The organism is Microbacterium oxydans, from assembly GCF_026559675.1.
Classification (GTDB): Bacteria; Actinomycetota; Actinomycetes; order Actinomycetales; family Microbacteriaceae; genus Microbacterium; species Microbacterium oxydans_D.
Map to the genome: position 1 here is coordinate 1 of NZ_CP092891.1, position 55,835 is coordinate 55,835.

A 55,835-nucleotide genomic window follows, 5' to 3' on the forward strand; every position below is an offset into this window, starting at 1 on the left:
ATGTCATCACCTGCCCAGCCCGACGTCCCCATCTGGACCACGGTGCAGGAGCTTCTGGTCGATGACGATCGCGTCACGCCGCAACTGCAGGGCTTCCTGAGCCTCGCCGTTCCCGCGGGCGTGATGGCTGCCACCCTGTACCTCGAAGTCCCGAACGATCTCACGGCCGCGCAGATCAACAAGCGTCTCCGGCTGCCGATCATGGAGGCGCTCTCCCACATCGGCGATGAGGTCACCTCCTACCGCGTGGTGGTGAACCACGAGCTGGCCGAGCAGCCGACCGCACCGATCGCGGTGGGCGATTTCGGACGACAGGAGCAGATCCGCGTCGAGTCGCCGATGGAGCAGCCGACCCAGCTGCGCCACGAATCGCGACTGAACCCGAAGTACACCTTCGACAACTTCGTCATCGGGCAGTCCAACCGCTTCGCCCATGCGGCGGCGGTCGCCGTCGCCGAAGCGCCGGCCAAGGCGTACAACCCGCTGTTCATCTACGGCGACTCCGGACTCGGCAAGACGCACCTCCTCCACGCGATCGGCGACTACGCCCAGTCCCTCTATGCAGGGGTGAAGGTCCGCTACGTGTCGAGCGAGGAGTTCACGAACGACTTCATCAACTCGATCGCGAACAACCGCGGCGCCGCCTTCCAGGCTCGATACCGCGACGTCGACATCCTCCTCATCGACGACATCCAGTTCCTGCAGGGTCGTGCGGAGACGCAGGAGGCCTTCTTCCACACCTTCAACACGCTGCACGATCACAACAAGCAGGTGGTGATCACTAGTGACGTCGCCCCGAAGCACCTCACCGGCTTCGAGGATCGGATGCGCAGCCGCTTCGAGTGGGGCCTGATCACCGACGTGCAGGCGCCCGACCTGGAGACGCGTATCGCGATCCTCCGCAAGAAGGCACAGAGCGAGGCCCTCCACATCCCCGACGAGGTGCTGGAGTACATCGCGACCGTGGTGTCCTCGAACATCCGGGAGCTCGAGGGCGCTCTCATCCGGGTGTCGGCGTTCGCCAGCCTGAATCGCTCCGCGCTCGACATCTCCCTCGCGCAGACCGTGCTCCGCGACATCATCGACACGGCCGAGGACAACATCATCTCGCCGACCGACATCATCACGGCGACCGCGCAGTACTTCAAACTCACCGTCGACGACCTGTACGGCTCGAGCCGTTCGCAGCAGATCGCCACCGCACGGCAGATTGCGATGTATCTGTGCCGCGAACGCACCAGCCTCTCGCTCCCGAAGATCGGTCAGCTGTTCGGCAACCGTGACCACACGACGGTCATGTACGCGTACAAGAAGATCAGCGAGCTCATGAAGGAGCGCCGCTCCATCTACAACCAGGTCACCGAGATCACCACGCAGCTCGGAAGACGCTGACGCGCCGAGTCTTCAGAAAAAGTGGAGGTGAGCACCTGATCGGGTGCCCACCTCCACTTTTTTGTGTGCCCGACAGGGATTCTGACTGCCGGATAGATGCCTCTATGCACATGTGGATAACTTGTGGATGACCGTGGATTCCATCGGGACGAATGTGGGCTGATCGCCCAAACCTGTGGATAACTCCAAGGGGGTCCGGATCGACCCACCTGCCGGTAACCCGCGGATTCCTCAGGGTTTCCACAACTGACAACTGTGTAGTTCCCTACTCGCTCTTGCTATCCACCGACTTATCCACAGTATCCACAGCTGTTAACACCGTTAAGGAGTTAAGTCATTCAAGGCGCGATCCGATCACCAGACGGTGGGGAGAACCGGACGAACGGATGACAGGAACTCCGGCGTAGGGATACGCCGGACTGTGGGGCTAGCATGGGAAGCCCTGCACCGGCAGGGACGACGACAACGCGTCACAGTTCGACGACAAGGGAGCACCCGTGAGGTTTCAGGTCAACCGCGATGTCTTCAGCGAGGCTGTGTCGTTCGTCGTCAAGCTGCTTCCCCAGCGGAATCCGCAGCCGATCCTTGCCGGAGTGCTCATCGAAGCCGACGGATCCGGTCTGACGCTCTCGGCGTTCGACTACGAGGCATCCGCTCGCACGACCATCGAAGCCACAGTCGACACTCCGGGCACGATCCTCGTCCACGGCCGGCTTCTCTCCGACATCGCCAGCCGTCTCCCGAACGCCCCGATCGAGATCGCGGTCGAGGAAGACGGCGGCATCACCGTCACCTGCGGCTCCGCCCGATTCACCCTCGCGGCCATGCCGGTCGAGGAATACCCGTCGATCCCCGAGGTCAGCGGCTCATCGGGCGTCGTTCCGGCCGATGACTTCGGCACGGCGATCGCGCAGGTCGGGTTCGCGGCGTCGCGTGACGACGTCACCCCCGTGCTCACGGGTGTGCAGCTCGAGGTCTCCGGTCACAACCTGAGCCTGGTCGCCACCGACCGCTACCGCGTCTCGCTGCGTGACGTGCCGTGGGACGGGGAGGCCGTCGAGGCGACGGCCCTGGTCCCGGCCCGCACGCTGCTCGAGGTCGGAAAGACCTTCGGCCACGCCGGCACCATCCAGGTCGCGTTCTCCGGAGCGGGTGACCGCGAGATCATCGCCTTCACCGCCGGCAACAAGACCGTGACATCGCTGCTGATCAAGGGCAATTTCCCGCCGGTTCGCCGCCTGTTCCCCGAGCAGACCGATCACTACGCGGTCGTGAACACCGCCGACCTCGTCGAGGCCGTCCGCCGCGTGTCGCTGGTGCTCGACCGTGCCGCTCCGCTGCGGTTCACGTTCTCCCACGACAGCGTGACGATGGACGCCTCGGGCAGCGAGCACGCCCGTGCCTCCGAGTCGGTCGACGCGATCCTGTCCGGTGGCGACGAGGTGACGCTCGGCCTGAACCCGCAGTACCTGATCGAGGCTCTCGGTGCGGTGAAGAGCGAGTTCGTGCGCGTGACGTTCACGTCGAGCGACAACGCCAACAAGCTGAGCCCCGTGCTGATCACGAGCCAGACCTCGGTCGACCAGGCCGGTCTCGACTCGTTCAAGTACCTCCTTCAGCCCAACCTCCTTCTCCGCTGACCTTCCTCCCACCTCCCCGGAACGTTCCCGGATATACCCGAAACGTCCCCGGATCAGCCGTTAGCCGAACTCCGGAACCGTCACAGGTGGCGGTGCTCCCGGAGCGAGCATCGGGAGGGGCCCGCGAAGCGGGAGGGTCCCCGCTCTGCGAGCGAAGGGTGCATCGCCACCTGCGACCCACACGAACAGAAGTCAGAGAAGTCTCCGTGTCAGACCCCGAAGGTAGGCTGACTCCGTGATTGTGGAGCACCTGAGTCTGGTCGATTTCCGCAATTACGCGACCGCTGAACTCACGCTCCACCGTGGCCCGAACGTTCTGGTGGGGCGTAACGGGCAGGGCAAGACGAATCTGGCGGAGGCGGTCGTGTTCCTTGCGACGCTCGGTTCCCACCGAGTGTCGTCGGATGCGCCCATGGTCCGTGACGGCCAGGAGTTCGCGGTCATCCGTGCCCGCCTCTCCCATGGTGAGCGTCGTGTCCTCGCCGAAGTCCAGGTCAACCGGCAGGGTTCCAACAAGGCGCGGATCAACGGCTCGCCGTCGAAGCCGAACGAGCTGCCGCGTTACGCGCATGTCGTGCTGTTCGCGCCGGAGGATCTGCAGATCGTGCGGGGAGACCCCTCGGCGCGTCGTCGATTCTCCGACCAGCTCCTCATCCAGCGCACACCGCGGATGGCGGCCGTGCTCGCCGACTACGACCGGGTGCTCAAACAGCGCAATGCCCTGCTGAAGTCCGCACGAGCTCGCGGCATCCGTGGCGAGGGGTTGAGCACGCTCGATGTCTGGGACGACAAGCTCGTCGCGCTCGGGTCGGAGATCATCACGGCGCGACAGCGTCTGGCGGCGGATCTGCAGCAGCCGGTCGCCGATGCGTACGAGGCGATCGCCGGCGCCGATCACCGACCTCGCCTGGAGTGGGCGCTGTCGGTGCGCGGCAGCGATCCCGAGGAGGACGAGGATGCAGCCGATGCCGAGGATGCCGCACCCGTCGACATGCTCGACCCGGCCCATATCGCCGACCTGTTCCGCGCCTCGCTGGCGGCGAAGCGGTCGAATGAGATCGACCGCGGGCTGACCCTGACCGGACCGCACCGTGACGACCTGGTGCTCCGAGTCCGCGATCTCCCCGTGAAGGGGTATGCCTCACACGGCGAATCCTGGTCGGTGGCGCTCGCTCTCCGACTCGCATCGGCCGAGCTTCTGCGCAGCGAGTCCCCCGCCGGGGATCCGGTGCTGATCCTCGACGACGTCTTCGCCGAACTCGACGCCGACCGACGCCAGCGGCTCGCCGCCTTGACCGCGGGATACGAGCAGGTGGTGGTCACGGCGGCGGTGGAGGAGGATATCCCCGAGGTGCTGCACGCCCACGTGGTGCGGATCAGTGCCGGAACGATCAGCGACGAGCGGGCCAGCGAGCAGGCTCAGGAACCGGGAGACGATGACTGACACCGCATCGACCCCGGCCGCCGATGTTCCGGAGACCGTCGGCACCTACCTCCGTCTCCGCGGTCTGCAGCCGAGCTCGAAGAGCTGGAAGCGCAAGCGTCGGATAACGACCGATGACGACAACGCGCCCTTCACCCCCGGCCGGGATCCCGGTGCCCTCGGCGATGTGCTCGACAAACTGAGTCGCGACTCCGGGTGGCAGATCACTCTCGCCCGTGAAGACCTGGTCCGACAGTGGGCGGATCTGGCCGGCGCGGACACGGCCAAGCACTCCGAGCCGGTGTCGCTTGAGCGCGGTCTGCTGACCGTGAAATGCGACTCGACGGCCTGGGCCAAGAACCTGCAGTTCATGCGGGCGACGATTCTCACCGAGATCGGCCGACGGTATCCGGACGCCGGCGTGGAGAACCTGCGCTTCATCGGACCGGACGTTCCCTCCTGGAAATGGGGTCCCAGAGCCGTTCCAGGACGGGGTCCGCGCGATACCTACGGGTAGGGCACCACGCAAGGGGTCCGAAACGCTCAGAGGGGCACACACGGCCGTTGAGCGGCATTTCCCGACGAAACTCCGCTAGAATGGGAGTTCGTGATATCGATGTGGAGAATGCCCTCTGATGACGCCTGAATCCCCTGCTGACGAGACGGAATCGAACACCGGGGGAACCCCCGCAACCGAGGGCACCATTGCACCCAAGGCGAAGCAGCCCGGTGAGTACGGCGCCGATTCGATCCAGATCCTCGAAGGCCTCGAGGCCGTGCGCAAGCGGCCCGGTATGTACATCGGATCCACGGGTCCGCGCGGTCTGCACCACCTGGTGTACGAGATCGTCGACAACTCCGTCGATGAGGCCCTGGCCGGCTACGCCGACACGATCTTCGTGACGATGCTCGCCGACGGCGGTGTCCGCGTGGTCGACAACGGCCGTGGCATCCCCGTCGACCCGCACTCGTCCGATCCGAACAAGTCGACCGTCGAGGTCGTGCTGACGATCCTGCACGCCGGTGGAAAGTTCGGCGGCGGCGCCTATGCCGTCTCCGGCGGACTGCACGGCGTCGGATCCTCCGTCGTGAACGCGCTCTCGACGCGGTTCGACGTCGAGGTCAAGCAGAAGGGCTTCGTCTGGCGGCACAGCTTCGCCGACGGCGGCATCCCGCAGCAGAAGCTCGAGAAGGGCGAGGCGACCGAAGACACCGGAACGAGCATCACGTTCTGGCCGGACGCGTCGATCTTCACGGAGACGATCGAGTTCGACTACGACACGCTCCGTACGCGCTTCCAGCAGATGGCGTTCCTCAACAAGGGGCTGCGCATCGAGCTGCGCGACGAGCGCGAGTCCTCCGCCTACGAGGTCGAGGAGGACGGCGCGACCGTCACCAAGCAGCCGGGCGACGTGTTCTTCTACGAGCGCGGTCTGGTCGACTACGTCGAGTACCTCAACAAGGTGCGTCACGCCGAGGTCGTCAACGACGAGATCATCGCCTTCGAATCGGAGGACACCGAGCGCAAGATCTCCCTCGAGGTCGCGATGCAGTGGACCACCTCGTACACCGAGAACGTCTTCACCTACGCGAACACGATCAACACCCACGAGGGGGGAACCCATGAGGAGGGCTTCCGCGCGGCGCTGACCACCCTGGTCAACAAGTACGCCCGTGCGAACAACCTCCTCAAGGAGAAGGACGACAACCTCTCCGGCGACGATGTGCGCGAGGGCCTGACCGCGGTCATCTCGATCAAGCTCGGCGAGCCGCAGTTCGAAGGTCAGACCAAGACGAAGCTCGGCAACACCGAGGCGAAGGCGTTCGTGCAGAAGGTCGTCGGCGATCAGCTCGGCGACTGGTTCGAGCGCAACCCGAACCAGGCGAAGAACGTCATCCGCAAGGCGATCGACGCCGCGACCGCCCGCCTCGCCGCCCGCAAGGCGCGGGAGACCGCGCGCCGCAAGAGCGTCTTCGAGTCGGCGGCCATGCCGGACAAGCTCAAGGACTGCACGAGCAAGGATCCGTCCATCAGCGAGATCTTCCTCGTGGAGGGTGACTCGGCCGGTGGTTCCGCGGTGCAGGGTCGCGACCCGCACACGCAGGCGATCCTGGCCCTCCGAGGCAAGATCCTCAACGTCGAGCGCGCACGTCTCGACAAGGCACTGGGCAACAAGGAAGTCCAGGCGATGATCCAGGCCTTCGGCACGGGCATCGGCGAAGAGTTCGACATCGAGAAGGCGCGCTATCACAAGATCGTGCTGATGGCGGATGCCGACGTCGACGGTCAGCACATCACCACGCTGCTGCTCACGCTGCTGTTCCGCTACATGCGCGGTCTCATCGAGGCCGGCTTCGTGTACCTCGCGATGCCGCCGCTGTACCGCCTGAAGTGGTCGAACTCGGCGCACGAGTACGTTTTCAGCGACGCCGAGCGGGATGCCCTGCTCAAGCACGGCATCGAGAACGGCAAGCGGATCCCGAAGGATGCCGGCATCCAGCGCTACAAGGGTCTCGGTGAGATGAACCCGAAGGAGCTGTGGGAGACGACGATGGATCACACCACGCGCACCCTGCAGCAGATCACCATCGAGGACGCCGCCGCAGCCGACGAGATCTTCAGCGTGCTGATGGGCGAGGACGTCGAGTCCCGACGCAGCTTCATCCAGCGCAATGCCAAGGACGTCCGCTTCCTCGACATCTGACGCCCCGCGGGCTCAGACCAGATGTGTGACAGAGAGATTGATTGATGACTGACGAAGAACGCACCGAGCCGGAACACGACCACGGCAAGATCGATCAGGTCGACCTGCAGTCGGAGATGCAGCGCAGCTACCTCGACTACGCGATGGCCGTCATCGTGGGGCGCGCGCTCCCCGACGTCCGCGATGGACTCAAGCCCGTGCACCGCCGTGTGATCTACGGCATGTACGACGGCGGATTCCGTCCCGACAAGTCGTTCTCGAAGTGCGCCCGTGTGGTGGGCGAGGTCATGGGCCAGTACCACCCGCACGGCGACTCGGCGATCTACGACGCCCTCGTGCGACTGGTGCAGCCGTGGTCGCTGCGGTATCCGCTCGCTCTCGGTCAGGGCAACTTCGGCTCCCCCGGCAACATGGGCGCCGCCGCTCCGCGATACACCGAGACCAAGATGGCCCCGCTCGCGCTCGAGATGGTGCGCGACATCGAAGAGGACACGGTCGACTTCACCGACAACTACGACGGTCAGACCCAGGAACCGACGGTCCTCCCGGCCCGCTTCCCGAACCTGCTCGTCAACGGCTCGGTCGGCATCGCGGTCGGCATGGCCACGAACATCCCGCCGCACAACCTGCGCGAGGTGTCGGACGCCGCTCTCTGGGCGCTCGACAACCCCGGGATCTCCCGCGAGGAACTGCTCGACGGTCTGATCCAGCGCGTTCCCGGCCCCGACTTCCCGACCGGTGCGCAGATCCTCGGCACCAAGGGCATCCACGAGGCGTACCGCACGGGTCGCGGCTCGATCACGATGCGCGCGGTCGTCAACGTCGAGGAGATCCAGGGCCGCACCTGCCTCGTCATCACCGAGCTGCCGTACCAGGTCAACCCCGACAACGTCGCGGTGAAGATCGGCGACCTCGCCCGTGACGGCAAGATCACCGGCATCGCCGACATCCGCGACGAGTCGTCCGACCGTACGGGTCAGCGTCTCGTGGTCGTGCTCAAGCGTGACGCGGTCGCCAAGGTCGTGCTGAACAACCTGTACAAGCACACGCAGCTGCAGGAGAACTTCGGCGCGAACATGCTCGCGATCGTCGACGGCGTGCCGCGCACCCTCGCGATCGACGGCTTCATCACGCACTGGATCGCGCACCAGATCGACGTGATCGTCCGTCGCACGGAGTTCCGTCTGCGCGAGGCCGAGAAGCGCATGCACATCCTGCGCGGATACCTGAAGGCACTCGACGCGCTCGACGAGGTCATCGCCCTCATCCGTCGGTCGCAGACCACGGCGGATGCGAACGAGGGACTCCAGAAGCTCCTCGACATCGACGAGATCCAGGCCGACGCGATCCTGCAGATGCAGCTGCGTCGCCTCGCCGCACTCGAGCGGCAGCGGATCATCGACCAGGCGAACGAGCTCGAGGCGCAGATCACCGACTACAAGTCGATCCTCGCCGACGAGGGTCGTCAGCGCACGATCATCCGCGAGGAGCTGACCGGCATCGTCGACCGCTTCGGTGACGAGCGTCGCACGCACATCCTGCACGGCTTCGACGGCGACGTCTCGATGGAAGACCTCATCGCCGAGGAGGAGATGGTCGTCACCGTCACGCGCGAGGGCTACATCAAGCGCACGCGCAGCGACAACTACCGCTCGCAGCACCGCGGCGGCAAGGGCGTCAAGGGTGCGCAGCTGCGGGCGAACGACATCGTCGAGCACTTCTTCGTGACCACGACGCACCACTGGCTGCTGTTCTTCACCGACAAGGGCCGCGTGTACCGCGCGAAGACATATGAGGTGCCGGAGGCCGGTCGCGACGCGAAGGGCATGCACGTCGCGAACCTGCTCGCGCTGCAGCCGGACGAGAGCATCGCTCAGGTGCTCGACATCCGCGACTACGGGGTGGCGGACTACCTGGTCCTCGCCACGCGCGAGGGTCTGGTCAAGAAGACCCGGCTCGAGGCGTATGACACCAACCGTCAGGGCGGCGTCATCGCGATCCGTCTGAACGACGAGGACGAACTCGTCAGCGCACTTCTCGTGAACGCGGAGGACGACATCCTCCTCATCAGCCGCCGCGGCATGTCGGTGCGCTTCGAGGCGACCGACGAGGCGCTGCGTCCGATGGGCCGTGCGACGGCCGGCGTGCGCGGCATGAAGTTCAAGATCGACGAGGACTGCCTGCTGTCGGCATCCGTCGCCGCGCCGGGCAAGTTCGTGTTCGTGGTCACCGACGGCGGCTACGCGAAGCGCACCGCGGTGGAGGAATACCGCGTCCAGGGACGTGGGGGAACGGGCATCAAGGTCGCCAAGTTGAACGACGATCGGGGCACTCTCGCGGGCGGTCTGATCGTCGCCGAGGACGACGAGGTCTTGGTGGTTCTGTCCAGCGGCAAGGTGGTACGCTCTGCCGTGGCCGAGGTCCCCGCCAAGGGTCGGGACACCATGGGAGTGGTGTTCGCCCGGACGACGGAGGCCGATCGCATCCTTGCCATCGCCCGTAACGGTGAGCGTGGTCTCACCGAAGACGAGGCGGATGCGGATGCCGATACCGAGGCCCCCCAGACGACACAGACCCCCGAGGATACAGACGCATGAGCACAGTTGCCGACAAGCTGGCGAAGAAGTCCACACGAAAGACCAGCGGCAAGCAGGTCCGACTTCGTCTGGTCTACGTCGACTTCTGGTCGGCCGTGAAGCTGTCGTTCCTCGGCGCGGTCGCCCTCGCCGTCGTGACGATGGTCTCGTTCTTCCTCATCTTCCTGGTGCTGCAGGCGACGAACATCATGACCACGGCCGAGAAGTTCCTCGCCAGCGTCACGGACAACGCGTTCGTGCTGTCGGCGGTCGTCGGTCTGCCGCAGGTGATGGCCTTCGCGGCCGTCGTCGCGATCCTGAACCTCATCGTGTTCACGGTGCTCGGCGCCGTGGTCGCGGGCATCTACAACCTCGCCGTGAAGGTGACGGGCGGACTGCTCGTCGGCTTCATGTCGAACTGACGCTCCAGCGTTCTCCGGAACGACGACGAAGGGCGGGTGCTCCGGCATCCGCCCTTCGTCGTCTCCCGGGGTGCGGCTAGACGACGCCGGTGGTGCCGAGCAGGGTGCCGATCAGCCACGTCGCGGCCAGGGCGAGCGCCCCGCCGATGACCAGGCGGATGGAGGCGCGCACCGGGGCCGAGCCGCCGATCCGGGCCGAGACGGCTCCGGTCACCGCCAGGGCGAGGAGCACGGCGACGAAGGTGACGGGCACGCGCCATTCGGGCGGCGGCAGCAGGATGGCGAGCAGGGGAAGCAGAGCGCCGAGGGTGAAGGCCACCGCGGACGAGATCGCGGCGTGCCAGGGATTGACCAGGTCGTTCTGGTCGATGCCGAGCTCCACCTCCAGGTGGGCCGAGAGCGCGTCGTGCGCCGTGAGCTCCTTCGCCACCTGGTGAGCGGTCTCCTCGGTGAGCCCGCGGTCGCGGTAGAGCTGCGTCAGCTCGGCGAGCTCGGCGGTCGGCATGGTCCGCAGCTCCTCCCGCTCTTTTGCGATCAGGGCGCGCTCGCTGTCGCGCTGGCTGCTCACCGAGACGTATTCGCCGAGTGCCATCGAGATCGCGCCGCCGACGAGGCCCGCGATGCCCGCCGTGAGGAGTGCGGCGTTGTCGGTGGTCGCGCCGGCGACACCGACGACGAGCGAGGCGACCGAGACGATGCCGTCGTTCGCGCCGAGCACTCCCGCGCGCAGCCAGTTCAGTCGCTGACCGAGACCCGTGCCGTGCGGCTCGCCTTCATGGGCTGTCATGCCCCCAGTGAAGCAGAAAGGAGTCCCGAGGAGGGGAATCACGCGACAGGCATTACGGAAAACCCGAAGCCGAGTGTCCGGATGACTCGGTGTCCAGCCCGACGGCCCCGCCGTACCTTGGAAGCATGACCACTCAGACTGCGACCCCGGCTCCCGCAACGGCGGTGAAGCCGCCGTTGCGCATCTTCCTCACGATCCTGCATCTCGCAGGCGTCGGCGCCCTCGGTGGCGCCATCTTCGGCATGCTCGGCGGACTCCTCGGCACCGGCCTCGGCCTCCTCTTCGCCGCCGGCGTCGGCCTCGTCCTGCTCGTCGGGCTGGTCTACGCGCTCTACGGGCTGGGCTGGTTCGAGGTGGCGCGCGTCGGCTCGCTGTACCGCACCCCGATCGCCCCGCTGCGACTGCAGCCGCGCGACCGTCCCGGGTTCGGCGGCTGGCTCCGTGCTCTCGGACGTCAGGCGATCGACGGGCGCATGTGGCGCGCCGTCGCCAACTTCGCGATCGCCGCCGTGCTCGGCTTCGTCGTGCTCCGTCTCTTCTGGGGCCTGGTCTGGTCGATCATCATCTCGTTCGCCCCGCTCACCGCCGCGGACTCCGTGATGGGACCGTTCGGCGGCGGCGGCATCCCCGTCGCCTGGGCGCCGCTGGTCGGCATCCTCGGCATCGCCGCCTGCGTGGTCGGGATGATCGGCCTCGCGCTCCTGCACCGCACGCTCTCGCTCGCGATCGTGATCCGCAGCAAGGAGACCGAGCTGACCGAGCGGGTGCGCACCTCGACCGCGCAGCGGGAGGGAGCGGTGCGTGCCGCGGATGTGGAGCGCACGCGGATCGAACGTGACCTGCACGACGGCGTCCAGCCGCGGCTCGTCTCGGTCGGCATGACGCTCGGACTCGCGCAGCAGAAGATCGACAACGATCCCGATGCCGCGAAGGAGCTCATCAACGAAGCCCACACGTCGACCAAGGCGGCCATCACGGAGTTGCGGCAGCTCGCCCGCGGCATCCACGCCTCCGTGCTCGACGACCGTGGCCTCGACGCCGCTCTCTCGGCTCTCGCCGGGCGGTCGCACATCCCCGTGCACCTCGACGTGCGCATGGACGGCCGCTGCAGTCGCGAGGCCGAGGCCGCCGTCTACTTCTCGATCGCCGAGTCTCTGACCAACGCGGCGAAGCACTCCCGAGCCAGCGAGGCGCGAGTGATCGTGCGGCTCCGCGAGGGCAACACGCTCTGGGCGCGGGTCGAGGACAACGGCATCGGCGGCGCGCAGGTGCAGCCGGGTGGTGGCCTCGACGGCATCGCGAACCGCATCCTGGCCGCGGGCGGGACGTTCCGTCTCGACAGTCCGCAGGGCGGGCCGACCAGCCTGGAGGTGAACGTACCGTGCGCATCCTGATCTGCGAGGACTCGGTCCTCCTGCGCGAGGGCCTGGTCCGTCTGCTCGAAGACGCCGGCCACGAGGTGGTCGCTGCTCTCCCGGACATCGAGGGTCTCGAGACCGTCGTCGTCGACACCGCGCCGGACCTGTGCATCCTGGACGTGCGCCTCCCTCCGACCTTCACCGACGAGGGCATCCGTGCCGCGCTCGGCCTCCGGTCGACGCATCCGTCGCTCGCTCTCCTCGTGCTCTCGCAGTACGTGGAGGAGCGGTACGCATCGGACCTGATCGCGGCGCAGGGCGGCCCACTCGGCTACCTGCTGAAGGATCGCGTCGCCGACGTCGCCGAGTTCCTCGCCTCCGTGCAGCGGATCTCGGAGGGCGCGACCGTGCTCGATCCCGAGGTGGTCGCGCAGCTGCTGACGCGACGGAACCGTGACGATCGGATGCTGCGGCTCACCGAACGCGAGCGCACCGTGCTCGCCCTGATCGCCGAGGGGAAGTCGAACCAGGCGATCGCCGGACTGCTGTTCCTCTCGGAGGCCAGCGTCGAGAAGCACATCACCTCCATCTTCCAGAAGCTGGGCTTCGAGCAGGACGAGTCGGGCAACCGCCGCGTGCTCGCCGCCCTCGCCCACATCGAGAACACCGGTGGCCCGACGCCGCCGACCGGCCAGACAGGAGTGGCACGATGACCACCGACGACAACGGCGTCCCGAACGAGCACACGCCGTTCACCCCGCCGCCCGCTTCCCCGCCGCAGACGTCGGCCCCGCAGCCGGCAGCCCCGCAGCCGGCCCCGCAGCCGGCTCCGACCGACACGACCGGTGCCCGTCGCTCCTCCGGCGCCACGGCCGTCATGGTCGTGACCGCCGTCGTGGGCGGCCTCGCCCTGCTGGGAGCCGGTGGCACGGCCGCGGCGGCCGCGGCCGGGACCATCGTCTCGTCCAGTCGACCCGACTCCGTGCAGACGGTGGGCGTCGACGGCATCGAGAGCATCGACCTCGACGCCGACGCGAGCAGCATGCGCGTCGAGTTCGGAGACGTCGACGAGGCGGAGCTCGCGATCACCAACAGCCGCGGCACGGCCTGGACGTTCGAGCGCGACGGCGACGAGCTGGTCGTCCAGAGCCCCCAGGGCGTGTTCGGCTGGTGGTTCGGCAACTGGTTCGGCGACGAGGAGATCGCGGTGCTCACGCTGCCGGAGAGCCTGCGCGGAGCTCAGCTCGACGCCGACCTCACCCTCGACGCCGGCAGCCTCGACGTGGTCGGAGACTTCGGCATTCTCGATGTCAGCGTCAGCGCTGGTGCGCTCGACGTGGAAGGTGCCGCCAGGGAGCTCGACGTGCAGATGAGCGCCGGCCGGGCCGACATCCTGCTCGACGGCGTCGACCAGGCTGATCTGGGTGTCTCGGCGGGGGATCTGACGGTGCAGCTGACTGGCACGCCGCCGTCGCAGACCAGCATCGACGTGAGCGCGGGATCGCTCGATCTGACCGTGCCCGACGTCGAGTACGCGATCACGCAGGACATCAGCGCCGGCACCCTGAACGCCAAGATCGACGAGGCTTCGAGTGCGCGACGGACCATCGACGTCTCCCTCTCGGCCGGCACCGCGACCATCCGACCGGGACGCTGAACACCGTCGAGGGCGAGGGCTTCACGGGGTCCTCGCCCTCGATTCGGATTTTCCGTGATTCTCCGGTAAAGTCTTGGAGGTTGACGGGGCTATAGCTCAGGCGGTTAGAGCGCTTCACTGATAATGAAGAGGTCCCAGGTTCAAGTCCTGGTAGCCCCACTCCTTAACTCAAGAAATCCCCTCACGGGGCCTTAGCTCAGTTGGTAGAGCGCCTGCTTTGCAAGCAGGATGTCAGGAGTTCGAATCTCCTAGGCTCCACAGGAAGACGAAGCCCCTGGCAGATGCCGGGGGCTTCTCCCGTTTCCGGGCGAGCGACGTCCGATCGGGTCATCTGCGGTGCGGCATCCGCACGACCTCGCCGCGGATCCGCGCGGCCCGTCGGTGTCGACGCCCGGGTTCTCCACACCTGTTAACAAGGCTGTTAACAACTCCCGGACCTCGGCTCCGAAACTTCCCCTTGCGTGGATCCCGGCGGGGTGTATCGTTCGGATAGCGCTTTCCCGCTACCGCGGACACCAGGTCCGCACTCACGCGACGCCTTCGCCGCGTGGGCACAGAGTCGTGCTCAGAAACCCCTGGAGGATCATGTCCGCGCCCTCATCCACGCCTGCCACCGGCGGTACGTTCTCCCGCAGGCTCGGTACCCCGAGCCTGGTCCTGTTCGGCCTCGCGTACATGCTGCCGCTGGCCGTCTTCACGACCTACGGGATCGTGACCGAGACCACCGACGGCCACATCGCCGGCGCCTACCTGGTCACGACCGTGGCGATGCTCTTCACCGCCTACAGCTACGCGAACATGACCCGTGCCTACCCGTCGGCCGGGTCGGCGTACACCTTCACACAGCGCACCTTCGGCCGGCACCTCGGCTTCCTCACCGGCTGGACCCTGCTGCTGGACTACCTCGTCCTGCCGCTGCTCAACTACCTCATGATCGGCACCTACCTCAACGCCGCGTTCCCCGCGATCCCGCTGTGGGTCTGGGTCGTCGCGTCGATGCTGCTGGTCACCGTGCTGAACGTGATCGGCATCACTCTCGTCTCGAGCGTGAACGTGGCGCTCATCGGTGTGCAGATCGTGTTCGTCGTCGTGTTCGTCGGCACCGCGATCGCGTACCTCTCCGGGGCCGCCGATCCGGTCGACATCCTGGCGCCGTTCTTCGAGCCGGGCCTGAACCCCGGGCTGATCGTCGCGGGCTCCGCCATGCTCGCCCTCGCCTTCCTCGGCTTCGACGCGGTCTCCACCCTGTCGGAGGAGGCGAAGGACGCGACGCGCTCGATCCCCCGCGCCATCATCCTCACCACGGTCATCGGCGGACTTATCTTCATCGTCACCGCGTGGGTGGCCTCGCTGGTGTTCCCCGACTTCGCGAACTTCGAGAACGTCGACTCCGCGGCGAAGGACATCATGCTGCGCATCGGGGGAACCGCGCTGTTCACGTTCTTCACGGCCGCCTACGTCGCCGGCTCCTTCGCATCGGGCATCACGTCGCAGGCGTCCGTCTCGCGCATCCTGTTCGCGATGGGGCGAGACGGTCAGCTCCCCCGGACCGTGTTCGGACGCATCCACCCCCGCTTCCGCACGCCGTTCATCGCGATCATCATCGTGGGACTCATCGGCGCGTTCGGCGCGCTGTTCCTCCCGCTCGACATCGTGGCCTCGGTGATCAGCTTCGGCGCGCTCGTCGCCTTCGGGTTCGTGAACGCCGCGGTCATCAAGCTCTACTGGATCGACCGGAGGAAGCGCGGGACGAAGGCCGTCTTCGCCTACCTCGTCGCCCCGCTGATCGGGCTCGGGATGACGATCTGGCTGTGGACGAGCCTGTCGTCGACCACGCTGATCGCCGGCGCGATCTGGGTGGCGATCGGAATCGTCCTGCTCGCGGTGCTCACCGGAGGATTCCGTCGCAAGCCCCCGGTGGTGGACTTCCGTGAAGAGGAGTCACCCGTGATCGCGGATGACGAGCTGGAGGGCGTTCAGCGCTGACCCGGCGGCTCCGGCCCGTCACTCGACGGGTCGGAGCTCCCGCAGGATCGTGGCATGCCGGACCAGGAAGGTGCGCTCATCGAGCTTCTTGCGGCGCAGCCACCCGGTCACCTCGTCGTTGTGCTTGCTCGCATTGCAGGAGGCGCAGGCGGGGACCACGTTCTCGAGCGTGTACCGACCGCCGCGGGAGATGGGCTGGATGCAGTCGCGTTGGAGGGCAGCGCCTTCGCCGCCGCAGTACGCGCATCCGCCCCAGGCATCCATGAGCTCGTACCACTCGGTGTCGGTCAGATCGTTGTCGACCCGGGCGAGCCGATTCTGCCGCCGCTTGGCGTATCGCGCACGGGTCGCCGGAGAGGCGGTGGCGGAGGAGACCTTGCGGCGGCGGCGCATGGGGCGATGGTATCGCGGCGGGTGGCGAACGCCCGGCTTCAGCGCGCGTCCAGCACCGCGACGATCGCCCGGTGGTCGCTGCCGGGGCCAGTGGTGGTGACGACCCGCACACCGCGCACGGTCCAGTCGGATCCCACCAACACGTGGTCGATCGGCGCCGCGATCCAGGTCGGCACCGTCGACGGCCAGGTTCCTGCGGCTGCGGTGCCGGCCTCCGTCGCCGCGTCATGACACCGTCCGACGAGCCCTCCGTCCTCCCCCAGTCCGGAGAGGTGGTCGACCGTGGCATTGAGGTCACCGGCGGCGATCACGTCGGGAGCGTCGCACTGCGCGGCCACCCACCGCAGACCTGCCCGCCATTCGTCCAGGGTGCCGGGCAGCGGCGGGAGCGGATGCGCGGCCACGAGGGTCGGACCGCTCCCGTCGACCGGACGCCACACCCCACTGGGCAGGCCGGGCGTCGATCCCGCCGCCTCGTCGATCCGGTACGCGCCGAGATCCTCCGCGATGAGCAGCGAGGTCGGGATCCAGGAGTCGCCGCTCTCGCCCCGCGTCGTGTGCGGCAGCATCCGGTGGCCGTCGGCGGACACGAGACGCGCGACCTCGGCCGCCGCCTCGTCATCCATCTCCGGAAGACTGACGACGTCGGCCCCGGTCTCGAGCACGAGGCGGGCGACCTCGTCGGGCGCCGTGGCACCGCCCTGGGTGTTCCACACGAGCACGGTGAGATCACCCTGCGGAAGCGTGTTCGCGGACCCGCGGATCAGCAGGACGGACGCGTTCCCGAGCGAAGCCGTCCCGAGGACGATCGCGAGGCCCGCGGCGATGCCCCAGCGACGCGGGAACAGTGCGACCGCCGTGCAGATCCCGAGGATCAGCGCGACCGGTGCGCGGAACGCGATGAGCTGCGAGACACCGAACGCCTGCTGCACCCCGAACGCCTGGGGCCAGACGAGGAGCACCGCCACGGGCGCGCCGAGGAGCAGCGTGACGAGCAGCCGCAGCGAGCGATGCGAACGCCCCGACCGCGCGCGGTTCGCCTTCGCCGGAGGTGGCTCCTCCGCTCCGGGCGTCATGCCGGTCAGCGGGTGCCGACCGACGTCAGCTCGTGCGGGGCGACGTTCAGCCGCTCGCCGCCCTCGGCCGTCACCACGACGATGTCCTCGATGCGGGCGCCCCACTCGCCGCTGAAGTAGATGCCCGGCTCGATGCTGAACGCCATGCCCTCGCGCAGCACGAGGTCGTTGCCCGGCGCGATGTAGGGCTCCTCGTGCACCGAGACCCCGATGCCGTGGCCGGTGCGGTGCAGGAACGCCTCGCCCAGTCCTGCGTCGGCGAGCACGCTCCGAGCAGCGGCATCCACCTCGGCCGCGGTGGCCCCGGGGCGCACGGCATCCACCGCCGCCTGCTGCGCCCGCACGAGCACCGCGATGCGCTCGGCGGCCGCGGGGGAGGGCGTGCCGACGACGTAGGTGCGGGTGCTGTCGGAGTTGTACCCGCTGGGCACGGCACCGCCGATGTCGACCACCACGACATCTCCCTCTTCGATCACGCGGTCGGAGACCTCGTGGTGCGGGTCGGCGCCGTTCGGTCCGGATCCGACGATCACGAACTCCACGGTGCGATGGCCCTCGGCGACGATGGCCTCGGCGATGTCGGCCGCCACCTCGCGCTCCGTGCGTCCCGCCCGCAGCCATTCGTGCACGCGGCGGTGCACCGCATCGATGGCGTCTCCGGCCCGGCGGAGCTCGGTGATCTCCTCGGCGTCCTTGATCATGCGGCCCTCGCGCAGCACGGGGGTCGCGAGCTCCAGGCCCACACCGAGGCGTTCGCCGATCGGGATCACGTGCAGCGCGGGCAGGGCATCCGAGACGCCGACCCGCGACACCGTGCCGACGGCGGCGGTGACCAGCGCGTACGGGTCCTCGCCGTCGACCCAGTCGGAGACCGCGAGTCCGAGCTCGCCGACTGCGGTGCTGCGCACCTTCGCGAGCTCCATCCGCGGTACGACGACCGTGGGCGCGACGTCGGGGCCGATCACGAGGGCGGTGAGGCGCTCGATCGTGTCGCCCTCGACGCCCACCAGATACTGCAGGTCGGGGCCGGGACCGACGACGATCGCATCGAGTCCGGCGTCCGCGGCGAGGGAGGCGGCGCGGGTGAGGCGGGCGGCGTACACGGAGGCGGGGAAGGGCAGTGTGCTCACGGCCTCAACGCTACTGCGCGGGTGCGCGGTCGGCACCCCGATCCTGCGATGCGGCTCAGCTCGTGCGCACCGCGCGGGGAGGGACCCCGTAGTGGGCGCGGAAGACTCGGCTGAAGTGCGCGGGGTCGACGAAGCCGGCGGCGATCGCGATCTCGGCGATCGAGCGGTGCGCCTGATACGGGTCGATGAGCGCGTCGTAGCAGCGCTGCAGTCGGCGTCGGCGGATCACGGTCGAGACGGTCGACCCCTGCTCGCTGAACATCGCATGCAGGTGCCGCACCGAGATGAAGTGCGCCGCCGCGATCTGCGAAGGGGAGAGCTCGCTGTCCGCCAGGTGCACGTCGATGTACGTGAGGATGTGGGTCAGAGTCGTGGAGTGCGCGCTCACCGGACCGGCGGTCGCGGCGAGGTTCGCCTCCAGCACCGTGCTGAGCATGTCGACCGCGGTCCGCAGCATCCGCCGCGCGATGCGGCTGTCGAGATGATGGGCGCCCTCGGCGAGCGAGCCCAGGTACGGACCGACCATCGCGCCCAGTGCTCCGCCGGCGTTCAGCCGTGTGGCGGTGATGCGACTGGTGTCCTCCGCCGGGATGTCGAGCAGTACCTTCGGGAACATCACGACCGACATCTGCACCGCGTCGTCGAACAGCAGCGAGTACGGGCGGTCGGTGTCGTACAGCGCCATGTCACCGCTGCCGAGAGCGGTCTCCCGTCCGTCCTGCACGATCAGTCCGCTGCCGCGTTCGATGCGGGAGAACTTGAAGTACTGCTGCGGGGCACGGGAGATGAGGGAGGGCGTGCGGTGCACGCCGTGCCCGTCGGCATCGATCGCGAAGACGTGGATGTCGCCGGCCGCGGTGGCATCGATCGCACCGCGGAAGCGATCCTGCTCGGGCGCGGTCACATCGAGCGCGACGACCGCGCGGGACACCGCATGGCGGTAGTCGAGGAACGACAGACTCTGCATCAAGGCTCACCCCACTGTGGCCGATCATATACGATGCTGCATTTTAGCATCCGGCCGCTGTGCCCGCGTAGACAAGTGTTCTGCTCTCGCCGTCAATCGACGACGCGCGGCCCTGGCGAGTATGAGGACATACCCGAGCATCGAAGGAGCTGCGCCATGGTGACGTCCACACCCACAACGTCGACGACGAGAACGGCCGAGCATCGGCGTCTCGGCGTCTTCGCGGTCGCGTTCATGATCATCGCGGCCTCTGCGCCGCTGACGGTCCTCGCCGGCGGCGTCACCAGCGCCTACGCGGTCACGCATGTCGACGGCATCCCCTTCGGCTACATCGTCTTGGCGGTCGCCCTCGGGATCTTCGCGATCGGCTACGCGGCCATGAGCAGGTTCGTCACGAACGCAGGAGCGTTCTACGCCTACGTCGCACAGGGCATCGGCCGCCCGACCGGCGTCGGCGCCTCCGTGCTCGCGTTCCTCTCGTACAACGCGATGCAGATCGGCATCTACGGGATGCTCGGGTTCCAGATCAGCTCCTTCATCGAGTCCAAGACCGGCTGGGTGACCCCGTGGTGGGTGTGGGTGATCCTCACGATCGTGCTCGTCGGGGTGCTCGGCGTGCATCGGGTCGATCTCTCGGCCAAGGTGCTGGGCGTGCTCGTGGCGCTCGAGTTCGTCGCGGTGATCGTGTTCGACCTGTTCGCGTTCGGCAATCCGGCGGAGGGCTTCACCGCCGCACCCATCACCCCGTCGGCGCTCTTCGTCCCCGGCGTCGGAGCGGTGCTCGCCTTCGGCATCGCGGCGTTCATGGGCTTCGAGTCGGCGGCCATCTACGGCGAGGAGTCGAAGGACCCCAAGCGCACCATCCCGCGCGCGACCTTCCTCGCGGTCGGCGTCTCGGGCCTCTTCTACGCCCTCTCCTCCTGGGCGCTCGCCCTCGCGGTCGGCCCGGGCAAGATCACGGACCCCGCCGGCATCTCCCCCGAGGAGGCCGGTCCCCCGCTGTTCTTCAACTTCGTCGCGGAGCACCTCGGCGTGATCTGGGTCGACGTGATGTCGATCCTCTTCATCACGAGTCTGTTCGCGGCCCTCGTGAGCTTCCACAACGCGGTCGCCCGGTATGCGTTCTCGCTCGGGCGCGAGGGCGTGCTGCCCCGGGTGCTGGGCACCGTCCGCACCAAGAGCGGGGCACCGTGGGCGGGGTCGCTGCTGCAGTCCGCGATCGCGGTCCTCGTCATCGTCGGCTTCGCGATCGGGGAGCAGGGCTGGAACCCGGAGAACGGCCCCTACCCGGTGATCACGCTCTTCACATGGCTCACCAACCTGGGCGCGTTCGGGCTCGTGCTCCTCCTGGTGCTCGTCTCCGTCGCGGTGATCGGGTTCTTCCGCCGCGATCAGCGCGAGGTCGGCGCCGGGAGCAGGCTCGTCGCACCGATCATCTCCTTCGTGGCCCTGGCGATCGTGTGGGTGCTGATCCTCCTGAACTGGGACGTGCTGCTCGGTCAGGCCGAGTCCACCCCGACGACCTTCATCCTTCCCGCCGTGCTCCTGGTGCCCTCGGCCCTGGCCGTCGTCTGGGCGCTGTGGCTGCGGCGGGCCAGGCCGGAGGTGTATCGCCAGATCGGCCACGGCACCGAGCTCCCGGAGAACCCGCACCTGGGCGACCCGGTGGTCGAAGCGACGAGAGGAAACCAGTGAGCACCTCCGACACCCGACTGACGTTCCGCTATCTGTCCGAACCGGACACGATCGCGGCGGGGGTGAAGGACATGGCCCTGTGCGTCGACGTGATGGAGGAGACACTGCGTCTCGTCGACGCCGGCGACTATCGGATGGGCGGCCCCGAGGGGAACTCGCACGGGGCGATGGTCACCTTCCCCGCGGAGTCGACCCACGACGGGATGCCTCTGGACGGTCCGCACCGCCGGATGATGGCGATGCCGGCCTACCTCGGCGGCTCCTTCCAGACGGCCGGATGCAAGTGGTACGGGTCGAACATGGCCAATCGCGAGCACGGACTCCCGCGGTCGATCCTGATGCTCACCCTGAGCGACAAGGACACCGGAGCCCCGCTCGCGCACATGTCCGCCAACCTGTTGAGCGCCTATCGCACCGGCGCCGTGCCGGGGGTCGGTGCCCGTCACCTCGCGAATCCCGATGCCCGGAGTGTCGGCATCGTGGCCCCCGGCGTGATGAACAGGACCACGCTCGAGGCCTTCGTGGCCGTGCGCCCCGGGCTCGACACCCTGAAGGTCGCCGGTCGCAGCCGGTCGAGCATCGACGCCTTCGTCGAGTGGGTGCGGCGCGAGTATCCGCAGTTCACGTCGGTCACGGTCGTCGACGGCGTCGAGGAGGCCGTGCGGGACAGCGACCTGGTCACCATCGCGCCCACCACGCCGGCGGGGTCGGCGAACTACGTGCGGATCGAGAAGCGGTGGCTCAAGCCGGGTGCCCTGGTGAGCCTGCCCGCCGACATCATGATCGACGACGAGCTGCTCCACGGTGCTCGACACATCGCCGACTTCCGCGGCCTGTACGAGGCGTGGAGCGAAGAGGTGCCGCACCCCGCGCACGAGCACATCGGGCTGCACGGCATGTACCTGCTCGACCGCATCCGCTCGGGTGATGTGGGCGACGACGCGCTCGAGAACCTCCCGGCGATCATGAGCGGCGAGGCCGAGGGCCGCCGGAGCGAGGACGAGATCTTCCTCTCCTCCGTCGGCGGGATGCCCGTGGAGGACGTCGCGTGGGGAACCGTCGTGTACCGCCGAGCCGTGGCCGAGGGCATCGGCACGGAGCTGCTCCTCTGGGATTCCCCGGCCCTCGCATGACCGGCATCCGTCCCCCATCCATCAGTCGTCAGGAGGCGTCATGAGCGCGCAGGTCAGGAAGCGGATCGTCATCGTCGGACTGGGCGCCGTCGGCGCGCTCGCCGCGTGGCGGTTGTCGCAGCGTGACGACGTCGAGGTCATCGGCATCGAGCAGTACGGCCGGGTGCACGACCGCGGCTCCTATGCCGGGGAGTCACGTGTCTTCCGCACCGCGTATCACGAGGGCGGGCTCTACGTGCCGATGCTCCAGGAGTCGCGGCGGCTGTGGCGAGAGCTCGAGCAGCAGTCGGGCCGGGAGCTGTACCTCGAGGTGGGCGCGTTGTCGATCGCTCAGCCCGACCGTGTGGAGATGCGCACGACGCTCGACACCGTGCGCGAGTTCGACCTGCCGCACACCCTCTACGACACCGAGGAGCTGCGTCGCGCGCATCCGCAGCACAACGTGCACGACGGCGACGTCGGGGTGCTCGACCATCACGGTGGCGGCATCCGCCCCGAGGTGTCTCTGATGGCCGCGCTCGATCTCGCCGAGACCGCCGGCGCGCAGCTGCGTTTCAACTCCCCGGTGCTGGCGATCGAGGAGGAGCCCGGCGGCGTCGTGGTCCGCACCCCGGACGAGGCGATCAGGGCCGACACCGTGATCCTCGCCTCGGGATCGTGGTCCACCCGGCTGGACGGTCGCCTGCGGGACCTCCTGCGCCTGCAGGTGCTCGGACTGACCTGGTTCATGCCGAGGGAGATCGCCGACTTCCTCCCGGAGCGCTTCCCGGCCTTCCTGCGCGACGTCGGCCCCGTGCACTTCTTCGGGGCACCGAGCCTCGACGGTTACTCCATCAAGGCCAGCAGCAACCCGACCTGGCCGGTCGCCCGCGACGTCGACGAGGTGCCCCGGGAGTACACGCGGCGCGAGCTCGTGAAGATCGGGCAGCAGGCGAAGGAGTTCTTCCCCGCGCTGAACCCCGAGCCGGTGCGCTCCAGCGTGCACCACTGCGCCTACACGCCCGATCGCACGCCGATCGTCGATGTGAGCGAGAGCGCGCGGGTCGTCACGGTGACCGGGCTCTCCGGGCACGGGTTCAAGTTCGCGCCCGTGCTCGGCGAATGGGCCGCCCGTCTCGCCACAGAGCCGGAGGAGGCCGGCATCGATCCGCACTTCTCGATGGCCGCGCACCTCGACCGTCTGGCGGCCCTCGGTCCGTACCGCGGCGGAGGGCACTGAGCCGAGCTCCCCGGCGTGGTTCGATCACGGACCGACAAGCGCCCCGCACGGGCAGACAAACCCCGCTCGACTCCCGAGCACAGACTCGAACTGCACGACGAACCGTGTCGTGCGACCCATCGTGAGGAGACAGTGATGTCGGATATCGCCCCGGTTCTGGATGAGGCCGCTCTGCTGGAGCGCGTCGGCGCACCGGAGGGACAGGGCCGCGAAGTGGTCGACGCGGCGACGCGCGAGCCCATCGGTCGAGCACCCGTGCACACGGTCGAGGAGCTCGACGCCGCGGTCGAGCGTGCCAAGGCCGCTCAGCCGGCGTGGGATGCACTCGGGCACGCGGAACGCAGCGCACTGCTCCACCGTGTGGCCGATGCCATCGACGCGAATGCCGAGCCGCTTGCCCGACTGCTGTCCCGCGAGCAGGGCAAGCCGCTCAACGGTCCGAACGCCCGCTTCGAGGTCGGGGCCTGCTCGGCCTGGCTCCGCACCGCCGCCGCGACGCCGCTGGAGCCGGAGGTCGTGGTCGACGACGGCGAGACCCATGCCGAGCTGCACTACCGCGCGATCGGTGTGGTCGGCGCGATCGGACCGTGGAACTGGCCCCTCATGATCGGCATCTGGCAGATCGCGCCGGCACTGCGCATGGGCAACACGGTGGTCGTGAAGCCGAGCGGATACACGACCCTGAGCGTCCTCGCGCTCATCGAGGTCATGAACCAGGTGCTCCCCCGCGATGTGCTGATCGGGGTGGCCGGTGACCGCGAGGTGGGGGCGCGGATCGCCTCGCACCCCGACATCGGCAAGGTCATGTTCACGGGGTCGACCGCGACCGGACGCCGCATCGTGGAGAGCTCGGCGCAGAACCTCGCGCGGCTCACGCTCGAGCTCGGGGGGAACGATGCCGGGATCGTGCTGCCCGGTGTCGATGCCGCGGCCATCGCGCAGGACCTGTTCTGGGGCGCGTTCATCAACACCGGCCAGACCTGCGCGGCCCTCAAGCGGCTCTACGTGCACGACTCCGTCTACGACGAGGTGGTCGAGGCGCTGGCAGACGTGGCGCGGCAGACGCCGATGGGTAACGGCCTCGAGGAGCAGAACGTGCTCGGCCCGCTGCAGAACCGTGCGCAGTTCGAGATCGTGCGGGACCTGGTGGAGGATGCCGCGCGCAACGGCGGCCGCATCGTCACGGGTGGAGCGCCGGCGACTGAGCTCGGGGAACTGTTCTACCCGATCACCCTCGTCGCCGATGTGACCGACGGGGTGGCTCTCGTCGACGAGGAGCAGTTCGGCCCGGCACTCCCGATCATCCGGTACACCGACGTGGATGACGCGGTGGCCAGCGCCAACGGCCTCGACGTCGGGCTCGGCGCCTCCGTCTGGGGCGAGCGCGAGGAGGCGCGGAAGGTGGCCGCGCGCATCCAGGCCGGCACCGTGTGGATCAACTCGCACGGCGGAGTGCATCCGATGATCCCGTTCGGCGGCCACAAGTCCTCGGGCTACGGCCTCGAGTTCGGGGTCGAGGGGCTCAAGTCGGTCGCGGTGCCGCAGATCATCAACGGCTGAGCAACGGCGGAACGCAGGGTGCGCGGCCCGTGTGGCCGCGCACCCTGTTCTGCGCAGCGGTCAGCTGATCGCGAGGCGGATGCGCTCGGCGAGGAACTCCAGGTCGGCCTTCGTGAGGTCGGTGACCGCGTAGGCGGTCGGCCAGACGGTGCCGTCGTCGAGGTTCGAGATCGGCTCGAAGCCGAACGTGCCGTAGCGCACCTTGAACTTGCTGGCCGGTTGGAAGAAGCAGAGCACCTTCCCGTCACGGCCCCACGCGGGCATGCCGTAGTACGTGCGCGGCACCAGCTCGGGGGCCACCTCCGAGACGAGCGCGTGCAGCTTGTTGGACAGAGCGCCTGGTCCTCGGGGGTGAGCTTCTCGATGGCCTCCTTGATGTCGGCCTCCCCCGCGGCTCTCAGCTCTTCCGGGGACTTCTTCGCCCGGGAACGCCGCGTGCGAGCCTCCTTCGCGGCGGCCTGCATGGCCTCGCGTTCTTCCGCGCTGAAGTTCTTCTCTTTCTCGGCCATGATCGGTCCTCTCGACGTGGTGCCGGTGTGAAGATCACACTACGGACGCGGGGCGCCGGTGTGCTTCTCGATTCGTGATCGATCGCGGGAAGGGCGCTCCGACATGCGGTCATCACCGGTCTCCGGCGACGGATAGTGTGTGACCCATGGACCTGCGTGTCGCGGCGTATGCGGTCGTCACCGATGACGACGGACGGCTGCTGCTGGCGCGCTGGACCGAGGGACGCCGCGTCGCGTGGACGATGCCCGGCGGCGGGCTCGAGCCCGGTGAGTCGCCGGAGGATGCGGTTCGCCGCGAGCTCCGCGAGGAGACCGGCTACACCGTGAAGGTCGGCGAGCTCCTCGGCATCCACTCGCGGGTGATCCCCGCCGGTCGACGCGTGCAGAAGGCGGCGGATCCGCTGCACACCCTGCGCATCGTCTACCGCGCCCAGGTCACCGGGGGAAAGCTCCGGTTCGAGACCGACGGCTCGACCGACATGGCCGAGTGGTTCCCCCGCAAGGCGGTGGCGGAGCTGCAGCGCGTGAAGCTCGTCGATATCGCCATGCGCATGGCCGGCATCCTCTGACGTCTCGTCCGCTCCACACGCTTGACGAACGGGGTCGGACGGTCAGCGGTTCTCGGGAACCGAGATGTCGGCGACCGTGGCGCCGTAGGCGGAGATGAGGTCGTCGGCCTCCACGAACAGGCTGTACCCGTGGGCCCCCGCACCCATCGCGATCCGCTGGCCGACGATGGTCTCGTCGGCGTAGATCGGCCAGTCGGTGGTGCTGCCGATCGGCACGATGGTGCCCCGCTCGTAGCCGGTGGCCGCGAGGGCCAGCTCCGGCTCGGGCAGTCGCAGCTTGTTCACGCCCACCAGTGCGCGCAACTTCGGCCACGAGATCGAGCGCCCGCCCGGGATGAGGGCGAACAGGTAGGTGTCGTCCGACCTCTTCACCACGAGGGTCTTCACGATGCCGGACGGTGGGATGCCGAGCAGTTCGGCCGCCTCGAACAGGCTGCCGGCCGCCGGGCGTTCGCGGATCTCGATGTCCAGGTCGCGGGCCGCGGCGGCCTCCCGGACCCGCGCATGCTGATCGCCTCCGTCACCCGAGGTGACGGAGGCGAGATCAGACGGAGTCACGCGTCGGGTGCGGCGAGCGGGTCGTCCGCGACCCAGAGCTCATCATCCGCGCGCAGTGCCTGCCATGCGGCGTAGAGCACGCCGACGGCCGCGGCAGCGCCGAGGATGATCGCGATGACCGAGCCGAGGCCCGGACCCTTCTTCTGCGGCGCGGTCGCCTTGCGCACCTGCACGGCGACACCGTGGCGCTTGGCGTTGGCGACGTCCCACGCGGTGAGCGCCGAACCGACGACACCGCCCACGATCGGGACGAACTTGTCGTCGACGACGTGCTTGCCGATCTTCACGCCACGGTCGACGACCGGGGCGACACGGCGGTTGTACGTGTCCTGGATGACCGGGACGACCTGCTCACGATTGAGGTTGCCGAGCTGACGGCCCGCCTCTCGGGCGACATCGGCGGCGTGACCGACGAGCACCTGCTGGTTCTCCCAGAGCTGGTTCGCGTCGTTCTGAAGACGACGCAGTTCCTTCTTCCGCTTGCGGCTGAGGCTCACGATGCTCTCCTGTCCATTGGAGTACGGGTTCCCCATCTTGCCACGAGAGGCTGGATGGAGGGAGGGAATCGCGTGGGCCTTGCGTCATCGTGCGATCGGATGTACGTACCTCGGCCAACTCACCGGAAGCTCTGCGAGAATGAGGGCATGGCTCACGCTTCTCATGTCGCAACCCTGCACACCAACCACGGTGACATCGTCATCAACCTCTTCGGTGACCACGCCCCGAAGACGGTCAAGAACTTCGTCGGCCTCGCCGACGGCACCCAGGAGTGGACCGATCCCGCCACCGGCAAGCCCGGCGAGGGTCCTCTCTACAAGGACGTCATCTTCCACCGCATCATCCCGAACTTCATGATCCAGGGCGGCGACCCGCTCGGACAGGGCGTCGGCGGCCCCGGCTACAACTTCGACGACGAGATCAACATGGAGCTCAACTTCAACGAGCCCTACATCCTCGCCATGGCCAACGCCGGTCTCCGTCGCAACGCCATCACGGGCAAGCCCGAGGGCACCAACGGCTCGCAGTTCTTCATCACCACCGACCCGACGCCGTGGCTGCAGGGCAAGCACACCATCTTCGGCGAGGTCGCCGATGACGCCTCCAAGGCCGTCGTCGACGCGATCGCGGCCGTCCCGACCGGCTCGGGCGACCGCCCGAACCAGCCCGTCGTGCTGCAGTCGATCGACATCGTCGCGGCCTGACGACAGCTGCGGCCGATCCGGATGACCACGCCTGAGTTCACGAGCAATCGCGACAACTTCTGCTACCGGCATCCGGATCGGCAGAGCTTCGTGCTCTGCCAGCGGTGCATGCGCACCATCTGCCCCGAGTGCCAGACACCGGCGCCCGTGGGCGTCATCTGCCCGGAGTGCATGAACGCGGATCGCAAGAACCGCACCCCCGCGCAGAAGAAGGCCGAGCGCCGCTGGGGCAGCCGCAGCGGCGGTGCGATGGCGATCACCCGCAGCGGTCGGCCCATCGTCACCTACGTCCTGCTCGCCGTCACGTCCTTCATCGGACTGCTGCAGCTGATCCCCGGCATCGGCCCGCAGATCACGGACCAGCTGTTCTTCGCGTCGCCGTACCTGTACCCCAACCTCTCGCCGCTCCCCTTCGAGCCGTGGCGGCTGCTGACAGCCGTCTTCGCGCACGGCAACTTCATCCACCTGGCGCTCAACATGCTCGCCCTGTGGATGCTCGGCCAGAGCCTCGAGCCCATGCTCGGCAGGGCCCGCTTCCTCGCGCTCTACCTCATCAGCGGTCTCGGCGGGTCGGTCATGGTCGCGGTGCTCGCGCCCCTGACCTCGACCGTCGGCGCCTCCGGAGCGATCTTCGGACTCATGGCGGCGCTGCTCATCGTCGGCCGTCACATCGGAGCGAACGTCACCGGGCTCCTCGTGATCCTCGGCATCAACTTCGTCTACGGCCTGGTGTTCGGCGGCGGACGGATCTCCTGGCAGGCGCACCTCGGCGGCCTGCTCATCGGCGCCCTCGTCGCCTTCATCTACGTCAAGACGAAGCGACCGGAGCAGCGGATCTGGCAGATCGTGTCGCTCGTCGCGCTCACGATCGTGTTGCTCGTGGTCGTCTTCCTCGTCCCGCCGCTGATCCTTCTGGCCTGATCCGGAGTTGTTAACAGGGTTGTTAACCCCTGTGAATAACACCCATGTAATTCTCCCCAGGCTGTGGAGAGATCTGTGGATAACTCTGGGGACGGCCTGTGGGCAGATGTGAAAAAGGCCCCTTCGCCATGCGAGGGGGCCTTTTTCGAGAGGTGGGAGGGGCGTCAGCGCCAGCGCGTGGTCATCAGGAAGCCGATCAGCGCGATGCCGAGGCCGATCGCCAGGTTCCAGTTGGAGAGCCCCGGGATCGGGAACTGCATGCCCGAGATGTAGAAGACCAGGATCCAGACTAGACCGAGGAGCATGAAGCCGATCATCACCGGCTTGAACCACACGGCGTTGGGAGCGGCGTCGCCTTCGGCGCGCTCGACGGCGGGTTCTTCAGTCTTACGGTCACGTGCCATGCCGTCATTGTACCCATGTCGCCTGTCATCCGACGAGGCGGCGAGGGCCCTGGACGTCCGGCGACCAGCGGCATCCGTTCAGCGTTCCCGGATATGATCACGGCATGACTGCATCCGTCGTGCCTGGGGGGCGACGCCCGCGGCGAGAACGACCACGTTCTCGCGCCACCTTCGCGAGCGTGCTCGGCGAGCTTCTGCTGACCGCCGGAGTGATCGTCCTGCTGTTCGTGGCCTGGCAGATGTGGATCGGCGACATCATCATCAGTGCCCAGAAGAACGAAGAGGGTGCGGCGATCTCGCAGCAGCTCGCACAGGCGGAGGCGCCCGACCTTCCGCCCGTCGTCGAGGGCGACGATGGCACCCCGACCTACGTGCCGCCGGTTCCCGCGGCACCCGCCGACGCGGAGTGGTTCGGACAGATGCACATCCCCCGCTTCGGCTCCGACTACAACTTCGGCATCTACGGGGGGACGAGTCGCGCCCGTACCCTCGACCAGAAGGGGATCGGCGTCTACACCGACTCGAAGATGCCGGGCGAGGTCGGCAACTTCTCGATGGCCGGTCACCGCACCACCTGGGGCAAGCCCTTCAACCAGCTCGACAAGCTGCAGTTGAACGACGCGATCGTCGTCGAGACTCCCGACGGCTGGTACACCTACCGCTTCCGCACGCTCGAGTACGTCAAGCCGACGCAGACCGATGTGCTCGCCGACGTGCCGCAGATGCCCGAGCAGCAGACGGGTGAGCAGTACATCACGCTCACCGCCTGCTCCCCCCTCTACTCCCTCGCCGAACGCATCGTCGCCTACGGGGTGTTCGAAAGCTTCCAGCCTCGCGCCGAGGGACCCCCGACCGCTCTGACCGAGACGCCGCCTCCTCCGGCCGCGCCATCCGTGTGATCGTGCACGCCGACGAGGGAGAAGACTGATGTACGCCGCAATCTGGCGCCTGCTGCCCGGTCCGTGGTGGCTGCGCGTCCTCATCCTCGTGGTCGTCGTGGCCGCGATCCTCTACGGCCTGTTCTGGTACGTGTTCCCGTGGGTGAGCCCGATCATCGCCCCGGGTGAGGTCGACGTCGAATGACGCGGGTCCTCGTGGTGGACAACCACGACAGCTTCGTGCACACGCTCGTCGGCTATCTCCACGAACTCGGCGCCGAAACCGAGCTGGTGGAGTCGGACGCCCTCGACGCCGCGGACCTCGAGCGGATGCTCGCCGACCACGACGCCCTCCTGCTCTCCCCCGGTCCCGGAGCGCCCGCCGATGCGGGGGTCTCCCTCGAGGCGGTGCGGATCGCCGCGCGGCTGCGGATGCCGACGCTCGGCGTGTGCCTCGGGCACCAGACCATCGGCGCGGCCTTCGGTACTGCGGTGAGCGCGGCGCCGGAGCTCATGCACGGGATGGTCTCCCCCGTCGAGCATGACGGATCGGCGTTGTTCGCCGGCATCCCCTCGCCGTTCGACGCCGGTCGGTACCACTCGCTGGCTCTCGCGGCCGCCGACCTTCCCGCCGAGGTGATCGTGACAGCCTGGACCGAGAACGGGACGGTCATGGCGCTCGAACACCGTGACCTGCCGATGCGCGGCGTGCAGTTCCACCCCGAGAGCGTCCTCACCGAAGGCGGGTACCGTCTGCTGGCGAACTGGCTGGAACTGTGCGGGGATCGCGACGCCGTGGCGCGCGCGGAGAGTCTGCACCCGCTGTCCCGCTGACGGCGGTCGCAGGCTGGATCTGCGAGGGGCGTCAGTCGCCGGTGCAGAACCGCAGCTCGACCGGCGAACCGATCGGAACGTCACCCGGCGCCACGGACATCGACTGCACGGTCGGCGGGTCCGTCGCGGGGCAGTCGGCCTGTTCCACGGGCGTGGGCGTGAGCCCGAGATCGGTGAGATTCGTGGTGGCGGCGTCGACCGTCCAGCCGACCAGGTCGGTGAGAGTCACCTTGCCGCTGGCGACGACGAGGTTGATGACCGTGCCCGGTGCCACCTCCGACTCGGGCTTCTCGCTCGAGGAGATCACCGTGTCCGCCTGCAGGGCCTTGTCGTTCCGCTGGATCACGGTGCCGAGTTCGAGGCCGGCGGCCTTCAGTGCCTTCGTCGCGTCCGCGAGCGTCATGCCCTCGATCTTCGGCACCACCGCGGTCTCCACACCGGAGGAGACGTGGACGGTGACCGTCGTGCCCTCCTCCACCGAGACGCCGGCCTCGGGGTCGGTGCTGATGACGTTCCCCTCGGTGATCTCGGCGCTCGACTCGAAGACGATCGTCGACGCCAGGTCGAGCTTCGCCAGGTCGTCCTGCGCGCGCTCCGAGGAGACGTTGACGAGGTTCGGGATCACGCGGGACGTGCTGGGCATCTCGGACGGACGCCCGCTGATCGTCACGACCCAGAACAGCACCGAGGCCAGCAGCACGGCCAGCAGTGCCACACCCGCCCAGATCCAGGCGACCGGCGGGCCGGACTGGGTCCTGGTCATGGTGGTGTCGGTGCTGAGCTGGCGCAGCGAACGCGCCGTCTCCTGCGCCTGCCGCGGGCTCGGTCCGTAGAGCTCGCTGGTCAGCGCTCCGAGCTCTTTGCGCGTCGGAGCGTTCCCGGTGACGGCCGCGTCCAGTGCGGCGCGGAAGTGCGCAGCATCCGAGTACCGCTGGTAGGGGTCCTTCGCGAGAGCGCGCAGCACGATCGGGTCGAGCGCGCCGGGGGCGTCCTCGTTGACCTCGGTCGGCGGGATCGGCGTCTCGCTGACGTGCTGGTAGGCGACCGCGACGGGCGACTCTCCGCGGAACGGCTGGCGGCCCGTGAGCAGCTCGTACAGCACCACACCGGTCGAGTAGAGGTCGGCGCGGGCATCGACCGGCTCGCCCTTCGCCTGCTCGGGCGAGAAGTACGCGGCGGTGCCGATGATCTGCGTGGTCTCGGCCACGGTCGAGGAGGAGTCGGAGACGGCTCGGGCGATGCCGAAGTCCATCACCTTGACCTGACCCTTGTCGGTCACCATGACGTTGCCGGGCTTGATGTCGCGGTGCACGACGCCCGCGCGGTGCGAGTAGTCGAGGGCCTCGAGGATGCCGTCGACGTAGCGCACCGCATCGGCCACCGGCACGGGGCCCGCGGAGATGATGTCCTTGAGCAGCGTACCCTTGACGAGCTCCATCACGATGTACGGCGGTTCGTCGGAGGAGCTGTCGCTGGCCGAGGGGTCGCCGGCGTCGAACACGCGGACGATCGACGGGTGCGACATCCGCGAAGCGGCCTGCGCCTCCAGCCGGAAGCGCGTGCGGAACGCCGTGTCACGGGCGAGCTCGGGGTCGAGGATCTTGATCGCGACCTCGCGCCCCAGGGTCAGGTCGTACCCGCGGTAGACCTTCGCCATCCCGCCATGCCCGATGAGCTCGTCGACGCGGTATCGACCCGCGATGACCCGTGGCTCTGTGGACACGTACTACCCCCTGGAAAACGACTGCTGCTGAGCTGGACTAAAGGCTACCCGTCGGTGCCGCCACCGTCGTCACCCTCGCCCGGGTCGGGCGCGGCGACGATCGTCACGGACAGCGGCGGCGAGGCGGCCGAGGTGCGCTGGTCGCCACCGGAGCACATGCCCTGGTAGGTGACGAGGAGCTGCTGACCCACGGTGTCGCCGACCTTCACCTGCGTGTTGCGCTGCGTCGGCTGGAAGTTGGGACCGCCCGACACGAACGTGCCGTTCTGGAGCGAGACGACATACCCCGAGAGCGTGGTGCCGCTCGGGCAGGTGAATCCGGTGCCCCAGGAGATGGTCACCGTGCTGCCGGCGACCGGGTCGCCCGTGATGGTCGGGGTGTCGGTGGGCGTCGGAACGGCCGTCCGAGCGGCGTAGACCGTGAGCGTGATGGGCTGCGTCTTCTCGACGTTGCCCGTGGGGTCGACGCGGTAGACCTTGCCGACCTCGGCATCCGAGGGTGCCGGGTCGCCGTCGACGCAGGTGATCTCGCTGTCGAACCCGGCGCCCTTGAGGGTCGAGGTGGCGCCGCCGCAGTCCATGCCGTTCAGGTTCAGCGCGGTGACGTCGACGCGAGTCTCCTCGGGTGTCGTCGGCGGCGGCGTCGACGGCGTCGACGGAGGCGGGGACGAGCTGCTCTGCTTGGGCGTGGCGTCGGCGTCCCCGTTGCCCTGGTTCGCGAGCATCCCCCAGACGGTGCCACCGAGCGCGATCGCCAACAGGACGATCAGGGCGATCAGCGGCCAGGTCCACGGGCTGCGCTTCTTCTTCTTCTCCTCCTCCGCAGCGTCCTCGGTGGGGAGCTGTGCGGTGGTGGGGAGGATGCGCGTGGTGCCGTCGTCGCCGGATGCGGTCAGCATCCGGGTCGCGTCGTCGTCGCCGGCGATGCCGCCGGTCGCGATCGCGGGGACGGCGATCGCCGCGGAGTTCAGGTCGCCACGACGAAGCGCCTGCGCCGCCCGAGCCACCGTCGCGGAGGACGAGGGACGGTCGGCGGGCTTCTTGGCGATCATCGCCATGACGAGGTTCTGCACCGGGATCGGCACGGTCGGCGGCAGCGGCGGCGGCTGCTCGTTGATCTGGGCCATCGCGATGGCCACCTGCGACTCGCCGGTGAACGGACGCTTGCCCGCCAGGCACTCGTACGCGACGATGCCGAGCGAGTAGGTGTCGGTCGCGGGCGACGCCGGGTGGCCCGACGCCTGCTCGGGCGACAGGTACTGCACCGTTCCCATGACCTGACCGGTCGCGGTGAGCGGGACCTGGTCGGCGATGCGGGCGATGCCGAAGTCGGTGATCTTGACGCGGCCGTCCGGCGTGATCAGCAGGTTGCCCGGCTTGATGTCGCGGTGCACGAGGCCCGCGGCGTGCGCGGCCTGCAGGGCGGATGCCGTCTGCGCGACGATGTCGAGCGTCTTGTCGGCGCTCAGCGCACCGTCCCGCTCGAGCACGGTCGAGAGCGCCTCGCCGGGGACGAGCTCCATGACGAGATAGGCGCTGCCGTTCTCCTCGCCGTAGTCGAACACGCTGGCGATGCCCTCATGGTTGACGAGAGCTGCGTGCCGCGCCTCGGCGCGGAACCGCTCGAGGAACCCGGGGTCCCCCATGTACTCGTCCTTGAGGATCTTGATGGCGACGGTACGTCCGATGACGTGATCCGTCGCTTCCCACACCTCGCCCATGCCACCGATCGCGATACGCGACTGCAGCTCGTAACGACCACCGAACGACACACCCTGCGTCGGCCTCATCTGCCCAGCACCGCCTCTATGACCTTCTTCGCAATCGGAGCAGCGATGGTGTCGCCGCTTCCTGACTGTCCCTGTCCGCCGCCGTCTTCGACGACGACCGCTACTGCGACCGCGGGGTCGTTCGCCGGTGCGAAACCGGTGAACCACAACGTGTGCGGCCTGTTTCCGTTCTCTGCGGTGCCCGTCTTACCGGCCACGTCGATCCCGTCTATTCTTGCACCCTGGGCCGCGCCCGTAGCGACGCTCGCGACCATGGCCGACGTGACGTCGTCGGCCACGTCGGCCTCCATCGCACGGCCGAACTCGCTGTCCTCGAAGGCCTTGATGACCGACAGGTCGTTGCCGATCACGGCATCCACCATCCGGGGGTTCATGACGACGCCGTCGTTCGCGATCCCGGCGGACACCATCGCCATCTGCAGCGGGGTCGCGGTGACCTGTCCCTGACCGAATCCGCTCAGGGCGGTCTGCGCGTCGTCGAGCGCACGCGGGTAGCTGGACGGCGTCGACTTCAGCGGGGTCTCGAAGGACTTGTTGAAGCCGAGCTTCTCCGCCATCTCGCGGATCGTGTCGTCGCCGAGCTCGACCGCGAGCTCGGCCATCGGGATGTTGCAGCTGAGGCGGATGGCCTCGGCGATCGTGACCGTGGCTCCGGGACCGCACTTGCCGCCCCAGGCGTTGGAGACGCGGCTGGAGGACTGCGGGAGCGTGTAGGAGATCGGGTTCGGCAGGGTCGACTCCGGTGTCCACTCGCCGGTCGCGTAGGCGGCGGCGGCGACGACGATCTTGAAGGTCGAGCCCGGAGGGTTGAGGTCGCCGGCGATGGCCCGGTTGGAGAGGGGCTTGTTCGGGTCGGCGACGAGCTGGTCGAACGTGGTGTTCGCGGCGTTCGCATCGTGCGTCGCCATCAGGTTCGTGTCGAACCCGGGGGTCGAGACCATCGCCAGGATGCGACCGGTCTTCGGGTCCATCGCGACGACCGCGCCCTTGAGGCCGCCGAGCGCCTCGTAGGCCGCCTTCTGCGCTCTGGCGCTGAGGGACAGCTCGACGCTGTATCCGCGCTGCGGCTGGCCGGAGAGGATGCGCTCCACCTCACCGAGGAAGGCGTTCGCGCCGGTTCCCGAGAGGTCGGCGTTCATGGCCTGCTCGATGCCGGTCCGCGAATCGAGTGCGGCGTTGAAGTAGCCGGTGACGGGAGCCCACATCGGCGCATCCGTGTACACGCGCTGGAACTGGTACCGGTCGTCGCTGGGCACCGAGTTCGCGATCGCGGCGCCGTCGACGATGATCGATCCGCGCTGGATCTCGTAGCTGTCGAGACGGGTGCGCTTGTTGTGGCTGTTCTGCGCGAGGCTGTCGGCCTCGACGACCTGGATCCAGCTGGTCGCGGCGAACAGCGCGATGAACATGAACAGCATGATGATGCTGAGGCGGCGGAGTTCTTTGGTCATGTCAGCCGATCACCACCCGGGGCTGGCGGCGGACGCCGTCGGAGATGCGCAGCAGCAGGGCCACGATGAGCCAGTTCGCCACGAGGGACGATCCACCGGCGGCGAGGAACGGCGTGGTCAGACCGGTCAGCGGGATCAGTCGCGTGACGCCGCCGACCATGATGAAGACCTGCAGCGCGATCGTGAACGAGAGCCCGGTGGCGAGCAGCTTGCCGAAGTCGTCCTGACCGGCGAGGCCGATGCGCATGCCGCGGCTGACGAACACCATGTACAGGCAGAGGATCGCGAACAGGCCGATCAGCCCGAGCTCCTCGCCGAGGCTGGTGATGATGTAGTCGCTGTGGGCGAGCGGGGTGACCTCGGGGCGGCCCTGGCCCCAGCCGGTGCCGATGAGTCCGCCGCGCGCGAGGCCGAACAGTCCCTGCATTGGCTGGTAGCCGGCGACGTCCGGGTCGACCTGGTTGGCATCGAACAGGAACAGCCAGTTGATGAAGCGGCCGTGCACGTAGGTGAGGATCTGGGTCGCGACGGCGACACCGGCGACGACGAGGGCGAGGCCGATGAGCACCCAGCTGGTCTTGCCGGTCGCGACGTAGAGCATCGCGACGAACATGCCGAAGATCAGCGTTCCGGTGCCGAGGTCGCGCTGGAAGACGATGATGCCCAGCGAGATGAGCCAGACGACGAGCACGGGTCCGAGCTCGCGCATGCGCGGCCAGGTGATGCCGAGGACCCGCTTGCCGACGGAGGTGAGGCTCTCGCGGGTGCGCACCAGATAGCCGGCGAAGAAGATGGCCAGGCAGATCTTGGCGAGCTCACCGGGCTGGAAGGCGAAGGCGCCGCCCAGCGACACCCACACGGCGGCGTTGGCGTCGGGGATGCGCAGACCCGGGACGAACGGCAGCAGCAGCAGGAGGATTCCGGCGAGGCCGAAGATGTACGTGTAACGGAACAGGATCCGGTAATTGCGCAGCAGGATCACGACCGCGATGGCGCCCGCGAGCGAGATCGCGGTCCAGGCGAGCTGCTTGGTGGAATATGCGTTCCACCCGGTGTTCTTGAACGCGATGTCGATGCGGTAGATCATCGCGATGCCCAGGCCCGTGAGCAGCGTGGCGATCGGCACCACGAACGGGTCGGCGTCGGAGGCGACGAAGCGCAGCACGATGTGCAGGGCGAACGCGAGGGCCGCCAGGCCGCCGCCGATCGCGAGGATCATCGGGTCGATGACGCCGAGAGCCCCCAGCTGCACGAGAGTGAGCGCTCCGCCGCTGATCGCGCACGCGAACAGCAGCAGCCAGAACTCGCGGTTGCGCTGGGTCTGCGGCATCCGGAGACGCTTCAACGCCTTGATGACGGTGGTGTCCGCCTGCACGTCGGTGCTCATCCTGCACCCCCGGTCGGGGTCTCGCTCGGCGTGGGGAGAGGCGTCGGCAGCGGGGTCTGCGGGATCGCGTTCGCCTCGGCCCCGGCGCGCAGGCGGTCGACGATCGCCATCGCGTCGGACAGCGAGCGTGCCGTGATCGTGCTCTCGACCGAGGCGCGCTGATAGGGCGGGAGGTCGGCGAGGAGGATGTCGGTGTCCTGGATCGGGGTGGACAGGGTGATCGGTCCGATGTTCTGCTGCACGCCCTGGAAGATCACGACGCTGTCGTCGTCGGCGCCGATGAAGTAGCGCGTCTGGGTCCAGCTGTACGCAGCGAACGCGGCGACGCAGAGCATCGCGACGACCACGAGGGCTCCAGCGATCCAGCCGAGACGGCGACGCCTGGCGCGACGGCGATCCTCTTCGATGAGCTCCTCGAGGTACTCGGGCGCCGGCTCGAAGTGGCTGGGCTCGTTCGCGGCCTGGCGCACCGGGTGCAGCCAGTTGCCGCGCGGAGGACGCACCGGCGGCACGTAGACGCCGTCGGGGTTCGACGCGGAACCGACGATGGTCGGGGTGCCCGAGTGGATCGGGTGCTGTCCGCCGACGTCGACCAGCACGATCGTGACGTTGTCGGGAGCTCCGCCGTCGAGGGCCTGCTTGAGGAGGTTGTCCGCGGTGCGGCCGGGAGCGAGCCCGAGCTGCATCGCCTTGAGGATGTGCGGCTCGTCGACCACGCCGGACAGGCCGTCCGAGCACAGCAGCCAGCGGTCGCCCGGCTGGGTGTGCATGACGAACATGTCGAGCTCGGGGTCGGAGTCCATGTCGCTGAGGACGCGCATGAGCACCGAGCGGCGCGGGTGGTAACGGGCCTCTTCCGGAGTGATGCGGCCGGAGTCGACCAGGCGCTGCACGAACGTGTGGTCGGCCGTGATCTGGGTGAGCGCGTCGTCGCGGTACAGGTAGATGCGGGAGTCGCCGATGTGGCCGATGACCGCATACTCGTCGACCATGATGATCGCGCTGACGGTGGTGCCGAGGCCGGCGAGTTCCGGGCGGTCCTTCGCGGCGCGGATGAGGTCGCCCGCCGCCGTGGTCGCGGCCGCCTGCAGCGAGGCCTGCGCGTCTTCCGGGGAGGCGTACGCCTGGTCGAGGGGCTCCAGGCGCTGGATGGCGATGCTCGAGGCGACGTCTCCACCGGCGTGGCCGCCCATGCCGTCGGCGACGACGAACAGGTTCGCCCCGGAGTATCCGGAGTCCTGGTTGTTGGAGCGGACCTTCCCGGTATGGGAGATCGCGACGCTCGAGCCCTCGAAGACCATGCCGGCGTCAGGCTCGCAGCTCGAAGGTCGTGGCGCCCACCTTGATGGGCGTGCCGAGCGAGAGGGCGACGGGCGAGCCGGACACGCGCTGCCCTGCGACGAAAGTGCCGTTCGTGGAGTCGAGGTCCTGGATCGCCCAGCTGTCGCCCCGCAGCATCAGGCGGGCGTGGTGGCTGGACGTGTAGTCGTCGCGGATCACGAGGGCGGACTCGCTGGAGCGGCCGATCGTGAGCGAGTCGGCGCTGAGCGGCAGTTCGAGGCCGGCCTTCGGGCCCGAGGTGATCACCAGGCGCTTCGCCGTCGCGACCGTGGCCGGTCCGCTCGAGGGGCGGGAGGACGCCGGCTTCGACGCGGGGGCCGCCGCCGGTGCGGGAGCGGAGACGCCCGCCGCGGCTTCGGCCGGGAGCTTGCGCACGCGCACGCCGAACAGGTCGGCGCGCAGCGAGTAGACGACGCCGAACACGAAGAACCACATCAGGACGAGGAACCCGATGCGGAGCAGGAGGAGGATCAGTTCACTCAACCGAGGGCTCCGAACGCTCGGGTGGCGTCGTCGCCCCGAGGCGCGGGACGCGACGGGCTGGCCACGGGGACGATGCGGAACACCAGGTCGGTGCGTCCGATCGTGATGGTCGTGTCGGAGGGCAGGGCGGCTTCACGGAGCTTCTGGCCGTTGACCTTGGTGCCGTTGGTGGAGCCGAGGTCGCGCAGCATGGCGCGCTCGCCGTCCCACAGGATCTCGACGTGCTTGCGGCTCGAACCGGCATCCGCGATCGTGATGTCGGCATCCGTGCCGCGGCCGATGACGGTGCGCGCCCGCGAGATCGAGTGGCGGCGGCCGTCGACGTCGACCACGGCCTGCCAGCTGACCCGGCCCTCGACCGTGCCCGAGTTCACGCGCACGGTGCCCGTCGCGACCTTCTCGTCGGCTTCGAGGTTGATCGACAGCGGTCCGGCGAAGCTGTAGCCCTGGGCCTTGGCGTGCTTGGTGAGGAGAGCGTGCAGCTCGTCGGTGAGGGCGCCGCCGAGGCCGAGCATCCGCTCCGCATCGTCGGTGCTGAGACGTACGACGTAACTGTTGGGCGCGATGATGCGGTCGCGGCTCACGACCGCAGCCTTCGTATCGGCTTCACGCCGGAGCGCCGAAGCGATCTCCACCGGCTGAATGCCGCTGCGGAAGGTCTTCGCGAACGCGCTGTTGACTGCGCGCTCGAGACCCTTCTCAAAGCTGTCAAGTAGTCCCACTGGGCTCCTCTGGCATGCCGACCGGTAGACACATCGTAGCCAGGTGTCCTGGGGGAACGCCGCCGATCGCCTCCCAGGGGTGTGCAACAGAGGGTGAAATCGCGTGATATCCTCGGAAAGTTGAGTTCTTCGGAACAAGACACTCGCGCGAGTGGCGGAATGGTAGACGCGCTGGCTTCAGGTGCCAGTGTCCGTAAGGACGTGGGGGTTCAAGTCCCCCCTCGCGCACAGCGAGTTCTGTTCGTTCTTCAGGGTGAACAGTTCGTAGAGAGAAAGCGCCGGTCGGGCCTGGTCCCGACCGGCGCTTCTTGTGTGCACGGCTGCCCGGCAGCAGGGCCCATCCGGATGCCGCAGGCCTACGCTGTGCCTATGGAAGAACGCTCATGGAAGATTCCGACCCATGACGACGGTCTCAGCGACTGGTCCGGATGGCTGCTCGACCCCGCCATCCTGCAGGCTCTCTCCCCCGGTCATGTCGTTCGAATCCAGGTCCAGCAGTTCGAGGACTACTCGAGGGGGTGGATCGTCAGCCCCTACGCCCGCATCACAGGTGTCGATGGCGACGAACTCACCGGCGTGATCGACGACCCCTACCGCTCATCGGACGAGCCGGAGGTGTCCAATGGCGACCTCGTGCGCTTCCGGCGCCGGAGCGTGATCGAGATCCCGACGGACTGGGAAGGGAACGAAGATCTCGAGGCCATTGCGGTCCGCACGGGCGAAGGCCGGATGACGGGGCTCCTCCCGCCGACCGACGCATAGCCTGCCGACCGCCGCGGTCAGCGCTCGGGATCCGCTCCCGGGTCGATGATGGCATCGGGGGTGAGGCTCGCCAGGCGCCTCAGACGCCCGACGCCCCACGCGAGTGCGATCGCGCCGCCGAGGAGCAGGACGACTCCGAGCAGGATGCGTCCGTCCGTGCGACCCACGATGAGGCCGAGCACGGTGAAGGTGATCCCCCCGATCAGGACGAGGATCGACACCGCGATGGCCGTGATCGCGAGCCGATCCACCGCGTGGTGACGCTCGTTCCCGCGGCTGTCGGTCGTGTTCATGGGGTCCAACGTAGTCCTCAGAACGGCGGCAGGTTCTCCAGGTCGTTGTTCCACGCGTCGTCCGCGAACGCGCGCAGATACGGCTCCCCGTCGGCGGGACGCACGATGGCGACGTTCACCTGGCTGTACCCCCGCCCGACGAACGCCTTGTTCCCGTTGTCGATCCAGGTGATCATGGTCGGCCGGTCCGTCCAGTCGACCCTGCCGCTCTCCCGCGAGACCCACTTATAGGCGGTGATCACCTCCGGCCCGCGCACGCGTCCCTCGAATCGGACGTTCGTGATCTCGATCGCCGCCACAACTGCTCCTCTCGGGCCGCGAACCGTGCGGCCAGAGCCATTATTGGCGGAGGCCGCGGCGCTTTTCCGCCCTCATCACGGCGCGGGTCGGACACGCAGAAAGTCTGTAAGGAACGTGGTTCCCGGCCCAAAGAGCGGAGGCGATCGCGCAGGACCTCGGACGATCCCGGGTGAGGGTGGAAGCATGCCAGCGCTCCTCCCCTTCGCCGCCGCCTGTGACCGTGGATAGCCTGGACCGACCGGCCACCGGCATGTGAGTGAGGAGCCCATGTTTCGACTCGGGTACTCCCGCCCCCTGGTGTTCGCCGGCCACTCCCCGGAGACGCAGCGGTCGATGCGGGCCGCGTGGGTGCCGAATCGCCGGCGCAGGACGAACGCGGCTGCCGCGGCATCGGGACACGGCGGTGACCACAAGGACGTGGTGTTCCGGCGCCTGTTCGACGAGCACTGGTCTCGAGTGCGCCACCATCTCGAGTGCTTCGTCGACAACCAGGCAGAAGTCGACGAGCTGACGGCCGAGGTGTTCGTCGTCGCCTGGCGCAAGCTCGATCCGTCGAACCCCATGCCGGTGACCTGGTTCCTGCGGACCGCCGACAACAAGATCCGTGATCGTGCCCGGCGCACCCGCTCCAAGGAGCGCGCCTGGGAGGCGCTCGTGCGCGGGGTGGAGGCCCCGGGGCCCGGGCTCGACCCCCTGGAGGCGTTGGCGGTGCGCACGGCGATCGCCGAGCTCAGTGCTCGCGAGCGCCAGGTCGTCGTCCTCACCTATTGGGACGACCTGAGTGCACGGGAAGTCGCAGAGGTGCTCCGCACCAGCGAGGGAGCCGTGTGGACGACGCTGACCCGGGCGCGGACCAAGCTCCGCGAGAAGCTCGAGGGAGGTGGCCCACGATGACCTCCTCGGACGACGACCTGGACCGGATCTTCCGCGCCGCCGACCCGGTGCCCCGCGCCGCGGGCAGCTCACGCCCGAGTGCCGCCGACATCGCCGTGCGGGAGAGCATCATCCGCGGCACCCACCGGCCGACACGACGGCAGCGGCATCCGCGCCTGCTGTGGACCGGGATCGCCACGGCAACCGTGGCCCTGGCCGTCGCGGCGCTCGTGGCCGTCAGCGTCCTGAGCCCCGCCCAGCGGGCCGTCGCCCTCACCCCGCCTCCGCTGCAGTACACCGCCGCGCCTGCGCTCGCCGACGTCATCGAGAGGGCGACCGACCGTCTGGCCGCGCTCCCCGACGTCGCGCAGCAGTCGAGCGTGCGCACCATCGTGTGGGGATGGAGCGTGGACATGACGGAGATGCGCGTGGAGATCGTCCCGCAGGACATCCACTTCGTCTGGGGCCCCGGCGAGACGGCGACGTCCACGATCATCGCGGCCGACTCCTCCTGGACGGATGATCTTCCGGACGGCGTGGACCCGAGTCCCTACGAGCCCGGAGAGGTCATCGACACCGTCGTCACCCCACCGGAGGATTTCGCCCTCCCCGCCGAGGTGCGCAACCTCCACGGCAGCACGCCGGCGGAGATGGAAGCGGCACTGGCCCCGTTCGGCGTCACGGCCGAGTCGTCGTCGGGCGAGCTGCTGGCCGCGATCACGGGACTCCTGCAGTACTGGACCCTCGACGACGAACAGCACGCGACGCTCCTCGACCTCCTGGCGGATGCAGGCGGGGTGACGGTCCGCGGCGAGACCACCGATCGCCTCGGGCGCGACGTGATCGGGCTGCAGGTGTCGTCGGTCATCCCGGAGCGTGTCGAGACCGTCCTGGTGTCGACCGCGACCGGACGCATCGTGGGCGTGGAGAGCGAGCTCGTCGCGCCCCTCGACGGACTCCCCACCGGCGTCATCTCCTACACGATGTGGGATGCGGATGACGCGTAGCGGGGATGCCTCGGCCGGCGTCCCTAGGCGGCGCTCCGCGCCGGATCCGACGTGGCGGGCTGCTGGGCGGCGACCCATGTCTGGCCCCACGCATCCATGTCGCGCACGAGCGCACGCAGCGTCTCGCCCATCGGGGTGAGAGAGTATTCGACGCGCGGTGGCACCTCGGCGTAGACCTCTCGGTGGACGAGCCCGTCGTCCTCGAGCTCGCGCAGCTGCCGCGTCAGGACCCGATCGGTCACCTCGCCGACCGCGCGTCGGAGCTCGCCGTAGCGCAGGGTGCGGTCGAGCAGCTCCTGGATGATGGTGAGCTTCCAGCATCCGCCGATGATGCTCACGGTCGTCTCGACGGAGCACACGGCGATCGCCGCCGCGGTCTTGTCACGCATGTCACTATCCAAACTGTCTGTACTGGACCGAAATGTGCATACTTCTGCTTTTGCCAGTGTCCTGTTTGACTCAATGTACGTGCTGAGGAGCGGGCGGGCAATCGTCTCCTGCACCTCGGTCAGCGCACATCCCGTGCGTGCTCGTCCGCGACCGGCCCCGCCCCCTCGGCGGTGCTTCGGCATGCCCGATCGCGGATGCAGCGTCGAATCAAGAGGAGAAGAACGGCAATGGCAAGCAAGCGCTCACTGGTGGTCTGGGCTCACCCCCGCACCGATTCGCTCACGGCGGCGGTCACCGCGGACGTGATCGAGGAGCTGACCGCCCAGGGCTTCGAGGTGGATGAGCTCGACCTCCATCGCGAAGGCGTGGACCCGATCGTGTGGGAGGCCGACGAACCCGATTGGAACAACCTCGACAAGCAGTACACGCCGGAGGTGATGGAGCTCGCCGCGCGCACGACGGGTGCGGACGCCGTCGTGTTCGTCTTCCCGGTGTGGTGGTACTCGGTGCCCGCGATCATGAAGGGCTACATCGACCGCGTGTGGAACAACGGGCTGTTCTACGGCGGCGGTCGCCGCTCGGGCATCGCCGCCGCCCGCTGGATCGGCCTGGCGGGCGAGAGCGCGGAGGCGTTCCGCAAGCGGGGCTACGACGAGATGATCACCCGACAGCTCAACGTCGGCATCGCGGAGCTCAGCGGCATCGCGGACAGTCAGGTCATCCTGCTGCACGACTCCCTCGGCGACGGCATCGAGGACACCGAGGCGCATTTCGCCGCGCTCCGGGATCGCGCGCGGACGGTCGCAGCCGACCTGGCCGGCGCCCTGGCGTGAGTCTGCTCGGCGCCCGCGATCCCCGGGGAGGACGCCATCGGACCGAGGGTGACTGACAGAACGAGAGTCGGCTGGCTATTCTGGCCGGTATGACGGACGAGCCGACGCCCTCGACGAAAGCTCGCCCGCGGACGTTGATCCGCGATCAGGTCTACGCCCGGCTGGCTCAGGAGATCGTGACGGGCCGCCTGGCGCCGCTGGAGGAGATCCGCGATCAGGATCTGCAGGCCGAGTACGGCGTCTCGCGCACGCCGATCCGGGAAGCGCTCATCCGTCTGACCGACGTCGGCCTGGTCGAGATGAGCTCGAACCGCTTCACCCGGGTGGCCCCGATCGACCTCCAGGCGCAGGCGGACCGCGCCGAGGCCGCCGGGGCGCTGATCGCCTACGCGGCGGCGAAGGTGTTCCCCACTCTCACCGACGCCCAGCTCGAGTCCCTGGACGCCCGGATGCAGGCGATCCTCGACTCCGACCTCACCCGCGGCGGCATGCCCGAGGGGCTGCGGCTCTGGTTCGCGCTGTGGATCGAGGTGATCGAACTCGCCGACAACGCGATCGTGACCGAGATCCTGGATCGCAACCTCGTCCTGCATCTGAGCCGCTCGGTGCAGGACAGCCCGCTTCCGGAGTGGCTCGGGGAACGACAGCGCGCGCTCCTCGAGCCGCTTCGGGTCGCGCTCCGAGCTCGGGACGGCGCCGCCGCACGCGACGCGGTCTTCGAGCTCTTCCGCATCACGACGGTGGAGCGGCTCCGCGCGGCGATCACCGGCGATTGGCGGCTCCCGCGTGAGTAGGGGCGACGCGGATCCGCTGGCGGGCACCTCCTCCTTCGTCTCGGTCGAGATCCTGGACCTGGTCGACCGGAAGGAGCTCGCCGCGCCCGCCCCCGTGCCGACGCGACTGGACTCCGTGGTGGAAGCGCTGAACAGGAAGATGGAGACCGGAGAGCTCGCGCCGGGCGCGCCGCTCAAGATCTCGAAGCTCTCGAAGGAGCTCGATGCCGCGCCGAACACGGTGCGCGAGGCGATCTCGATTCTCACGGCGCGGCACCTGGTCGAGGCCCGCCCGCACAAGTCCTCCGTCGTGGCCACCCCCACCGAGGCGTGGCTCGCTGCCGTCGTCGCGGAGTGCGCCGGGCTGTCGACGCTCGCGACGAGCCTGGGCATCGCCCGCGCGACCTTGGAGGAGCGTCGGGAGTTCCGCGGAGCCGCCGAGCAGGCGATGGCCGCGTGGCGCGCGCCGCGCGTCGATCACCGCACCGCGTCGGGACTGACCTGGAACCTCTTCCAGGTGCTGGCGTCCTTCTCGCGCAACCCCTACCTCGAGGCGATGCATGCCGCGAAGCGCCCGGCACTCGTCCTCGGCTTCACGCACCTCGGGCGGGATCACCATGCGGCGATGGTGTGCGGCGCGATCGCCGCGCTCCTCGACGCGGTCGACAGCGCAGCGCAGCACGAGGGCGCCGATATCGTCGGCGACCTCTACGTGTACGTGCTCGACGACCTCACCACGGGCTGAGCGCGCACTGATATTTCACCGGGCGGGACGCGTCGCGGATACCGTTCAATGGTCGCCTTCCCAGGGCGACGACACAGCACTCCCGGCTTTCCCCGCCGACCTGCGACCGTCCCCAAGGTCGCACATCGATGGGGTGCTGTGCCTCGTTCGTTGGCCGCCGTTCCCCACGGCGGCCGACGAGCGCCTATCGCGCCGCTTCGGCGAGACGCTCCAGCAGCGATTCCTCGATGTCTATTCGTGTCAGCGGCTCCCGCGGACGACCGAACGCCTCGAGGCCCGACGCGTCGTCGCGCGCGAAATGCCGTTCGACGCGATCGAGAGCGGTGGCATCGAAAGCCGCGGGATCGATCGCGAGGGCGAAGAGTCCCAGTCGGGGCGGTTCCGAGCCAGAGCTCCCCGTCGCATCGAGGGAGAAGGACCCTCCCGCCAGTGTCGCCAACAGCTCCACCATGATGGCGATGTTCGCGCCCTTCACTCCGCCGAAGGGCAGGAGGGAGCCGTCCAGGGCGGCCGTCGCATCCGTGGTCGCCTCGCCGTCCCCGTCGTTGGCCCACCCCTCCGGGATCGGCTCGCCGCGCTCGGCGGCATCGCGGACGTTCACCCAAGCGGTGGCGCTGCTGGCCTGATCGAAGGCGCGAGAGCCGGATCGCTGCGGCACCCCGAAGGCGAGCGGGTTCGTGCCGGTGACCGGTCCGGGGGATCCGTACACGCTCACGAGTGCCGGGGAGTTGCCGCAGACCAGACCGATCAGGCCCGCCGTGGTGAGACGGCGCACATAGAAGCCGAGCTCCCCCGTCGTGAACGCGTTTCTCAGCGAGAGCACGGCGACACCGGAGGACTCCGCCGCGTCGATCAGCCGAGGCAGGAAGAGGTCGAAGGCGAGCTGTGCGGGACCGCCGTCGGCATCGGCGACGAGAGCAGAGGGGCGCGAGCCGGTGAGCGTCGGTGACGGGTCACCGTTGAGCCGGCCGTCGCGGAGGGCGGTGACGTAGTCGAGAAGATGCCGCACTCCGACCGCGGGTCTTTTCCGCTGCTCCGCCTCGACGGTGGCGACGGCAAGAACCTGGGCCGCCGCCTCGGATGCCCCCGCCCGACGGACCACTTCCCTGCAGAGGACTTCCAGATCGGCCGGGGTGAAGGAGCGGGACGCGGTCGGAGTCATGCGCCCCAACCTAATGCGTGGCGGTCCCGCCCGGAGCGGGGCGCAGGGCGGTCGCGAACCGCTGCTGATACGCGCTCGGGGGCATGCCGAGCCGGTGGGTGAACGCGCGCCGCATGGTCTCCGGATGGGAGAACCCCGCCTTCCGCGCGGCGACCGCGACCGACTCGCCGCGCAGCAGCAGGGCCTTGGCCGTCTCGAGACGCGTCTGCTCGACGAACTGGACCGGTGACATCCCCACTTCCGCCCCGAACAGCCGGGCGAGATGACGCGCGCTCACGCCGCCGAGTCGGGCGAGGCTCTGCAGGTCGTACGCGGCATCCGGATGGGTCAGCACGGCGTCGACGACCCGCCGCACGCTCTCGTGCGTGCCCGGGGAGGTCTGGAGCAGCGCGGAGAACTGCGACTGTCCGCCGGGGCGCCGCATGAACAGCACCAGCTGCTGTGCCACGGTGCGGGCGAGGTCTGCGCCGTGGTCCTCCTCCGTCAGCGAGAGGGCGAGGTCGATGCCGGCCGAGACCCCTGCGGACGTGTGCAGACTCCCGTCGCGGACGAAGAGCGCGTCCGCCACCACCTCCGTCGCCGGGGAGAGGCGGGCCAGGAGCGCGGTGTGCGCCCAGTGGGTCGTGGCCCGTCGACCGTCGAGCGCCCCGACGGCGGCGAGCAGGAACGCACCCGTGCAGATCGACGCGACCCGCTCCGCCGTGCGGAGCAGATGCCGCGTGGCTGCGCGCAGCTCCTCCGGAAGGGGCGCGGTCGGCAGGGCATCCGCGCCGGGGATGACGACGGTGTCGGCTTCCGCGACGTCTCTCGCCGTGCCGTCCACCAGCAGCTGCATGCCCGTGGACGTGCGCACCGGACGCCCGTCCGGGGACACGTAGGACAGTTCGTAGGTCGCGCCCCACCGGGAGGCCTCGGCGAAGACCTCGGCGGGTCCGGACACGTCCAGCTGCTTCACCCCGTCGAAGACGAGGAAGACGACCCGGTGAATGCCCATGTTCCCAGTATGTCCGGATCTGTGGACACGTTGTCGATGTGGACGTGCCTGCTCCGAGGCGGGCGCAGCGAGGCTGGTGTCAGCCCCCCCTTCGACCCCCTGAGGAGAAGCACCATGACCGAGACCATCGCCGGGATCACCATCCCCGACACCGCCCTGGTGCGCGACATCACCGACTACATCCGTACCCAGGAGGACGACCTCCTCTTCCATCACTCCCGTCGCGTGTTCCTGTTCGGGGCGCTGATGGGCGAACGCCGTGACCTGTCGGTCGACCTCGAGCTGCTCTACGCCGGGGCCATGTTCCACGACCTCGGCCTGACCGACGACTTCCGCGATTCCCCGCTCCGCTTCGAGGTCGACGGCGCGAATGCCGCACGTGCCTTCCTCGTCGAGCGTGAGGTGGCCCCCGCCGCCGCGGAGAAGGTCTGGACGGGCATCGCCCTGCACACCACCCCCGGAGTCCCCGAGTTCATGGCGCCGGAGGTCGCCCTCGTCACGGCCGGCGTGGAGACCGACGTGCTCGGCATCTGGTACCACGAGGTGACCGACGCCGAGCGGCAGGCGGTGACCGCAGCCCACCCGCGCCCCGACTTCAAGAGCCGCATCCTGCAGGCCTTCGCCGACGGCAACGTGCACCGCCCCGCGAGCACATTCGGGAACGTGAACGCCGACGTCCTCGCCCACTACCTGCCCGGCTACCGCCGTGAGGACTTCGTCGAGATCATCCGCGGGAGCGACTGGGAGGAGTGACGCCCGTTCCCGACCCTTCCCCCGCCGACGGATACGCTGGCGGGGAAGGGCGGGGACGGTTGATGGGTGCATACACCGGCAGCGAGCTGCTGCGCGAGCGACTGCGGGCGCACGGACGGTCGCTGTCGCGGGTGGAGCGGACCATCGCCGAGTACCTCGCCGACGTCGAGCTCGACGAGCTGCCGTTCCTGCGGGCGAATCAGATCGCCGCGGCGACCGGGACGAGCGATGCGAGCGTGACGCGGGCGGCGCGCAGCCTCGGCTTCACCGGACTGCCCGAGCTCAAGCGCATCGCCAGCCGTCCGCGCCGGATCGAGACCTCGCGCTCCGAGCGCCTCGACACGCAGGTGAACGTCGTCGGTGATGAGGCCGGGGCGATCGCGGGGGCCTTCCACGATGCGATGCGCGATCTGCTGGAGGACAACGCCCAGCTCGTCGAGGCGGATCAGCTGGAGCGCGCGGCCGCGGTGATCCGGGATGCGGGCACGGTGTGGGCGGTCGGCGTCGGCACCTCCGGCGCGGCCGCTCTGCATCTTGCGGATCAGCTGGCGCGGGCGGGGCATCCGTCCCGGTGGACGAGGGCCGCGGGGTTCGATCTGGCGGCCGAGCTGCTCTCGATCCGACCCGGTGATGCGCTCGTGGTCTTCCACGCGGCACGTCCGATGCCGGAGCTCACGACACTGCTGGACTGGGCACAGCGGGCCGATGTCCCCGTGGTGCTCGTGTGCGGCACCCAGCTGGCCGCGCAGCACGGTTCGCGGGTCTCCGCCGTGCTGCCGTGCGTGGGCACCGCCTCGGAGTTGGCGCGATGGACCATCGCCGCGGTGCAGCTGGCGGAGCTGCTGACGGCCGTGGTCGCCGCGTCGGACCCGGCCCGTTCGGCGGCTGCCCATCAGCGGCTGGACGAGCTCCGCCACGTGTTGACCGGCAGCGAAGAGAGCTGATCCGACTCCTCAGTCCGCGGCGATCCGATGGGCCAGCACGACCGGCGCCGCGGTGACCGGGTCGACGACGACGGTGCCCTCGACGCGGAACACGTCGCGCAGCAGCTCGGGCGTCACGATCTCCGCCGGAACGCCCTCGGCGACGATCACGCCGTCGCGCATCGCGACGATGTGGTGGGCGTAGCGACAGGCGAGGTTGAGATCGTGGAGGACCATGACGACGGTGCGCCCGTGTTCGCGGTTGAGCGTCGACACCAGTTCGAGCACCTCCAGCTGATGCGCGATGTCGAGGTAGGTGGTCGGCTCGTCGAGCAGCAGCAGGTCGGTGTTCTGCGCCACGGCCATGGCGATCCAGGCGCGCTGCCGCTGTCCGCCGGAGAGCTCGTCGACGTCGCGGTCGGCGAGCTCGAGCGTGTCGGTCGCCCGCAGGGCATCGTCGACGATGACGGTGTCCTCGTCGCCCCACTGCTGCCACCAGTTCTGGTGCGGATGACGCCCGCGGGCCACGAGGTCGCGCACCGTGATGCCCTCCGGCGCGAGCGGCGACTGCGGCAGCATGCCCAGGGTGCGGGCGACGTGGCGTGAGGGCTGCTCGGAGATCGACTTCCCATCGAGCAGCACCGTGCCCGAGGTCGGAGCGAGCAGCCGGGCCAGTCCGCGCAGCAGGGTGGACTTGCCGCACGCGTTCGCGCCGACGATCACGGTGACCTTGCCGTCCGGGATGGCGAGCGACAGATCGGTCACGACGTCGCGCGTGCCGTATGAGAGCGTGACGTGCTCCGCGCGCAGGCGCGACGGGGTGGGCAGGGAGGGGGTCATGGCGTTGATCCGTTCGTTCGGCGGCGCCGCTGGAGCAGATAGAGGAGGTACGGTGCGCCGACGAGGGCGGTCAGCACCCCCACGGGGAGTTGGAAGGGCAGCGCGGTGCGGGCGACCGTGTCGGCCACCAGCACGAGGAGCGCACCGGTGAGGCCGGAGAGGAGCGGGGGGATGTCGGGCACCGCGCCGACGCGTCGTGCGACCTGGCCCGACACCAGCGCGACGAACGCGACCGGTCCCGCGGCCGACGTCGCCAGGGCGGCCAGGCACACGGAGATGATCAGGAGAACGACGCGCATGCGTCCGGTGCGCACGCCCCATCCGGACGCCACGTCGTCGTCGAAGATCAGGGCCCGACCGGTGTGGGCGAGCACGAGGGTGAGCGGGAGGAGCACCGCCAGGCCGAGCGCGACGGGGAGAGCGTCGTCCCATCCGCGGGCGTTGAGGCTGCCGGTGAGCCAGACCGCGGAGCGCTGCGCGTCGTACACGTCGATGCGGGTGAGGAGGTACTGCGTCACCCCGGTGAGGGCGGTGGACATGGCGATCCCGATCAACAGGATGCGCCGCCCTCGCAGGGAGCGGTCCCGCGCGAGCAGAGCGATCAGCGTCGCGGCCACCAGGCCACCCGCCAGCGCGGCCAGGGGGATCGGCACCGCTCCGACGGGGCCGCCGAGCGAGCCGATCGCGATCACGGCGACCACCGCGGTGGACGCGCCGGCGCCGATGCCCAGGACGTCGGGGCTTGCGAGCGGGTTGCGCAGCACGCTCTGGCTGAGTCCCCCGGCGATCCCGAACGCCGCTCCGACCACGAGGGCGAGCACCACGCGCGGCAGCCGGACCTCGAGGACGGCATAGACCGTGTTCTCTTCGCCGCGCCCCTGCAGAGCCTCCCAGAGCGCGGCCGGCGCGGTGGCCCGATCGCCGAGGCTGAGGGCGATCACGCATGCCAGCAGGAGGAGCACGGCCGTCGTCACCACCGCGATCACGACGCGGCGACGGGGGCGCGGGCGGGGCAGGATCGCGCGGATGCCCGGGGTGATCGCGGCGGTCATCGGGCGAGTCCCTTGCTGCGCGTCCGCCAGGTCAGCCAGATGAAGAACGGGGTGCCGAGGATCGCCGTGACCACGCCGACCTGCAGTTCGGACGGGCGCACGATCAGTCGGCCGATGATGTCTGCGGACAGCAGGAGGAGCGGCCCGAGCACGGCCGAGAGGACCAGCATCCGACGCACGTCGTTCCCCACGAGCGCGCGTGCCATGTGCGGGATGACCAGGCCGACGAACGCGATGGGGCCGGCCAGGGCCACGGCCGTGCCGGAGAGGAGGACCACGGCCGCTCCCGTCGAGATCCGCGTGCGCAGCACGTTGACGCCGAGGGCGGAGGCCGTGTCGTCACCGAGTGCGAGGGTGTTCAGCGAGCCGGACACGGATGCCGCGACGACGGCGCCGACCGCGGCGATCAGCGCGGCAGGGACGAGGGTCTGCGGGTCGGGGATGCTCAGTGCCCCAACGACCCAGAACCGGTACTGGTCCATGGTCGAGGCGCTCAGCAGCACGGTCGCCGACACGACGGCCCCGAGGAACGCCGTCAGGGCCATGCCGGCCAGGGTCATGTTGGCCGGCGTCAGGCCCTCCGGCGAACGGCGTGCGAAGGTGTAGACGGCGACGGTCGCGAGCGCCGCGCCCACCAGCGCGAGCAGGACGCGGGGCGTGCCGGCGCCCAACCCGAGGAACGCACCACCGACGACGACGGCGACGGCCGCACCCGACGAGATGCCCAGCAAACCGGGGTCGGCGAGCGGGTTCCGGGTCACGGACTGCGCCAATGCGCCGGCGACACCGAGTGCGGCGCCCACGAGCAGGCCCAGGAGGGTACGCGGCAGCCGGAGCTCCCAGATCACGGCGGCCGCGACCGGGTCGTGGCCGAACAGCCCGCCGAACGTCTCGACGGGCGACAGGACCCGGGAGCCGATGAGCAGGCTCAGTAGCACGACCACGACGAGCAGCGCCACGCCCGCGCCGACCAGGATCGTCAGCGGGGCGCGGCGTGTGCGCGTGCGTGGTGCGGTGCTCACCGTTCGGCGGCGATGGCTTCCAGGTCGTCGAGCACGAGCTGCGCGCCCTCGACGCCGAGTCCGAGGTACCAGGTGCCGTCGTTGACCTCGCGGACGACGCCGCCGTCGGCGACCGCCTTCACCTTGCTCCAGAGCGGCCCGTCGACGACGGTCGCCTGCTCGGTGGCGTCCGGCTTCCCGTAGGTTCCCCACAGCAGCCAGTCGCCCTCGGCCTTGGTGATCTCCTCGGCCGAGATCTCGACCGCGAGCTCGTTCACGTCCTCGGTCTTCGGTCGCGGCAGTCCGGCATCCGCGAGGATGGTCCCGATGAAGGAGTCGTTGCCGTAGAGCCGGATCCGTCCTGCCATGAAGCGCAGCATCGACACCGTGGGCGCGACGCCCTCGTTCGCCTCGACGACGTCGTCGCCGACCGCGGCCGCGCGCTCCTCATACGCGTCGAGGAGCTTCTGCGCCTGCTCCTCCTCGCCGACCGCAGCCGCGTTGAGGAGGAAGTTCTCCTTCCACAGCACGCCGGGGCGGGGAGACAGCACGGTCGGCGCGATGTCCTGCAGCTTCTTCTTCAGGCCGTCGTCGTCGATGCGCAGCGACGTGCCGAGGATCAGATCCGGGTCGAGGTTCTTGATCTGCTCGAGGTCGAGCGCGTCGTAGGGGCCCAGGTCGACGGCGTCGCCCACCTCGAGGTAGTCGGGGGCCATGCCGGTGTCGGCCGGGTGGGCGATGCCGATGGGCTCGATGCCGAGGGCGACCATGTTGTCGAGTTCACCTGTGTCGAGCACGATCACGCGCTGCGGCTTGGCCGGGATCTCGGTCTCACCGACCGTGCCGTTGGCGACGATGTTGCGGATCGTCCGCGGGAACTCGCCGGGTGCGGCATCCGTCCCCAGCTCGGCCGCCAGGGCGCGGACGTCCTGGAAACCCTCCTGCCCGGTCGCGACGTTCGACTGGTTGCTGCCCGCGCCCGAGGTGGCCGGGGCGCATCCGGAGAGGGCGACGGCGGCGACCACGAGCAGGGCGAGGGGCCAGGGGGCGATGCGGGGCATGAGCACACTCGTTTCACGTTGAGCGGAGGGGAGGGCAGGCATCGGAGCATTAGGGAAGGCTCGCCTAAGAAGAAGCGTACACGACAGTTCTGTCGTGAACGGATCGGCTGCCGGCGGGCGGGTTCTCTGCGCCCGGGTGCGGCCATGCCCTGATTCATTTCGTGCACTAATTGATGTGTAAGCTCGCGGCATGCCATTCTCGACCCCGCCCCTGCAGATCGCTTTGGTCCGTCATGGTGAGACCGACTGGAACGCCCGGAATCTGTTCCAAGGACGTGTCGATCGTCCCCTGAGTCCGGTCGGTCGGCACCAGGCCCGAGGCGTGGGGAGCGAGCTCGCTGCAGTACGGGAGTGGGATCGGCTCGTCGCCTCCCCGCTCGTGCGGGCGCGTCAGACGGCGGAGGCGATCGGCGATGCGACGGGGCTCTCGGTGGAGGAATCGATCGATGATCTCATCGAGCAGTCCTTCGGAGCGGCGGAAGGGGTGGACCGCGAGGAGGCGATGGTTCGCTGGCCCGACCGGAACTACCCCGGGGGTGAGCCGCTTCCTGCCGTGAAGGTGCGCGCCTATCGGGCCTGGGATCGGATCGTGCTCCAGCGGCGCAGCACCATCGTCGTCTCGCACGTCGTGGTCATCCGAGCGCTGGTCGAGGCGGTGACCGGAAGCGACCCCGGTTTCGTCGGCAACGGATCGGCGACGGTGCTGACGGCGTTCGGCGATGGATGGGCGCTGACCGGGACGACGTCGCCGGGCCTGGTGCCCTGACCGCGGCCGCGAGTATCATCGCCGCACCGAGCGGAACGACGACGCCGCACGTGTCAAAGGAGAGCGACGGCATGAGAACACTCCGATACTCGATCAACGTCACGCTCGACGGCTGCTGTCATCACGAGGCGGGACTCCCGCCGGATGAGGAGTCGATGCGGTACTGGACCGCGGAGATGGAGCGGGCGGACGCGCTCCTCTTCGGCAGGACGACCTACGAGATGATGGAGTCGGCCTGGCGACGGCCCGCTTCGGGGGTATGGCCGGACTGGATGGACGAGTGGGAGATCCCGTTCGGCGAGGCGATCGACCGGGCGAGGAAGCACGTCGTCTCCCGCACGCTGGAGGCGGTCGACTGGAACGCCGAGCTGGTGCGCGGCGACCTGGAGCAGGAGGTCCGGCGGCTCAAGGAGGAGCCGGGCGAAGCGCTCTGGGTGGGCGGTGTGACTCTGCCGTCGGCGTTGGCCGATCTGGGGCTGATCGACGAGTACGAGTTCCTCGTGCAGCCCGTTCTCGCGGGTCGGGGACCGAGGCTGCTCGACGGCCTGCGCGAGAGCATACGGCTCGAGCTCGTGGAGCGCCGGGAGTTCCGGTCCGGAGCGGTCGCGATGCGATTCCGTCCCGCATCGTCCGCGGTCTGACGCCGCCGGAGGGCTGTCGGGCGGGTCGATCCGGCTATCGACGGGGCAGGTAGCGGTCCAGGTGCTCGAACGGCGGCTGGGATGAGAGGTGCGACACCGCGGCCGATCCGACAGCGCAGGCGGCCGCGAGGGCGTCGACGGGCGTGTGGCCGGAGCGCAGGGCGAGCACGAGTGCGGCGCAGAACGCGTCGCCGGCCCCGACCGTGTTGACCGCCTCGGCGGGAACGCCTTCCGCGCGGGCGATCTCCTCGCCGCGGCGATACAGGGCAGCCCCGGCGGCCCCGTAGGTCACCGCGACGAGCGCGGCCTCGGCGAGCTCGGGCATGAGCTCCCGCTCGGTCTCGTTCACGATGAACAGGTCGACCCGGCGAAGCAGCTCGACCGGCAGGGGGCGGGCGGGAGCGGCGTTGACGGCGAGGAAGCCCTCAGCCGTGGCGGCGACCTCCTGCACCACGGACAGCGCGATCTCCAGCTGCATGAGCACGGCTTCGTCGGCGGAGAAGGTCACGCCGTCCAGAGACACGTGGTCGTTGGCCCCTGAGCAGACGGCGATCTGGTTCTCGGCGTCGGCGTCCACGACGATCAGGGCGGTTCCGGTGGGGGTGTCGACCGTGCGAAGGGCGGTCGTGTCCACGCCGGCTCGGTCGAGCTCCGCACGTGTCCAGGCGCCGTCGGAGTCGGCGCCGACGGCGCCGACCATCCGCACCCGTCCGCCCAGCTTCGCGGCGGCGACCGCCTGATTCGCCCCCTTGCCGCCGAGGTCGCGGGACAGCCG

At 68.9% G+C, this 55,835-nt stretch carries 57 protein-coding genes and 3 tRNA genes (1 of these 60 running past the window's edge); 34 read left to right on the forward strand and 26 right to left on the reverse strand.

Going from position 1 to position 55,835, the window contains the following annotated elements; all coding sequences use genetic code 11:
* Positions 1–123: 123 nt before the first annotated feature.
* From dnaA to MME74_RS00035, 7 genes are all read left to right on the forward strand, one after another.
* Entirely contained in the window at positions 124–1,392 is a 1,269-nt protein-coding gene (dnaA, locus tag MME74_RS00005; RefSeq protein ID WP_416383353.1) for a chromosomal replication initiator protein DnaA, read from the forward strand.
* 497 nt (positions 1,393–1,889) lie between these two features.
* A complete protein-coding gene (dnaN, locus tag MME74_RS00010; protein ID WP_267416570.1) occupies positions 1,890–3,032 on the forward strand; it encodes a DNA polymerase III subunit beta in 1,143 nt (380 codons plus the stop codon).
* A 235-nt stretch (positions 3,033–3,267) separates the two neighbouring features.
* Positions 3,268–4,476 carry a DNA replication/repair protein RecF gene (gene recF / locus MME74_RS00015; RefSeq protein WP_267416571.1) on the forward strand — a complete coding sequence of 403 codons (1,209 nt, stop codon included), beginning with the start codon at positions 3,268–3,270 and terminating at the stop codon, positions 4,474–4,476.
* Positions 4,469–4,972 (forward strand): DUF721 domain-containing protein, encoded by a 504-nt coding sequence (locus MME74_RS00020; protein ID WP_267416572.1) that lies wholly within the window; start codon positions 4,469–4,471, stop codon positions 4,970–4,972. The genes recF and MME74_RS00020 overlap by 8 nt, the downstream gene beginning before the upstream one ends.
* Before the next feature lie 118 nt (positions 4,973–5,090).
* On the forward strand, positions 5,091–7,160 hold the full coding sequence (gene gyrB, locus MME74_RS00025) for a DNA topoisomerase (ATP-hydrolyzing) subunit B (RefSeq protein WP_267416573.1): 2,070 nt from the start codon (positions 5,091–5,093) through the stop codon (positions 7,158–7,160).
* Positions 7,161–7,204: 44 nt separating this feature from the next.
* Positions 7,205–9,757, forward strand: a complete 2,553-nt coding sequence (gene gyrA / locus MME74_RS00030; RefSeq protein WP_267416574.1) for a DNA gyrase subunit A — start codon at positions 7,205–7,207, stop codon at positions 9,755–9,757.
* Positions 9,754–10,158 carry a DUF3566 domain-containing protein gene (locus tag MME74_RS00035; RefSeq protein ID WP_267416575.1) on the forward strand — a complete coding sequence of 135 codons (405 nt, stop codon included), beginning with the start codon at positions 9,754–9,756 and terminating at the stop codon, positions 10,156–10,158. The genes gyrA and MME74_RS00035 overlap by 4 nt, the downstream gene beginning before the upstream one ends.
* A gap of 76 nt (positions 10,159–10,234) precedes the next feature.
* Here the strand turns inward: MME74_RS00035 and MME74_RS00040 are convergent, their stop codons facing one another.
* Complete coding sequence (locus MME74_RS00040) at positions 10,235–10,945, reverse strand: VIT1/CCC1 transporter family protein (protein WP_267416576.1); 711 nt, start codon at positions 10,943–10,945, stop codon at positions 10,235–10,237.
* Positions 10,946–11,070: 125 nt separating this feature from the next.
* Here MME74_RS00040 and MME74_RS00045 point away from each other — a divergent pair, with 125 nt between their 5' ends.
* From MME74_RS00045 to MME74_RS00070, 6 genes are all read left to right on the forward strand, one after another.
* Positions 11,071–12,339 carry a sensor histidine kinase gene (locus MME74_RS00045; RefSeq protein WP_267416577.1) on the forward strand — a complete coding sequence of 423 codons (1,269 nt, stop codon included), beginning with the start codon at positions 11,071–11,073 and terminating at the stop codon, positions 12,337–12,339.
* A complete protein-coding gene (locus MME74_RS00050) occupies positions 12,327–13,016 on the forward strand; it encodes a LuxR C-terminal-related transcriptional regulator (RefSeq protein WP_267416578.1) in 690 nt (229 codons plus the stop codon). The genes MME74_RS00045 and MME74_RS00050 overlap by 13 nt, the downstream gene beginning before the upstream one ends.
* Entirely contained in the window at positions 13,013–13,960 is a 948-nt protein-coding gene (locus MME74_RS00055; RefSeq protein WP_267416579.1) for a hypothetical protein, read from the forward strand. The genes MME74_RS00050 and MME74_RS00055 overlap by 4 nt, the downstream gene beginning before the upstream one ends.
* Positions 13,961–14,045: 85 nt before the next feature.
* A tRNA-Ile gene (locus MME74_RS00060) sits at positions 14,046–14,119 on the forward strand.
* 26 nt (positions 14,120–14,145) lie between these two features.
* Positions 14,146–14,218, forward strand: a tRNA-Ala gene (locus tag MME74_RS00065).
* Between the two features lie 327 nt (positions 14,219–14,545).
* Complete coding sequence (locus tag MME74_RS00070) at positions 14,546–15,946, forward strand: APC family permease (protein WP_267416580.1); 1,401 nt, start codon at positions 14,546–14,548, stop codon at positions 15,944–15,946.
* A gap of 18 nt (positions 15,947–15,964) precedes the next feature.
* Here the strand turns inward: MME74_RS00070 and MME74_RS00075 are convergent, their stop codons facing one another.
* From MME74_RS00075 to MME74_RS00090, 4 genes are read right to left on the reverse strand one after another with little or no spacing between them, the layout of a single operon-like run.
* Positions 15,965–16,339, reverse strand: coding sequence for an HNH endonuclease (locus MME74_RS00075; RefSeq protein ID WP_267416581.1), 375 nt, complete (start codon positions 16,337–16,339; stop codon positions 15,965–15,967).
* A gap of 38 nt (positions 16,340–16,377) precedes the next feature.
* Positions 16,378–17,415, reverse strand: a complete 1,038-nt coding sequence (locus MME74_RS00080) for an endonuclease/exonuclease/phosphatase family protein (protein ID WP_267416583.1) — start codon at positions 17,413–17,415, stop codon at positions 16,378–16,380.
* A gap of 5 nt (positions 17,416–17,420) precedes the next feature.
* Positions 17,421–18,545: a M24 family metallopeptidase gene (locus tag MME74_RS00085; protein ID WP_267416584.1), complete on the reverse strand. Its 1,125-nt coding sequence runs from the start codon at positions 18,543–18,545 to the stop codon at positions 17,421–17,423.
* A 55-nt stretch (positions 18,546–18,600) separates the two neighbouring features.
* Complete coding sequence (locus tag MME74_RS00090; RefSeq protein ID WP_267416585.1) at positions 18,601–19,512, reverse strand: helix-turn-helix domain-containing protein; 912 nt, start codon at positions 19,510–19,512, stop codon at positions 18,601–18,603.
* 156 nt (positions 19,513–19,668) lie between these two features.
* Between MME74_RS00090 and MME74_RS00095 the strand changes: the two genes are divergently transcribed.
* From MME74_RS00095 to MME74_RS00110, 4 genes are all read left to right on the forward strand, one after another.
* Positions 19,669–21,207 carry an APC family permease gene (locus MME74_RS00095; RefSeq protein ID WP_267416586.1) on the forward strand — a complete coding sequence of 513 codons (1,539 nt, stop codon included), beginning with the start codon at positions 19,669–19,671 and terminating at the stop codon, positions 21,205–21,207.
* Positions 21,204–22,340 carry a tyramine oxidase subunit B gene (locus MME74_RS00100; RefSeq protein WP_267416587.1) on the forward strand — a complete coding sequence of 379 codons (1,137 nt, stop codon included), beginning with the start codon at positions 21,204–21,206 and terminating at the stop codon, positions 22,338–22,340. The genes MME74_RS00095 and MME74_RS00100 overlap by 4 nt, the downstream gene beginning before the upstream one ends.
* A 40-nt stretch (positions 22,341–22,380) precedes the next feature.
* Entirely contained in the window at positions 22,381–23,559 is a 1,179-nt protein-coding gene (gene solA / locus MME74_RS00105) for an N-methyl-L-tryptophan oxidase (RefSeq protein ID WP_267416588.1), read from the forward strand.
* Between the two features lie 135 nt (positions 23,560–23,694).
* A complete protein-coding gene (locus MME74_RS00110; protein WP_267416589.1) occupies positions 23,695–25,119 on the forward strand; it encodes an aldehyde dehydrogenase family protein in 1,425 nt (474 codons plus the stop codon).
* Positions 25,120–25,179: 60 nt separating this feature from the next.
* On the opposite strand, the gene MME74_RS00115 is transcribed toward MME74_RS00110, so the two are convergent.
* Entirely contained in the window at positions 25,180–25,419 is a 240-nt protein-coding gene (locus MME74_RS00115; RefSeq protein ID WP_267416590.1) for a hypothetical protein, read from the reverse strand.
* Positions 25,420–25,774: 355 nt separating this feature from the next.
* Between MME74_RS00115 and MME74_RS00120 the strand changes: the two genes are divergently transcribed.
* A complete protein-coding gene (locus tag MME74_RS00120) occupies positions 25,775–26,197 on the forward strand; it encodes an NUDIX hydrolase (protein ID WP_267416591.1) in 423 nt (140 codons plus the stop codon).
* A 42-nt stretch (positions 26,198–26,239) separates the two neighbouring features.
* Here MME74_RS00120 and MME74_RS00125 read toward each other — a convergent pair whose 3' ends face one another.
* Both MME74_RS00125 and MME74_RS00130 read right to left on the reverse strand, forming a co-directional pair.
* Positions 26,240–26,662, reverse strand: coding sequence for an aminoacyl-tRNA deacylase (locus tag MME74_RS00125; RefSeq protein ID WP_267418613.1), 423 nt, complete (start codon positions 26,660–26,662; stop codon positions 26,240–26,242).
* 89 nt (positions 26,663–26,751) lie between these two features.
* The gene (locus MME74_RS00130; RefSeq protein WP_267416592.1) at positions 26,752–27,252 is read right to left on the reverse strand and encodes a DNA helicase; all 501 of its coding nucleotides are present in this window, start codon (positions 27,250–27,252) and stop codon (positions 26,752–26,754) included.
* A gap of 147 nt (positions 27,253–27,399) precedes the next feature.
* Here MME74_RS00130 and MME74_RS00135 point away from each other — a divergent pair, with 147 nt between their 5' ends.
* Both MME74_RS00135 and MME74_RS00140 read left to right on the forward strand, forming a co-directional pair.
* Positions 27,400–27,957: a peptidylprolyl isomerase gene (locus MME74_RS00135; RefSeq protein WP_267416593.1), complete on the forward strand. Its 558-nt coding sequence runs from the start codon at positions 27,400–27,402 to the stop codon at positions 27,955–27,957.
* Positions 27,958–27,978: 21 nt separating this feature from the next.
* Positions 27,979–28,878, forward strand: coding sequence for a rhomboid family intramembrane serine protease (locus MME74_RS00140; RefSeq protein ID WP_267416594.1), 900 nt, complete (start codon positions 27,979–27,981; stop codon positions 28,876–28,878).
* 164 nt (positions 28,879–29,042) lie between these two features.
* On the opposite strand, the gene MME74_RS00145 is transcribed toward MME74_RS00140, so the two are convergent.
* Positions 29,043–29,282 carry a cell division protein CrgA gene (locus MME74_RS00145; RefSeq protein WP_267416595.1) on the reverse strand — a complete coding sequence of 80 codons (240 nt, stop codon included), beginning with the start codon at positions 29,280–29,282 and terminating at the stop codon, positions 29,043–29,045.
* Between the two features lie 104 nt (positions 29,283–29,386).
* Here MME74_RS00145 and MME74_RS00150 point away from each other — a divergent pair, with 104 nt between their 5' ends.
* Genes MME74_RS00150 through MME74_RS00160 form a run of 3 tightly spaced genes read left to right on the forward strand, consistent with a single transcriptional unit; the run spans position 29,387 to position 30,994 of the window.
* Positions 29,387–30,181 (forward strand): class E sortase, encoded by a 795-nt coding sequence (locus MME74_RS00150; protein ID WP_416383327.1) that lies wholly within the window; start codon positions 29,387–29,389, stop codon positions 30,179–30,181.
* A gap of 28 nt (positions 30,182–30,209) precedes the next feature.
* On the forward strand, positions 30,210–30,365 hold the full coding sequence (locus MME74_RS00155) for a hypothetical protein (RefSeq protein WP_267416597.1): 156 nt from the start codon (positions 30,210–30,212) through the stop codon (positions 30,363–30,365).
* Complete coding sequence (locus MME74_RS00160; protein ID WP_267416598.1) at positions 30,362–30,994, forward strand: anthranilate synthase component II; 633 nt, start codon at positions 30,362–30,364, stop codon at positions 30,992–30,994. The genes MME74_RS00155 and MME74_RS00160 overlap by 4 nt, the downstream gene beginning before the upstream one ends.
* Positions 30,995–31,025: 31 nt before the next feature.
* Here the strand turns inward: MME74_RS00160 and pknB are convergent, their stop codons facing one another.
* From pknB to MME74_RS00195, 7 genes are read right to left on the reverse strand one after another with little or no spacing between them, the layout of a single operon-like run.
* The gene (gene pknB, locus MME74_RS00165) at positions 31,026–32,717 is read right to left on the reverse strand and encodes a Stk1 family PASTA domain-containing Ser/Thr kinase (RefSeq protein ID WP_267416599.1); all 1,692 of its coding nucleotides are present in this window, start codon (positions 32,715–32,717) and stop codon (positions 31,026–31,028) included.
* 44 nt (positions 32,718–32,761) lie between these two features.
* Positions 32,762–34,507, reverse strand: a complete 1,746-nt coding sequence (locus tag MME74_RS00170; protein WP_267416601.1) for a protein kinase domain-containing protein — start codon at positions 34,505–34,507, stop codon at positions 32,762–32,764.
* Positions 34,504–35,958 (reverse strand): peptidoglycan D,D-transpeptidase FtsI family protein, encoded by a 1,455-nt coding sequence (locus tag MME74_RS00175; protein ID WP_267416602.1) that lies wholly within the window; start codon positions 35,956–35,958, stop codon positions 34,504–34,506. The genes MME74_RS00170 and MME74_RS00175 overlap by 4 nt, the downstream gene beginning before the upstream one ends.
* Position 35,959: 1 nt before the next feature.
* Positions 35,960–37,345 carry an FtsW/RodA/SpoVE family cell cycle protein gene (locus MME74_RS00180; protein WP_267416603.1) on the reverse strand — a complete coding sequence of 462 codons (1,386 nt, stop codon included), beginning with the start codon at positions 37,343–37,345 and terminating at the stop codon, positions 35,960–35,962.
* Positions 37,342–38,646: a PP2C family protein-serine/threonine phosphatase gene (locus tag MME74_RS00185; protein WP_267416604.1), complete on the reverse strand. Its 1,305-nt coding sequence runs from the start codon at positions 38,644–38,646 to the stop codon at positions 37,342–37,344. The genes MME74_RS00180 and MME74_RS00185 overlap by 4 nt, the downstream gene beginning before the upstream one ends.
* Before the next feature lie 7 nt (positions 38,647–38,653).
* Complete coding sequence (locus MME74_RS00190) at positions 38,654–39,169, reverse strand: FHA domain-containing protein FhaB/FipA (protein WP_267416605.1); 516 nt, start codon at positions 39,167–39,169, stop codon at positions 38,654–38,656.
* Positions 39,166–39,891: an FhaA domain-containing protein gene (locus MME74_RS00195; protein ID WP_267416606.1), complete on the reverse strand. Its 726-nt coding sequence runs from the start codon at positions 39,889–39,891 to the stop codon at positions 39,166–39,168. Before MME74_RS00195 ends, MME74_RS00190 begins: the two co-directional genes overlap by 4 nt.
* A 145-nt stretch (positions 39,892–40,036) precedes the next feature.
* Here MME74_RS00195 and MME74_RS00200 point away from each other — a divergent pair.
* Together MME74_RS00200 and MME74_RS00205 are read left to right on the forward strand one after the other, a co-directional pair.
* Positions 40,037–40,119: transfer RNA gene (locus MME74_RS00200), tRNA-Leu, on the forward strand.
* Positions 40,120–40,260: 141 nt separating this feature from the next.
* Entirely contained in the window at positions 40,261–40,653 is a 393-nt protein-coding gene (locus MME74_RS00205) for a hypothetical protein (protein WP_267416607.1), read from the forward strand.
* 17 nt (positions 40,654–40,670) lie between these two features.
* Here MME74_RS00205 and MME74_RS00210 read toward each other — a convergent pair whose 3' ends face one another.
* The gene (locus MME74_RS00210; protein WP_267416608.1) at positions 40,671–40,946 is read right to left on the reverse strand and encodes a hypothetical protein; all 276 of its coding nucleotides are present in this window, start codon (positions 40,944–40,946) and stop codon (positions 40,671–40,673) included.
* A gap of 17 nt (positions 40,947–40,963) precedes the next feature.
* Positions 40,964–41,245 (reverse strand): DUF3892 domain-containing protein, encoded by a 282-nt coding sequence (locus tag MME74_RS00215; RefSeq protein ID WP_267416609.1) that lies wholly within the window; start codon positions 41,243–41,245, stop codon positions 40,964–40,966.
* Between the two features lie 268 nt (positions 41,246–41,513).
* On the opposite strand from MME74_RS00215, the gene MME74_RS00220 reads away from it, so the two are divergent.
* Positions 41,514–42,140, forward strand: a complete 627-nt coding sequence (locus tag MME74_RS00220; RefSeq protein ID WP_267416610.1) for an RNA polymerase sigma factor — start codon at positions 41,514–41,516, stop codon at positions 42,138–42,140.
* On the forward strand, positions 42,137–43,126 hold the full coding sequence (locus tag MME74_RS00225) for a hypothetical protein (protein ID WP_267416611.1): 990 nt from the start codon (positions 42,137–42,139) through the stop codon (positions 43,124–43,126). The genes MME74_RS00220 and MME74_RS00225 overlap by 4 nt, the downstream gene beginning before the upstream one ends.
* Positions 43,127–43,149: 23 nt before the next feature.
* Here MME74_RS00225 and MME74_RS00230 read toward each other — a convergent pair whose 3' ends face one another.
* A complete protein-coding gene (locus MME74_RS00230; protein WP_267416612.1) occupies positions 43,150–43,515 on the reverse strand; it encodes a winged helix-turn-helix transcriptional regulator in 366 nt (121 codons plus the stop codon).
* A gap of 228 nt (positions 43,516–43,743) precedes the next feature.
* Here MME74_RS00230 and MME74_RS00235 point away from each other — a divergent pair, with 228 nt between their 5' ends.
* The 3 genes from MME74_RS00235 to MME74_RS00245 all read left to right on the forward strand — a co-directional run bounded on the left by MME74_RS00235 (position 43,744) and on the right by MME74_RS00245 (position 45,867).
* On the forward strand, positions 43,744–44,349 hold the full coding sequence (locus MME74_RS00235; protein WP_267416613.1) for an NAD(P)H oxidoreductase: 606 nt from the start codon (positions 43,744–43,746) through the stop codon (positions 44,347–44,349).
* A gap of 89 nt (positions 44,350–44,438) precedes the next feature.
* Entirely contained in the window at positions 44,439–45,143 is a 705-nt protein-coding gene (locus MME74_RS00240; RefSeq protein ID WP_267416615.1) for a GntR family transcriptional regulator, read from the forward strand.
* The gene (locus tag MME74_RS00245) at positions 45,136–45,867 is read left to right on the forward strand and encodes a GntR family transcriptional regulator (protein WP_267416617.1); all 732 of its coding nucleotides are present in this window, start codon (positions 45,136–45,138) and stop codon (positions 45,865–45,867) included. The genes MME74_RS00240 and MME74_RS00245 overlap by 8 nt, the downstream gene beginning before the upstream one ends.
* A 184-nt stretch (positions 45,868–46,051) precedes the next feature.
* Here MME74_RS00245 and MME74_RS00250 read toward each other — a convergent pair whose 3' ends face one another.
* Together MME74_RS00250 and MME74_RS00255 are read right to left on the reverse strand one after the other, a co-directional pair.
* Complete coding sequence (locus MME74_RS00250) at positions 46,052–47,029, reverse strand: Ldh family oxidoreductase (RefSeq protein ID WP_267416618.1); 978 nt, start codon at positions 47,027–47,029, stop codon at positions 46,052–46,054.
* Positions 47,030–47,039: 10 nt separating this feature from the next.
* The gene (locus MME74_RS00255) at positions 47,040–48,023 is read right to left on the reverse strand and encodes a GlxA family transcriptional regulator (RefSeq protein WP_267416619.1); all 984 of its coding nucleotides are present in this window, start codon (positions 48,021–48,023) and stop codon (positions 47,040–47,042) included.
* A 114-nt stretch (positions 48,024–48,137) separates the two neighbouring features.
* On the opposite strand from MME74_RS00255, the gene MME74_RS00260 reads away from it, so the two are divergent.
* Positions 48,138–48,776 (forward strand): HD domain-containing protein, encoded by a 639-nt coding sequence (locus tag MME74_RS00260; protein WP_267416623.1) that lies wholly within the window; start codon positions 48,138–48,140, stop codon positions 48,774–48,776.
* A 62-nt stretch (positions 48,777–48,838) separates the two neighbouring features.
* Positions 48,839–49,720: a MurR/RpiR family transcriptional regulator gene (locus MME74_RS00265; protein WP_267416624.1), complete on the forward strand. Its 882-nt coding sequence runs from the start codon at positions 48,839–48,841 to the stop codon at positions 49,718–49,720.
* 9 nt (positions 49,721–49,729) lie between these two features.
* Here MME74_RS00265 and MME74_RS00270 read toward each other — a convergent pair whose 3' ends face one another.
* From MME74_RS00270 to MME74_RS00285, 4 genes are read right to left on the reverse strand one after another with little or no spacing between them, the layout of a single operon-like run.
* Positions 49,730–50,539, reverse strand: coding sequence for an ABC transporter ATP-binding protein (locus MME74_RS00270; RefSeq protein WP_267416625.1), 810 nt, complete (start codon positions 50,537–50,539; stop codon positions 49,730–49,732).
* Entirely contained in the window at positions 50,536–51,591 is a 1,056-nt protein-coding gene (locus MME74_RS00275; protein WP_267416626.1) for a FecCD family ABC transporter permease, read from the reverse strand. The genes MME74_RS00270 and MME74_RS00275 overlap by 4 nt, the downstream gene beginning before the upstream one ends.
* Positions 51,588–52,613: a FecCD family ABC transporter permease gene (locus tag MME74_RS00280; protein WP_267416627.1), complete on the reverse strand. Its 1,026-nt coding sequence runs from the start codon at positions 52,611–52,613 to the stop codon at positions 51,588–51,590. The genes MME74_RS00275 and MME74_RS00280 overlap by 4 nt, the downstream gene beginning before the upstream one ends.
* Positions 52,610–53,653, reverse strand: coding sequence for an iron-siderophore ABC transporter substrate-binding protein (locus tag MME74_RS00285; RefSeq protein ID WP_267416628.1), 1,044 nt, complete (start codon positions 53,651–53,653; stop codon positions 52,610–52,612). The genes MME74_RS00280 and MME74_RS00285 overlap by 4 nt, the downstream gene beginning before the upstream one ends.
* 190 nt (positions 53,654–53,843) lie before the next feature.
* Here MME74_RS00285 and MME74_RS00290 point away from each other — a divergent pair, with 190 nt between their 5' ends.
* Both MME74_RS00290 and MME74_RS00295 read left to right on the forward strand, forming a co-directional pair.
* Positions 53,844–54,419 (forward strand): histidine phosphatase family protein, encoded by a 576-nt coding sequence (locus MME74_RS00290; protein WP_267416629.1) that lies wholly within the window; start codon positions 53,844–53,846, stop codon positions 54,417–54,419.
* Positions 54,420–54,490: 71 nt separating this feature from the next.
* Entirely contained in the window at positions 54,491–55,060 is a 570-nt protein-coding gene (locus MME74_RS00295) for a dihydrofolate reductase family protein (RefSeq protein WP_267416630.1), read from the forward strand.
* A gap of 34 nt (positions 55,061–55,094) precedes the next feature.
* Here the strand turns inward: MME74_RS00295 and MME74_RS00300 are convergent, their stop codons facing one another.
* Positions 55,095–55,835: the 3' portion of a ribokinase gene (locus MME74_RS00300; protein ID WP_267416631.1), read on the reverse strand. It continues 108 nt past the right edge of the window; only the last 741 of its 849 coding nucleotides appear in the window; its start codon lies off the right edge, out of view; the stop codon is at positions 55,095–55,097.

Coding starts and splice junctions, on each gene's coding strand:
- MME74_RS00095 (WP_267416586.1), top strand. CDS start 19,669: ATGGTGACGTCCACACCCACAACGTCGACGACGAGAACGGCCGAGCAT.
- MME74_RS00155 (WP_267416597.1), top strand. CDS start 30,210: ATGTACGCCGCAATCTGGCGCCTGCTGCCCGGTCCGTGGTGGCTGCGC.
- MME74_RS00230 (WP_267416612.1), bottom strand. CDS start 43,515: ATGCGTGACAAGACCGCGGCGGCGATCGCCGTGTGCTCCGTCGAGACG.
- MME74_RS00045 (WP_267416577.1), top strand. CDS start 11,071: ATGACCACTCAGACTGCGACCCCGGCTCCCGCAACGGCGGTGAAGCCG.
- MME74_RS00150 (WP_416383327.1), top strand. CDS start 29,387: ATGACTGCATCCGTCGTGCCTGGGGGGCGACGCCCGCGGCGAGAACGA.
- MME74_RS00070 (WP_267416580.1), top strand. CDS start 14,546: ATGTCCGCGCCCTCATCCACGCCTGCCACCGGCGGTACGTTCTCCCGC.
- MME74_RS00250 (WP_267416618.1), bottom strand. CDS start 47,029: ATGACTCCGACCGCGTCCCGCTCCTTCACCCCGGCCGATCTGGAAGTC.
- MME74_RS00080 (WP_267416583.1), bottom strand. CDS start 17,415: ATGACGCCCGGAGCGGAGGAGCCACCTCCGGCGAAGGCGAACCGCGCG.
- MME74_RS00110 (WP_267416589.1), top strand. CDS start 23,695: ATGTCGGATATCGCCCCGGTTCTGGATGAGGCCGCTCTGCTGGAGCGC.
- MME74_RS00055 (WP_267416579.1), top strand. CDS start 13,013: ATGACCACCGACGACAACGGCGTCCCGAACGAGCACACGCCGTTCACC.
- MME74_RS00225 (WP_267416611.1), top strand. CDS start 42,137: ATGACCTCCTCGGACGACGACCTGGACCGGATCTTCCGCGCCGCCGAC.
- MME74_RS00160 (WP_267416598.1), top strand. CDS start 30,362: ATGACGCGGGTCCTCGTGGTGGACAACCACGACAGCTTCGTGCACACG.
- gyrA (WP_267416574.1), top strand. CDS start 7,205: ATGACTGACGAAGAACGCACCGAGCCGGAACACGACCACGGCAAGATC.
- MME74_RS00265 (WP_267416624.1), top strand. CDS start 48,839: ATGGGTGCATACACCGGCAGCGAGCTGCTGCGCGAGCGACTGCGGGCG.
- MME74_RS00220 (WP_267416610.1), top strand. CDS start 41,514: ATGTTTCGACTCGGGTACTCCCGCCCCCTGGTGTTCGCCGGCCACTCC.
- MME74_RS00235 (WP_267416613.1), top strand. CDS start 43,744: ATGGCAAGCAAGCGCTCACTGGTGGTCTGGGCTCACCCCCGCACCGAT.
- MME74_RS00175 (WP_267416602.1), bottom strand. CDS start 35,958: ATGACCAAAGAACTCCGCCGCCTCAGCATCATCATGCTGTTCATGTTC.
- MME74_RS00185 (WP_267416604.1), bottom strand. CDS start 38,646: ATGGTCTTCGAGGGCTCGAGCGTCGCGATCTCCCATACCGGGAAGGTC.
- MME74_RS00170 (WP_267416601.1), bottom strand. CDS start 34,507: ATGAGGCCGACGCAGGGTGTGTCGTTCGGTGGTCGTTACGAGCTGCAG.
- MME74_RS00205 (WP_267416607.1), top strand. CDS start 40,261: ATGGAAGAACGCTCATGGAAGATTCCGACCCATGACGACGGTCTCAGC.
- MME74_RS00140 (WP_267416594.1), top strand. CDS start 27,979: ATGACCACGCCTGAGTTCACGAGCAATCGCGACAACTTCTGCTACCGG.
- MME74_RS00295 (WP_267416630.1), top strand. CDS start 54,491: ATGAGAACACTCCGATACTCGATCAACGTCACGCTCGACGGCTGCTGT.
- gyrB (WP_267416573.1), top strand. CDS start 5,091: ATGACGCCTGAATCCCCTGCTGACGAGACGGAATCGAACACCGGGGGA.
- MME74_RS00035 (WP_267416575.1), top strand. CDS start 9,754: ATGAGCACAGTTGCCGACAAGCTGGCGAAGAAGTCCACACGAAAGACC.
- MME74_RS00260 (WP_267416623.1), top strand. CDS start 48,138: ATGACCGAGACCATCGCCGGGATCACCATCCCCGACACCGCCCTGGTG.
- MME74_RS00120 (WP_267416591.1), top strand. CDS start 25,775: ATGGACCTGCGTGTCGCGGCGTATGCGGTCGTCACCGATGACGACGGA.
- MME74_RS00145 (WP_267416595.1), bottom strand. CDS start 29,282: ATGGCACGTGACCGTAAGACTGAAGAACCCGCCGTCGAGCGCGCCGAA.
- MME74_RS00135 (WP_267416593.1), top strand. CDS start 27,400: ATGGCTCACGCTTCTCATGTCGCAACCCTGCACACCAACCACGGTGAC.
- MME74_RS00040 (WP_267416576.1), bottom strand. CDS start 10,945: ATGACAGCCCATGAAGGCGAGCCGCACGGCACGGGTCTCGGTCAGCGA.
- MME74_RS00255 (WP_267416619.1), bottom strand. CDS start 48,023: ATGGGCATTCACCGGGTCGTCTTCCTCGTCTTCGACGGGGTGAAGCAG.
- MME74_RS00180 (WP_267416603.1), bottom strand. CDS start 37,345: ATGAGCACCGACGTGCAGGCGGACACCACCGTCATCAAGGCGTTGAAG.
- MME74_RS00240 (WP_267416615.1), top strand. CDS start 44,439: ATGACGGACGAGCCGACGCCCTCGACGAAAGCTCGCCCGCGGACGTTG.
- MME74_RS00285 (WP_267416628.1), bottom strand. CDS start 53,653: ATGCCCCGCATCGCCCCCTGGCCCCTCGCCCTGCTCGTGGTCGCCGCC.
- solA (WP_267416588.1), top strand. CDS start 22,381: ATGAGCGCGCAGGTCAGGAAGCGGATCGTCATCGTCGGACTGGGCGCC.
- MME74_RS00090 (WP_267416585.1), bottom strand. CDS start 19,512: ATGCAGAGTCTGTCGTTCCTCGACTACCGCCATGCGGTGTCCCGCGCG.
- MME74_RS00270 (WP_267416625.1), bottom strand. CDS start 50,539: ATGACCCCCTCCCTGCCCACCCCGTCGCGCCTGCGCGCGGAGCACGTC.
- MME74_RS00275 (WP_267416626.1), bottom strand. CDS start 51,591: ATGACCGCCGCGATCACCCCGGGCATCCGCGCGATCCTGCCCCGCCCG.
- MME74_RS00075 (WP_267416581.1), bottom strand. CDS start 16,339: ATGCGCCGCCGCCGCAAGGTCTCCTCCGCCACCGCCTCTCCGGCGACC.
- MME74_RS00020 (WP_267416572.1), top strand. CDS start 4,469: ATGACTGACACCGCATCGACCCCGGCCGCCGATGTTCCGGAGACCGTC.
- MME74_RS00210 (WP_267416608.1), bottom strand. CDS start 40,946: ATGAACACGACCGACAGCCGCGGGAACGAGCGTCACCACGCGGTGGAT.
- dnaA (WP_416383353.1), top strand. CDS start 124: ATGGCTGCCACCCTGTACCTCGAAGTCCCGAACGATCTCACGGCCGCG.
- MME74_RS00290 (WP_267416629.1), top strand. CDS start 53,844: ATGCCATTCTCGACCCCGCCCCTGCAGATCGCTTTGGTCCGTCATGGT.